This is a genomic window from Litoribacterium kuwaitense, assembly GCF_011058155.1.
Lineage (GTDB): Bacteria > Bacillota > Bacilli > Bacillales > DSM-28697 > Litoribacterium > Litoribacterium kuwaitense.
Genome location: NZ_JAALFC010000026.1, coordinates 1 through 49,179, shown reverse-complemented (window position 1 = coordinate 49,179; position 49,179 = coordinate 1). Strand labels below are relative to the sequence as shown.

The window sequence follows — 49,179 nt, the reverse complement described above, 5'->3', positions numbered from 1 at the left end:
CCCCATACAGCAATGTCGTCTAAGTGACGAATGACTTCAATGTTTTGTGCAGGTGATTTCGCAAAACCGACGCCAGGATCTAAAATGATCTGCTCTTTTTGTACGCCTCTTTTTTTGGCTGCTTCAATCTGCCGGCGCAGGTCTTCACAAACGTCGGTCATAAAATCTGTGTAGTTCCGATCTTTTCTGTTGTGAGTAATAATGAGCTTTGCTTTCGTGGCAGCTGCTACATCAAGAATCTCGGGATCGTATAACCCGCCCCACACATCATTAATTATAGATGCTCCGGCGTTTACTGCCGCCTCAGCCGTTTTACTTTTGTACGTATCAATCGAGACAGGTCGATCGGTTTTTTCCACCAACGCTTCGATCACCGGGACAACCCTGTTGGTTTCCTCTGCCTCATCCACATAATCCGCACCAGGACGAGTCGATTCGCCACCAATATCTAAAATGTCTGCACCATCATTGACGAGCGCTAGGGCATGATCTACTGCCGATACCACTGTATTATAGGCACCGCCGTCTGAAAAAGAATCTGGTGTTACATTAACAATGCCCATGACTTCAGTTTTGTGCTGCTTGTCAAAGGGTCTCCATTTTTCATCGCTCTGCATATGTGACATGCCAATTCTCCTTTACTTCTCTATGCCATTCTTCCCCCAAAGGCGATGGGTATATTCTTTATATAAACTGTGTAACTGAGTAGCGATGGTCTCGGGCCCCGTAGCGAAGCGGGCGTCGTCCACTCCAGTCAACGGGACGATTTCCTGAACACTATTTGTGACAAAAGCTTCTTCCGCCTCAAGCAATGCTTCTTTCGGGAATTCTCCAATGCGAACAGGTATTTGGTGATGTTCACATAAAGCAAGGATAAATTGGCGCGTAATGCCATTTAATGCTCCCGTCGGCAAGCTCGGTGTCAGGAGACAGCCTCCCTTGACCCAAAAGACATTGGACAGAATTCCTTCAGCTATCGACCCACTCTCATCCAAAAATATCCCTTCGTCAGACGAATCGCTTAATTCCTGCTTTGCAAAGATATTGTTTAAATAATGGTGAGATTTCATACGAAAGCTGCCCTCGGGCGAACTGCGACGAGTACGCAAAAAGTGCCCCCTCTTTACCGTGGGGGCATGCGTTGACAGTGGTTTGCTATACATGAATACATTCGGATTTTGATACGGTAGATTTGAAATACCAATACCTTCATTACCGGCCGTCACCGTTAAACGGATATAGGCATTTGTCGTCTTTTCAAGCTCAAGCAACTGCTTGAGTCCCGCCAAAATCGACTGCTTACTCCATGGCCAACACATTTGCAGCGCCTCAGCACTTTCTCGCAGCCGTGCCCAATGGTCATCGAAAAGGAAAGGATGACCGTCGTATGTGCGAAAAGTTTCAAAGAAGCCGGCGCCATATAAAAACCCGTGATCTAAAGGAGAAATCGCGACTTCGCTTACTGGTTTCACGACACCATTTACGAACATGTGCACGAAGGTTGCCTCCTGCTTTCGGTATATTCTTCTAAAAAATTTTGTAGCAATTGTTTTCCTGCCGCGGTCATGATGGACTCTGGATGAAATTGCACAGCTTCCATAGGCAATGTTTTGTGGCGAATGGCCATAATTTCCCCTTCTGCTGTTTCAGCAGAAATGTCGAAGCAAGCGGGTAAAGATTCTCGCTCCACAATTAATGAATGGTAGCGTGTCGCAATAAAATCCTGCTCAATGCCACGAAAAATCGTTTTTTCATCGTGATGAATCGGGGACGTCTTCCCATGCATCAATCGACTGGCTCGAATGACTCGGCCACCATAAGCTTGCGCAATCGACTGATGTCCGAGACATACGCCAAACACCGGTACATGTTGTGGCAGACGCTTTGCCGCTTCAAGACTTATACCCGCTTCATCAGGAGAACACGGTCCTGGTGATATCATGACAGCTTTCGGATTTTTTTGCAGAATGTCATCTACCGTCATTTCATCATTTCGATATACGACAATCTCTTCTCCCATTTCTCCAATGTACTGGACGAGATTATAAGTAAACGAATCGTAATTATCAATCATTAAGATCATGCTCATCTCTCCTCTTCTCATGCTTAATTCTCTGCTCTGCTTCTGCATGGCTGACTGCCTGCCATACCGCTGCCGATTTTTTTAATGCTTCTTTAAACTCCCAACGCGCTACAGAATCATATACAATACCGGCACCTGATTGAACATAGGCACACTCTTGTTGAACGAGCATGGACCGTATAATGATATTCATCACCATATTTCCATCGTATCCTATCCAACCGACCGATCCTGTATAAAATCCTCTGCTGTGAGGCTCCAACTCGTCAATAATCTCCATCGTCCGATGCTTCGGAGCACCGGTAATCGTTCCACCTGGAAAAACAGCTTGAAACAAATGCATCGGATCAGCTTGATCACTAAGGCGTCCAGATACTTGGGAGACCAAATGGATGACGTGGGAATATTCTTCAATGCTCATAAAGTGATCTGCGTGCACTGACCCATACTCACACACTTTCCCCAAGTCATTTCTTTCTAAGTCGACGAGCATGACATGCTCTGCGCGTTCTTTTTCGTTCGTGCGCAGCTCCTCAGCCAAAGCGGCTGTTTCCTCAGATGTCTTTCCGCGTGACCTTGTGCCAGCAATAGGTTTCGTGATCGCCTCGTTGTTGTTCTTTTCAACAAGAAGTTCCGGTGACCCACACACTAAAGTAAACGACCGCGCCTTAATAAATGCCATATAAGGAGAAGGGTTTAAAGTTCGCAAATGGCGATAAACGTCCAGCCCCGTTACAGAAAGGGGGCGTTCCTGCCTAACAGATAAGTTGACTTGAAAGGTATCCCCACTGGCAATATATGACTGAATGACTTCGACGGCTTCGGTAAATTGTTGCTCCTTAAAAGCGAACTGGACGTGTGCGGTATGTTCATCATACTGCAAATCGTTTAAAAAATCATTAGTGTCACGTTCAGTTTTCTCAGGGATTTGCGACAAATGATTCCATCGGTTACGCAACAGATTCATCCTTCTTTCCTGATCAGCCCCAGCTTCAACGATAAACCAAATCTCATTGGCTAAGTGATCGACGACGAGCAGCTCTTTCGTTAAAAATGTATACACATCAGGGGTATGTAAATCGTTTGGGGAATTAAGCTTGATTGGTTCATACTCAGTGACGGTAGGATAAGCAAAAACACCAAGCACTCCACCGCAAAATGGGGGGTAACCTTCTGGAATTGTTGCGTTATGTCTGTTAAGCGCTTCACTTAGGTATTGAAAAATCGCACCATCGCTGGAATGCTCGATAAAACCTCCATTTGTATTTACTCGATGTGAAATCACTCCATTCTTGCTTTCAATGATGGCTTCTGGTTGACAAGCGAGTATGCTCCAACGTCCATCTTTAGCACTGTCCAGCCATATCGCTTCATTTTCTTGCTCAAGGATCTCTTGAATGCGTGCAAACCAATTCGATGGGAGAGATTCTGTTTCTCCGTAGGGGGTATATGTCTTCATGCTTCTTCTCCTTTTTCGTAAATCTACTCAACTTTTATAATCCAACACCCGCCTTGTCAACGCAAACTCAAAAAGTAAAAGATTCCCAATAAAAAACATACAAAAACACCACGCCTCAACGATAACATGAGTGTGGTGTTTTCTCCGCTCTGTCTATAGTTCGCCGAGTCCATTATTCCTCTCCAAATTGATAAAGAGGCGTGCTTAAATAGCGCTCCCCATTGCTGGGAATAATGGCAAGCACTTTTTTACCTGCACCTAATTCCTTAGCTACTTTTTTAGCTGCGTAAACAGCCGCACCCGATGAAATTCCGCCAAGTATTCCTTGTATCCGTGCCGTTTCCCGAGCGTGCTCAAACGCCTGCTCTGTAGAGACATGAATAATTTCATCGTAGATGTCGGTGTTAAGAGTGTCAGGAACAAAGTTTGCCCCAATGCCTTGCAGCTTATGAGGACCCGGTTTTCCAGTAGCTAAGATCGGGGAATCCTTTGGTTCGACAGCAACAATCCGAATGGAAGGAAAAGCTTCCTTTAAAACTTCTCCTGCTCCTGTTATTGTGCCGCCAGTGCCAATTCCTGAAACAAATGCATCTAAGCCGTCAGGAAAGTCTTTGACAATTTCCGGTCCCGTCGTTTGGCGATGGACTTCGGGATTGGCTTTATTTCTAAATTGCTCGGCAAGAAAATAGCCATGTGTTTTTGCAAGCTCTTCAGCTTTAACGACAGCGCCGTTCATCCCTTCGCTTCCCGGTGTCAAAACAAGCTCTGCGCCATACGCTTTGAGAAGATTTCGGCGCTCCATACTCATCGTATCAGGCATAACGAGAATACTTTTATAGCCCTTTGCCGTCGCAACCATAGCTAGGCCAATTCCAGTATTACCACTTGTCGCCTCAATAATGGTGTCACCTTGTTTTATTTTTCCTTCTCTCTCTGCAGCTGCAATCATGGCTAAAGCGATTCGATCCTTCACAGAACTTCCAGGATTTTGATATTCCAGCTTGAGATAAATTTCAGCAGATGACTCATCGACGCCTCTATTTAGTTTTACGACCGGTGTATTGCCAATGAGATCGACAATCGAGTTGACAACCGCCATGTTCCCACTCCTCAAAACCAAGTATTTTTATAGGTTTATTATATGTTAATAATGTAACATCCGCTACACTTGTCTGTCAATTTAATTTGCCGCGTATTCCGCTGAAGGTCGTTATACACTCAAAGCTTCCTTTTTCATCTCTTCCAATTCATCTTTTGAAAAATAGTACCTTTCATTACAAAAATGGCATTCTGCTTCTGCTTGCCCATCCTCTACAATCATATCTTCAATTTCTCCAGCGCCTAGCGAAATAATTGCTGCAGAAAAACGATCTCTTGAACACTGGCAGCGAAACGCTACTGGCTGTCGGTCTAAAAATTGCGCTTCTCCTTCTCCCAGTACTTCTTCAATGATCTCCTCAGGTGTCTTCCCTTCTTCAATCAGCTTTGAAACAGGCGTCATATTCTGGACACGCTTCTCGATAAAAGCAATGATCTCTTCATTAGCGCCTGGCATTAACTGAATAATAAAGCCCCCTGAAGCTAAAACACTGTTATCAGGGTTGACCAATACCCCAACACCAACAGCAGATGGAATTTGTTCCGAATGAACGAAGTAATACGTAAAATCATCCCCAAGTTCTCCGGAAATAATAGGAACTTGCCCAGTGAAATGATTGCGCAGACCAAGGTCTTTGGCAACAGATAAAAACCCATCTACACCAACAGCTCGGCGAACATCAAGCTTTCCTTGTTCATTTAAATCAAAATGTACATGCGGATTGGATACGTAAGCACGCACATCTCCTGTCGGTGTAGCATCGACGACAATGGCACCAATCGGTCCGCCACCTTGAATCGTAATCGTGATTTTTTTCCCATTTTTGATCATGTACCCCATCATAACACCAGCAGTCATTGCTCTTCCCATAGCCGCTGAAGCAGTCGGCCAGGTCGTGTGTCTCTTTTGAGCCTCTTTTACAGCTTCTGTCGTTCGAGCAGCATAAGCTCGAACGTTTCCATCAAACGCAAGTGCACGAACTAGATAGTCTGACATTTAGATGCTCCTTTCATTTTTCACATACAAATCGTATAAGCCTTTTAACGTAAGGTGAGGGTCTATTACATCTATACACGGAAGGTCTTTTGCTAAAAAAGTACTTAAGCCGCCCGTTGCTACAACTGTTGGCTCAGCATTAGCTTCTTCCTTGATCTGCGATACAATACCTTCGACTTGTCCAACCCCACCGTAATATAACCCAGACTGCAAGGAGCTCGTCGTATTTTTCCCGATGACGCCTAGCGGTCGCGTCAATTCTGTGCGTGTCAGCTTCGACGCTTTTTCATAAAGCGCATCGGCAGAAAGCTGTAATCCAGGAAGGATCACCCCACCCATGTATTGTCGTTTGGCATTAATGTAGCAGAATGTTGTCGCTGTGCCAAAGTCGATAATAATGAGCGGGACTGGAAAACGCGTCAATGCAGCGACGGCATTGACGATCCGATCAGCTCCTACCTCACTTGGGTGATCTGTCATAATATTGAGCCCTGTGCGAATTCCGGGGCCGACGACAACTGCTGCATGGCCAAATAACGCTTTGCACATCACTTGAATCGTTCGCAACAAAGGCGGAACAACCGTCGCTACGATAGAACCTTTGACCTGCTCCATTGTCAATCCAGCCGATTGAAATGAAGAGCGGAGTAACACCGCATACTCATCACTTGTGCGATAAACATCGGTGGCAAAACGCCAGCGTGCTTGAAGTGCACCTTGCTGAAACACGCCAAATACTGTATGTGTATTGCCAACATCAATGACGACAATCATCTGATCAACTCCTACGGAAGGATTGATGATAAAAAGGCTGAACTAGAAGAGCGCTCCAGAAAGAACGGCCTCTGTCGTCAGCCTGAGACAGTCACTTCTATTTAGCCCGCCTTATCCCCTACAAACGTACGGGTTGCTTGCCCAACCATCAGCGCGCCTCATCTAACGAACGTATTGCTGGACGATCTCGGCACACATTTTCATTCACCGCGGCTCACCGAACACGTTCTGCTGCTTGAACTAAGGTTCTGACTTCGCTTGTCATACAATCGAAGCCGAATCGAGCAAGGTTTCTACATGTCCCTAGAAAGAGTTGTAGACAAAGCCATTCTAGACTTTGTCTACACTCCACAACGATTATTCGTCTTTTTTCTTTTCTTCATCAACGTCTGTGACATTCGTCGTTTCTTCATAGACGTCTTCTTTCTTCGACTGGATATTTACCTTAACCTCATCTTCTTCATCTGAAGATGGTTCTGGCAAAGTACCTGTCTCAAACAGACTTTTAATCTGCTTAGCATCGAGGGTTTCGACACGTAAGAGCGTTTGAGCTACAAGCTCTAGTTTATCTCGATTCTCAGTTAAAATTTGACGTGCGCGTTCATAGCTTTCTTTAACGAAGCTTTGCACTTCCAAGTCAATTTCATGAGCAATCGCATCACTGTAGTTCGGCTCATTTTGAATGTCACGACCTAAGAACACTTGACCTTGGGACTGCCCAAATTGCAGCGGACCAAGTTTGTCACTCATACCGAACTCGGTCACCATTCGGCGAGCAATTCCGGTCGATCGTTGAAAGTCATTATGAGCTCCCGTACTCACTTCACCAAAGGTAATTTCTTCAGCTACGCGCCCACCAAGGAGACCAGTAATTTTATCAAGCAGCTCTGGCTTTGTCATAAAGTAGCGATCTTCTTTTGGCAGCATGACTGCGTAACCGCCAGCTTGACCTCTTGGCACAATCGTCACTTTATGCACCATGTCAGCCTCATCTAAAACCATCCCGATAATTGTATGACCGGCTTCGTGATAAGCGACGATGTTTCGCTCTTTCTCGGAAATGACACGACTTTTCTTCGCTGGACCAGCAATGACCCGGTCGATCGCCTCTTCCACATGCAACATTTCAATTTTCTTTTTATCTTCCCTTGCGGCAACAAGAGCTGCTTCGTTTAACAGGTTTTCCAAATCAGCACCGGAAAATCCTGGTGTACGCATCGCGATCGTTTTAAGATCTACCGACTCATCAAGCGGTTTATTACGCGCGTGTACGTGTAATACTTCTTCACGACCCTTCACATCTGGACGGTCAACCGTAATTTGCCGGTCGAAACGGCCTGGGCGTAAAAGGGCTGGGTCAAGAATATCTGCACGGTTTGTCGCTGCAATGATAATAATGCCTTCATTGACTCCAAAACCATCCATCTCCACAAGCAATTGGTTCAACGTCTGTTCACGCTCGTCGTGTCCGCCGCCGAGTCCAGCACCACGCTGGCGACCCACTGCATCAATTTCATCAATAAAAATGATACATGGCGCGTTTTTCTTTGCATTTTCAAAGAGGTCACGCACCCTTGACGCACCAACACCGACAAACATCTCAACAAAGTCAGAACCACTAATCGAGAAAAATGGCGTTCCTGCTTCACCGGCAACTGCACGAGCAAGCAACGTTTTACCAGTACCTGGAGGTCCTACAAGCAAGACCCCTTTCGGAATTCGTGCTCCAACGTCTGAGAACTTACGTGGATCTTTAAGGAAATCGACAACTTCAACAAGCTCCTGTTTCTCTTCATCTGCGCCGGCAACATCTTTAAAGCGCACTTTCTTTTTCTCTTCGGTATACATTTTCGCCTTACTTTTACCGAAGTTCATGACACGGCTTCCGCCACCCTGTGCCTGATTCAACAAGAAGAAGAAAAGAATGAAGATAATGACAAACGGGATGAGTGTTGTAAAGAAAGTTAACCAAACGCTAGCTTCTTCTGCTGGTTGGTATGTGACATCCGCATTTTGCTCATTTGCAAGGCTCTCAATTTGCTCATACAATCCTGAAGTGTCTGGAACGTACGAAATGAAAAATTCGCCTTCCTCATACGAGCTCAGCATTCCTCTTCCTCGAGTATACCTCGCTCAGGACGGAGTTGAATTTTTTCGACATTCCCTTGCTCAAGATTATCCATCAGTTGTGTATAGTTCAGTTGTTCTGAGTTTTGGTTGCCGCCGTTAATATAGGTAACCACTCCGATGACAACCAAGAAAATAATCAAATAGAATAGTGTATTTCGGAAAATCCGATTCATTCCTTACCTCCTCCCACCAGCAAACACAAACTATAGTAAATAGTACCACAATCATTTTTACGTATACAACATATAGCCCTTATGTGCGCGTCTTCAGATTCTATACAATTGGATATCCTGTGAACATTTTTCAAGACTGATAAATCTCCGGCTTCAATATTCCAATATAAGGAAGGTTCCGGTAGCGCTCAGCGTAATCAAGACCGTAACCAACGACAAATTCATCTGGAACTTCAAATCCGATGTAATCAGCAACAATGTCAATTTTACGACCACCTGGCTTATCCAACAAGGTGACAATCTTCACAGAGTTTGCCTTTCGATGATAAAATAAATCAACAAGATAATGCAAAGTTAAACCACTGTCGATGATGTCCTCAATGATTAATATGTCCCTACCCTCTACTGAAGTATCCAAGTCTTTAATAATTTTTACCTCACCTGAGGAGATTGTATTTTTCCATAACTGGATACATCCATAAAATCCATTTCAAGATGGGTATCCATTCGCTTGAGCAGGTCAGACATAAATGGCATCGCGCCCTTTAAAACTCCGACCGCCAGCGGAAACCTATTATTGTACTCCTCGGTTAATACAGCTGCTAACGCTTGAATCTTTTCTTGAATGGCTTCCTCGGTGATTAGTACAGATTCAATCTCATCTCTCATCATTCATGTGCCCCCTGTTTTTGGCTTCGCTGAAATATGTAAAATAAAATAACTCATCATCCTCATTTGCATCAGGAACAACGCCTTCTTGCAAGCCTATGACCCAAATCACAAACCCTCGTGCAGTAACGAGCAAGGGCCATGTCCCCCTTTTGGATGCTGGTATTTTACGATCAATCATGATTCTCGATACTTTTTTCGTGCCGACGTGAGGAATAATGACCCGATCACCCGATTGCCTCACTCTCCATTTCAACGGAAAATCTTCGTCCTTTAGACGAATCGACAAGCGCTCTTCACCATTGATCTCACAACGATCATGGCGAGCAGATGATGACCCTTCAACAAACAGATGACCTTCTTGAACATCGACATGTGTATCTGATTTTTGAATCATGTGTGACTGGATTGAAACGGGTTTTGCCGTGTCGTCAATCCGCTCTTTGTTGTAGAAATAAACTTTTTCGTATTCTCGAATGGACTCGATGTTATGACCAAATTGAAATATGCCCTTACCCTCACGAAGCCATGTCATCAAAGAGTCAATTCGGTGCGTCGGCAATCGGCCTGGTGCAAACGACGAATGGATATTTGCTAACATGATTCGAATCGCGCGTCGCGTGTATGCGGGAGGTTGGTTTAAAAAGGACGGGATATCGTGCAGAACGATCCCACTTTCAGTTGTCGTAAAACACTCTCGATAAAGGTTATTTGCACCTTCATGCAGAACCATCTCGTCTTCTAAAAGCTGGCGACTCATCTCTTGAAAACGTTCATGCACCTGGGGGTTTTCTAATTTCAACAGAGGAAGGACGTCATGGCGAAGGCGGTTTCTCACATAGTCCCTTTTTTCATTCGTATCATCTAGACGAAAAGGAATGCGATGTAAACGACACCCTTGCAAAACCTCAGACTTCGTTAACCCTAGCATTGGCCGAACAATACGAAAGCCAGAGTGATACCTCCTAAACTGCAAACCGACCAAACTGCTTGGGCTGCCACCATTTACCAATCTCAATAACATCGTTTCCATTTGATCATCCCCATGGTGACCTAGACAGATGGCGGCAGCCTTATACTTTTTTGCCAACTGAATAAAATAATGAAAACGTTCCTCTCGTGCAGCCATTTGCAATGAATGTCCGCTTTTAATAAAGGAGGGATCTTCCATTTGTGTACCCTCAAATTGCACATCCCAATCGTGACAAATGCGCTGAACGAACAATTCATCCTGATCGGATGCTGAACCTCTTAGGCGATAATTGACATGAGCGACGACAATGGTTAAAGCAAAGTCTTTCTTTAAAGTATTCAGTGTGTAGAGAAGCGCCATTGAATCTGGGCCTCCTGAAACACCGACAATTAATGTATCCCCTGGAAAGATCAGATTCTCTTCTGTCAAAATGTCTTTGACGTCTTCAAGCATCCGCGACCTTCCTTTCAACATGCAAATAAACAGCTTCACTAACGCTTATCTTACCACTACTCAAAACAAGACCACAAGGAGGGACATTTAAAATTCGCTTACCGATATAATAAAAGAATACATACATACAAAGCACTTAATATCACACCAATCCAGAGCGTTTCCTTAACGATCGTTTTCCAGAGCTTCTTTTTTGTTTTTTTCTTTCTCACTTGTTTGTTTTGCCGGGATGTATGCACAGGACGTCGCCTCGTTGCAGCATGCGAACGCGCCCTTTTAGGCGCTTGCCTAACTACCTTCTCACTCAAACCTGACGAAAGCTCTTTTTTCATATCGGCAGCACTCGAATACGTACCGTTTAGTGCCTTTTTAATGACACGCTGATAAAGAGGTGGGAAAGAGGCAAGCTGGTGAGTTAATTGTTGCAACCCTTCCCCTTCCTTTTTAGGAAACCGCCGCCCGTATAAGGCATGGATCATAATCATACCAATAGAAAACAAATCGTAGGTTGGCTCTGCCTTCCTTAAACCGCAGCCCCAATAGCCGCGATCATAAAATTCTGTATACTCTTTCACAGCTCTTCCAATCTTTGTTGTACCACCAACATCCAGTAGCCGCGCTTTAGGGGGATGACTTGTAACAATTAAATTATCAGGCTTTAGATCGCCAAATACCCATCCTCCCCGGTGAAGGTGCTCTAGATCCGCTAGCAATTGCACGATGAGAACACCTAACCAAAAGGAACCTTTATCTTGAACATACCCTAAAAAAGGCACACCTTGGATATATTCCATAACATAAAAAGGGACAGGCGGCCCTCCGGTTCCTGTCCAATCATCTACATCAATGAGCTCTGGTCCTACAGAAGCGTCATTTAAATGTGAAAAATGTCTGAGAGCATTCACCTCAGAAGATACATTCATCGATTCATTGCTTATTTTTAAGGCAAAATGAACGCCACGCCTTTCGACAAGATAAACCGAACCTGTCGCACCTCGACCGATCAAACGAAGCACTCGATAGCGATGACCATTCCACTTTCCGATAATCGTCTCGTCATTGCGAGGGAGCCTATTCTGCTTTTTCCCTAAACTCAAAATCACTCACCGCTTCTCGACGCTTTTTAGACTGATGCTTACTTTCAAAGGCTTCGAGAGCCTGTTGCAAAGCTGGACCAGTCGGTGTAATCCCACCCGATGTGAGCTTCGGAAAGATATTTGCTATCGTTGATAAATCCGGTGTCCACGGCAATATTTCATCTGCATCCGATCGTTTCCCGGGAAATATATGCATTGAAAAAGCATTCATGCCACTTCGGGAATCAAGGCTAACCGACAAATCGAGCAGTGCTTCCTTCACTGTAGACAGCTTCGTTTTCATACTCGCACTCACATCGACAAGCACAACAACCTCCAGTGTAGAAGTTTCACTGAGCTCGTCTACGACTTCAACAATTTCCCCACGCTTTTCTGGGGGCAAGTCTTCAATGAGCTTGTCCTTCCCTAAAATGGATTGAATCTCTTGATTGATAACCCCTTGCAAAGTTTGAGTCATCGCTTGTTGTGTCACCATTTGCACAGTTTGTGATAGCTGACTTGAATATACAATCTGACTAACACCGCCACCTGCTTGAGCAATCGCCTCCACTTCCTCAAGGCCGTGATCATCCCGAGCTCTTTCGTCTAAAATACCGATAACGTTAACCGTAATGCCACGCTCTCTCGCAAGAAGTGCGATTGCTTGTGGATCTTCTCCTTGATTTGAGCACCCATCTGTCAGTAAAAGAATTTGCTTTAATGTCCCTTGCTTCTTCATGAAATCACCTTCCCATTAGGCTATTCCCATTTTTGACCAACATAGCGCAATCTATACCTCCGTCCTATTGGGCTTTTTTATGGCTGGCAGAAAAGGTTGCCCAGCGAGGGTGATTATGTTCAATTTTTGTCACAGCTACAGTCATATCATCTTCAATTTGGCCTTGGCGAGTCCGGATGACTTCCTCCATTAACAGATCCGCAATCGCTTGAGGTTCCTCTGTTGCTAGCTCTCTAATTTTCCTCCTCATCCAAACATCATAATTTTCAACATGCTTAGGTCCCTCAAAAATACCATCACTCATCATAATAAGAATATCTCCAGCCTTCAATGTCTGGCTGACGACATCGACATCAAACTCTCCGCGTAAAATACCGATCGGTAAATTACCTGATTCCACTTTCAAAACTTGGTTACCACGCTTAATATAACTTGGCGTCGAGCCAATTTTCACAAATTTAGCTGTAGCATCCTGTAAATCAATCATTGCTAAATCAAGCGTAGAAAACATCTCCTCCTCTGTGCGCAATGAGAGCACGGAATTCACTGACTTTATGGCAATACGCTCTTCTATTCCTGACTGCAAAATACTTTGTAAAAGCTGCAACGTTTCGGAGCTTTCTTTATGGGCACGCTCCCCATTTCCCATTCCATCACTAATGGCAATCGCGTATTTATTTTTATTTAAGTGAATCGCTGAATAACTATCACCCGAAATCCACGCACCACCTTTGGCTGCATTCGCCATACCGGATTCAATTTTAAAGCGCTGATTAGACACAAAGGTAATGAAGCAAGCCCCTTCGTCTGGATTTAACTTCTCCTCCCGATGCACTGTAATTGTTTCCTGCAGAATATCGGATAAGATCGGGGCAATAATTTTATCAGCTTCTCCGTATTCAAATGAGGCAGGCACCGTAATCTCTATGTCGACATTTCCAGGCTCTAACGAATAGATGTCTACGTGGTCAATTTCAATTCCTAAACCTTCTAATGTATCTAATATACTATCTTCATGATTTTGATGATGATCTCGTTCTCGTTGAATTTCTTTTGCAAAATCACCCATCACTTGTGACACTCCAAACAACTGATCGGCCACAAGCTGCCGACTCTCCTGCATCTGCCTCTTGAGCTGCTGATTTGCGTGATAAATGGACATCTCTTTTTGCACAGCAGCCAGCACACGATCTGACTTAATGCAATGTGACTGTAACTTGCGTTTTAACGGACCATTTTTAATTTCCTCTGCTTTTTCTGCTTCTTTCATTAATTGTTGCATCATGCCATAAGTCTCATCAAAATTTTTCGCCCAGCAATGCTCTTTTCTCGGACAGAGCTGGCACGTTTTTTCCGTCACATAGCTAAGGAAATAGTCGACCTCTTCTTCTGACTCTACTTCTTTAACGGTAGAAGGCACTTTAAAACTCGATGAAAGCGTTTGAAATAATTGCGAAAATTGCTCTACTCGTCCGGCTGTCACATCGCGGACCTTCCGCAAATACTGTTGCTGTGAGAGTGCATATTCGTGCGTTCCAGGAATATAGGAAGAGAGCTGACCAGTCACTCGGCCTGGTGTCAGTAAAAATAGAGAAATTGCGACCATGGACTCCATAATTAATGGTGCTAGCCCATCTACGGTATGCATATACATACCAATAAGCAATGTACTTAATAAAAGACCGACACTGACTCCTGGTTTCTTTCCCTCTTTTAATAAACCGCCTAATAAACCAGCGAGGGCAAGAAGAGACAATTGGTACATATCTCCAACTTGGGCAAGACTTAACACAAGCCCAGTCACAACGCCGACCGTTGAACCAATAGTTGCACCAGCGCTGAACGCCAAAAGAAGCACGAGATACCGAGAAAGAATATGTTCAACAGAGAGTCCTGCCCACGACCAGCCGATCGTTCCCGTCAAAATCGATGCCACCAATATGATTAAGCAAATCATTTCTTCATTTTTTAATGTTTGTCGACGGCGGCGGGCACTAATGAGCGGAATGGTCTGTAAAAAAATCATAGCCAATACAAAGCTTAAAGAAGCCTCTACAGCCGCCAGCCATATGCTTAAAGACTCGACCTGCTGCGTAAGGAGGTACGTCACCACTAAACGACCGCTGAACGTTGCCAGTAATGTAGCGAGAGGCAACACCTTCCATTGTTTTCTACATACTTTCTTAAGTGCTGCATAAAACAATAGAAAGAACAAAATCGATGCTCCCGTATAAAAGCCTTGTGAAACCGAAGCGACTGTTGCCCCTAATAACAGCCCCATTGTCGTTACCCCTGTCTTTTCTTTTTTAATGACAAAAACAGCGGCGAAAAAAGCGGTCGCAAATGGAGCAATCGTCGATAGGATGAGCGCTCGTCCTAATAAGAAACCGATGACGAATAAAAGCAGCCCAGATTGGAAGAGCAGCTCACTCAAACGCTTCCCCCATGCACCCTTTGCATTACGTAAGTCTGTCCAATGCTTTAATGATTGCGTTTCTTTACGAAGTGTTTCACTGCTTTCAACTTTTTGCATTGAAGAACCCCACTCCCTGTCCAAGGTTTGGGAATCATTATAGCTTATGATACCGGTACTTTTTGTCAGATTGAGCCGACCATACCTAAAAACCGTTCGACCAATTTCTAAAGTGCACCATGACAGCATCGAGTGCTTATTCCTTTTGCAAAATGGCTATTGTTCCAAATTAGAAATACGCCAATCGACAACACATTGAGGCGAATGACGTACCTTTCCAACGAAAAAACGCACTCGCGATTTACATCTATGTAAACGCTGTCGGGCGATGTAACCTCATGTGACTAAGCAAATCAAAAAAACTCCTCCATTTAAAAATGGAGAAGTTCTTTTCGAAGATGACCCGTACGGGATTCGAACCCGTGTTACCGCCGTGAAAGGGCGGTGTCTTAACCGCTTGACCAACGGGCCTTCAAATAAATATGGTAGCGGCGGAGGGAATCGAACCCCCGACCTCACGGGTATGAACCGTACGCTCTAGCCAGCTGAGCTACACCGCCATATCGAAAACTGTTTCAAACAGGACAAGTTATATTGTATTCAATTCACAAACGAAAGTCAATCATTATTTTATTTAATTTATCATGATGATAACGATGTCTTGGCAATAAAAAACACCCGAAAATCGGATGTTTAGATCGATCTCTATTTATTTCTGTAAATAAGCAGCAAGTTTAACCTCTTTTAGCGCCTCTGCCACCGCGTTTGGAATCGGTATTTCGCCGTAAAGATGCAAGACGGTCTTCACTATCCTTTAAAAAACGATTCATTTTCGCCTCGAAATTATCCGGTTGTACGCTGCCGCCACCTTTTCTCGGTCCGCCGCCTCTTGGCCGGAAAGGAGGTCGATCACTTTTTTCACGCTGTTGTCCTTCTTTTTCTTTTGCTTTTTTAATGGATAGACCAATCTTGCCGTCTTTTTCCACATTTAAGACCTTTACTTCGACTTTGTCTCCGACTTTTAATACATCCTTGATGTCTTTTACATAGGTGTCAGCGACCTCGCTAATATGCACAAGACCAGTGGAACCTCCAGGCAACTCAACGAAAGCTCCAAAATGGGTAATGCCTGTTACAGTTCCCTGTTGCTTGCTGCCTACTTCGATTGACATAAAAAAAATGCTCCTCCTTAAACCTAATTAAGAAATGAAATGTAATTTTATTATAACTATGAGAGCGGTAAACTGTCAATATGAGGGGGATTCAGACGATCTTTTAAAAATAATTTCCCCTTCTTTTGAATAAAAATAATCCCGTCTCGCAATATCCAAAACGTATTCTTCATCTTGCAAATGTGTGATTTCTTCCTGCAACGATTGCTTTTTCGCCAAGAGAGCCTCTTTTGTGATTTTCAATTCTTCATTGTGAGCATTTTTTTCTGCAATGCTCGACGTTTGCGAATGAATCACGTTTGCCATAATCAACAGCGCACCAGCAGCTACGATCGTAAAAGCAATCAAACGCCGAATGAGGCCTCTTCTGCGTTTCTGCTTGTACTGTTGTTTTTTTAATTCGTGATCCACATAAGATGATTTGATCTGGGTGATCTTTTCCTTCTGCAATGCACTCACACAGCGTCCTCCTATCTTTTAAGTCGTTTTATCCACTTGATGCATGTATTCTTGAAAGCGACGGCTTTTCCTTCCCAGTGCTGGAAAAATCGTCGGACGCTTTTCGGCAGCATACGCCAACACAATGCGGCAAACCATTTAACAGGCACGCCGATGAAAGTACGAAAAATCCAATAAAAGCATTTCCATAAAAAGGTTGCCATTGCGCGTATACAAAAGATGACAAAATGAACCATCCAAGCCAATGGGCTCCAAATGAGGATGGTCAATGTTTTTTTAACTATACGCGATAATGTAATTATACATGAAATCAATCCGTTCAACACACTTAAATATGCTTTTTTTAATAATGCTTGATAAATGGAAACACCGAGCAACAACGCCAGGAGTAAGTAAAATCGCACCTCACCGTAATTGACATACCAGAGGGCGATAAAGACGAGCAACGCCTGGATCGCCCAAAAATGAAGTCATTTAAGCCAGCGAGCCACACATTTTTAAATGCCCGACGCCACACCCGGCGATACGTGTCGAGTGAACCACCTAACCAAATACCTGCGCCGACCATGACGAGCAACGACGCCATTTGCACCGTGATACTCATCGGAAAAGCTTACCTATAAACCCTTTGGCTTTGTCCTGCTGTTGCTCGTCCAAATAAATCACATCATAAACTTTTCCTCGGATGGACACATGACCTTGCTCGACATCCAAGTTTTTCATTTGCAAATTCTGACCACGAATCGCTAAATAACCCATCGTTGTCACTAATAGAAACTCTTCATTATCAAAGCTGTCCACCTGTTGGACACCAGAAATCTCTAACGTTTTCCGATTTTTCATCACGACGCTGTGATCGGGTGTGTCTCGATGGGCTGTCCCCATTTTCTGCGTCTCATTCATATCGCCATCCCTCACTTTCATTGTTAATGTATGAGGGAGGACGAGGCAATAGAACAAGAGCTTCAGGCTACGGTTACTTTTCTTCTAAAATGGTATACATCTCTCCGGACGCTTCTTTTTTCGTCGTTTCAACAAGCTTATCAATTCGGGCAATCGTCGTTCGGTTGCCGTATTGAATGGCGACAGTATCGCCCACTTTGACCTTCGTGCTTGCTTTAGCTGGCTGGCCATTCACCGCGACTCTTCCTTGTTCAGCCACATCTTTCGCTAGCGTGCGTCGTTTAATTAAGCGGGAAACCTTTAAAAATTTATCTAGTCTCATTCTTTTTCTCCTCCTTTTTGCTTGCTCCCAAAAAACATCCAGCTCTTCTAGTGTGTATTCTTCAAACGCTTTCGTGTCTTTAGCCACTTGTTTTTCTATGAATTGGAATCGACATGTAAACTTTTTGATGGTTTTTTGCAGCGCTACTTCGGGGTGAATGCCGTAATGGCGCGCCATATTTACGAGGACAAACATGACATCTCCCCATTCTTCCTCACGCGAGGATTGATCCTCGGCGCTAGTATGATGCAATTCCTCATCAAGCTCAGCGATCTCTTCCTGCACTTTTGCCCATAGATCTTCACGACACTCCCAATCAAACCCAGCTTTAGCCGCTTTTTTTTGCAAGTCATACGCCGTTTGGAGTGTTGAAGCAGCGTTAGGTACACCATCAAGCCGTGACTCGTGAGAAACAGCCCCCTTTTCCTTCGCTTTAATCGCATCCCAATTCGCATGAATATCACCTTCTGAATGAATGGAAACGTCAGCAAACACATGAGGATGTCTGCGGATCATTTTCGCAGAGAGCGAAGCAATCACATCTTCCAATGAAAAACGACCTTCCTCCTCGCCAATTTGAGCGTGCAGCAACACTTGGAGAAGAATATCACCGAGCTCATCAGCGATTTGCTCATCATCCTCGTCATCGATCGCATCCCACACTTCATAAGTTTCCTCAAGCAAAAATCGTTTTAACGTTTGATGCGTTTGTTTCTGATCCCACGGACAGCCTTCCGGCCCACGCAACGTCGAGATCAGCTCGCGCAACTGCGAGAAGTCGCGCAGTCTTTGCGATTTTTCCTGTGCTGGTGGCACATACAACGTACTATAATCAGTAAATCGATCTTCATGATCCAATTCGTGTAAAGGCACCCAGTCTACTCGCTCCTCCGCTGAACCAGCGGCCGTCACAACACATACCTTTGTTTCAGGAGGCCATTTTTCAAGGAGCTGCAGCTTTACATCTGAAGCGACGAAACGATTAAATACTTGCATAATGAACGTATGTGTATGTAATTGCAGCGACTTCCAAGCAAAACTCATTCCGTCCAATAGTTGAAAGCCTTCTACAGGATCAACAGATAGGGTTGAAAACAGATCCTCTAAAAAACTTCGCCCACCTAAAATATCGATAGAAATTCCTTTTTCGCGACCTTTTTCAAGCAGTAGCTGGACGCTTTTTTCAGCCACCAGCGGATGTCCCGGCACACAATAGAGAATGGACCCTTTGTCCTCAGATTCCTCGATAATGGTATTCGCAATTTTCACATATACATCTTCAAACGTCTCTGAATGCTCATAAACCGAATCAAAAGAAATGATCTCCTTACCCGTTTCCAGTAGAACAGTGTGAGCTGGATGATGGCTCGTTCGCGTAAAAATGACGTCTGCTTGCTGAATTGCTTTGTATACACCTAAAGTCATTTGCGTCGGATCATAAGCGCCTAAACCGGCAATTTGTATTTTCATATACTTTGCACAAGAGAGGTGTTTCTCTACGTGCAGCCTCCCTTCTATTCTTGGTGGCTTTTTCAAAGCTCATTTTTCAATCTGTCCGTATCAATCATTATAACCTGTTTCGTTTCACGCGTTTTTAACATTATATTTATTTTTACAATGTCGAAAGGGGAAGTCAACTAAAAACGGCGCCCAGCCGGCGGATGTACTCCGACCAACTGAGCGCGGTTTTTTTACTGCTCCATTTGTCTTGCAAGAAAACTAGCGGCGGTCTCGGCAATTTTTTCTTCCGTTTGACCGATGTTCGTTTCTTCTCGGGATAAGATCATGACCGCTCCAATCGGGTCACCATTGCAATAATTGGGCTTACTGTATAGGAAGATAACGATTCTTCGATGCCGTCAGTGACTTCAATACTTTTATTAACTCCGCTGACTGGCGCACGTTCACTCATCGCCTTTTCGACATCGCTTCCTACATTTTTATTCAGATAGTCTTTTTTCGAACCGCTGGAAACTGCAATAAATGAGTCACGGTCACAAATTAAAATGACGTGACCAAGGCTTTCATGAATCGCATCCGCATATTCCTTGGCAAAATCACCTAGCTCGGAAATAGGGGAATATTTTTTTAAGATCACTTCTCCATCTCGATCGACGAAGATTTCTAACGGATCTCCTTCCCGGATGCGTAATGTTCTTCTAATTTCTTTTGGAATAACAACCCTTCCTAGATCGTCAATCCGACGAACGATTCCCGTTGCTTTCATACACTGTTGCCTCACTTTCATGATGATGGATGTACTAGGTGCAAACATATGCTACTGTTTTTCACCAATTCTTTACTGTTAGTATCCATCACCTTGGCCGATCTATACACATTTCTTAAAAAATCCCAAATGTGTATTAAATCGTTGTGTTTAGGAAGCAACTTCTTCTTCTTTTTTCGCGTCGCCAAGCTTAATGATCATTTTCTCCATGACATCAAACGGAGAGGCACCTTTAACCTTATCTATATCAACAATTAACTTAATTTTAGAGCCTTCTGTGCCAACCCTCGCCTCAGCGCCGAGCTGGTGAACGATATCAAACAGCTTGCCGGCATCTGTCATTTTTGTCGCATCGTCTGAAAGTAACGCATGTAAATGCTTTTTCTCCTCAACGACTTTCTCGATTTGATGGTAACTGGCAAGGATGCGCATCCGAGTGATTGTAAATAAATCAGCGACTTCTTTTGGATATTCGCCAAAGCGATCCACCATTTCATCCTGAAGATCACGTATTTCTTCCAAACTTGAAACGCCTTTAAACCGCTTATACATATCAATTTTCTGCCGCTCATCATTGACATATGTTGAAGGAATATAGGCATCTAAATCAAGCTGGATTTCTGCATCGGTCGGTGTAACCTCATCAGCATCCTGCTTGGTTCTCCGTTCTTCAATCGCTTCTTTCAGCATTTGTGAATATAAGTCAAAGCCGACTGAATCAATAAACCCATGCTGCTCAGCGCCTAGTAAATTCCCTGCACCTCGAATAGACAAATCGCGCATCGCAATTTTAAACCCTGAGCCGAGCTCGGTAAATTCTTTAATGGCATGTAATCGTTTTTCTGCGACCTCAGATAAAATTTTATCTCGCTGATATGTGAAATAAGCGTATGCCACACGGTTCGATCGACCAACCCTGCCTCGGAGCTGATACAGCTGTGACAATCCCATTTTGTCGCCATTATGGACAATGAGTGTGTTGACATTAGGAATATCAACACCCGTTTCAATGATCGTTGTCGAAACGAGCACATCGAATTCTCCCTCTAAAAAGTCAAACATCACCGTTTCAAGCTGACTTTCGTTCATTTTTCCGTGCGCATACGTGACCCTAGCTTCAGGCACAAGCAGTGATATCTCTTCTGCCTTGCGTTCAATATCTTCAACACGGTTGTATAAAAAGTACACTTGACCGCCCCGCGCCAGCTCCCTTTCAATCGCTTCTTTCACAAATACATGATTGTATTCCATAACATACGTTTGGACGGGGAAACGGTTTTCCGGTGGCGTTTCAATGACCGACAGATCACGCACACCAAGCATTGACATGTGCAGCGTCCGCGGAATCGGTGTCGCCGTAAGCGTTAAAACATCGACATTCGCTTTTAGCTTCTTAATTTTTTCTTTATGCGTGACCCCAAACCGCTGTTCCTCGTCCACGATCAAGAGACCTAGATCATGATATTGAACATCCTTTGATAACAGCCGATGGGTGCCAATGACAATATCGATACTGCCCTGCTTCAAGCCTTTAATCGTTTCGTTTTGTTGTTTACGCGTCCTAAATCTACTGAGCAAACCGATATTAATTGGGTAGTCTTGAAAACGTTCTTTAATCGTTTCATAATGCTGCTGTGCCAAAATGGTCGTCGGGACGAGAAACGCGACCTGCTTCTCATTCATGATCGCCTTAAAGGCGGCGCGAATCGCCACTTCGGTCTTACCGTAACCGACGTCTCCACAGAGAAGCCGATCCATCGGTCGCTCGCGTTCCATATCTTCCTTAATTTCAGTAATGGCCCGGATCTGATCTTCCGTTTCTTGATAGGGAAATTTAGCTTCAAAGTCGCGTTGTTCATCCCCATCTGATGGAAAAGCGAACCCTTTGCTTGCCTCACGTTCTGCATAGATTTTAATTAAGTCGTCGGCAATGTCTTGCACGGATGACCGCACGCGTGTCTTCACTTTCTTCCAATCATTTCCGCCCAACTTATATACCTTTGGCTCTTTCCCTTCAGAACCAACAAATTTTTGGACTTGGTCGATTTGTTCGACAGGCACGTACAGCTTGTCATCCCCAGCATATCGCAATAATAAGTAATCTTTATGATTGCCCTTCATTTCAAGCGTTTCAATGCCTAAGTATTTTCCGATTCCGTGATTCACATGAACGACATAATCGCCAACCTTAAGCTCCTGGTAACTTTTGATCCGTTCGGCATTCGATATTTTTTGCCGACGCTTCATTTTTTTCGTTTGTTTTTTAAACAGCTCTTTCTCAGTCAGCACGGCGATTTTGTCAGCGTTTAGCTCGAAGCCGGCATTTAAGTCGCCAGGGATAATTTGACAATGACCCGGCAAAATGGCATCGGTTTCCTTGCGCACCGTTGCCTTAATTTGATAATCCTCAATAATTCGTTCCAGACGTTCGACACGCTCTTCATCTGCCCCTAAAAAAACGACCGCATACTGATTTTCTGTCCAACGCTCTGTCTCGGTTTTTAATAAATTCATTTGTCCATGAAAGTCTTGCATCGGCCTAGACAGCATATTCACGATATTTTGCGGGTTTGTATGTGGAATATGGCGCAAAAACATCGTAAAATAAACCATTGGTACAGGCGCAGACGTTACGAGATCTTGGAATGGATGAGAAAATGATAATTCTGATACAGCCTTCCCTTGCTGCAGCAACGACGTGTGCCAATCGCCTTCTTCTTGATCATAATGAGAAGCCATTTCCTGGATTCGACCAATTTCATCAAACATGACGATCGCTTCTTCGTCAAGATAATCAAAAAACTGTAATTTTTTGTATAGAATAACGACATGTATTTATATATTTCCTGAAAACGTTGATGTTGCCGTAAATGCTCGATCTCTTCTTTAATATTTTCAGAAATATCTATCTTCAGTTGTTGGTTTTTGATGGTTTTTAACGACGCTGATAAACGTTCTTCTAATTGATCCGCACCACGATCGAAATGCTCATCTCGCAATAGAATCTCCGTCGCAGGTCCAATGGATACTGACTCAACCTGCTCGTTAGAGCGTTGTGTATCTGCATGAAAAAAACGAATCGAATCAATCTCTGTATCAAACAACTCGATGCGGAATGGATACTCCTCGGTTAACGGGTATATATCGACAATGCCACCCCGCATACTGAATTCACCAGGCGCTGAAACCATCCCTACCCGCTCATATCCCATCTGTATCAATTTCGCGAGCAAATCAGCTACATCAACATCGCTTCCTGTCGCTAATGTCAGCTGACATGCCTTCCATACATCCGGCGGCGGAAGGAGGCGTCGAAGTCCAGCTACAGGCACTACATAAATCCCTTTTTTGCCTTGGCTTAGTGAATTAACGGCTTCAAGACGCTGAGCTTTAAGCTCTGGACTCGCTACAGCAATTTCAGCAGCCATTAGTTCGTTTACGGGGTACAAAAATACGTTCTGCGAAGAGACGAGCTCTTGCAAATCCTCGTATATTTTTTGTGCTTGAAATAAGTTATGTGTGATCACTAATTGGGTTCTCTCGGTATCTTTATATAGCGCTGCCATCATTAATGCGCGAGATGAACCCGAAAGACCGGCCACCAATTGTTCACGAAGCCTCTGATCTAAACCTTGCATGACCGATTTCATTTCTTTGTTATCTAGGATGGCATGTCGCAGCCCTATCATAGCAGGCCCTCCTTACTGCCAAGTGTATTCTCTAAAATCGAGGTGATGATTCAAGCAAAAAACAGAAAAATGCCTTGGCTCACCGCCAAAGCTTTTTCCTTATTGTATGAAGCGCTCCATTTGGTGATACTCAGGTATTCTAACGAGCGCTTCCTCGCAGCTTTCACAAATGCACTTAATGTGAGTCGCTCCTGAATGTTCAACAACCATCTGTGTCTGTTCTTCCAAGCTTAAATCATGAAGCCCAAGTCGTTTGACTGTATCACGTGTCTTAGGAAGTCGGCCGATTTCTACACCACAGTGCCGGCATTGATAAATAAGCATATATGTCCCTCCTGGCAACAAGAATTTGGCCTACTCCCATTATGAGCCAGGAGGGATTAAACTATTCTATCATTTTTTGATTGAATGTATTCATCACTTGATCAAACGGTTGTTTAGCCCAAGCTTCACATGCGTCTGCACTATGAGCAATCGCCCGCTCAACAGCAACAAGCTCATCAGAATGAAAAGGCTGCAATACATAATCAACGACGGATACATGCTCAGGTGGCCGCCCTACACCCATTCGTATTCGCTTGAACGATTGTGTACCTAAATGAGCGATGAGCGATTTCATGCCGTTATGACCACCTGCTCCTCCTTTATGCCGAAGGCGGATACGCCCTGGCGACAAATCCATATCATCGTAAATGACGAGCAGATCGTCCTCTGGCACGAGTGAAAAAAAATCCATAGCCGGACGAACACATTCACCTGATAAATTCATATAAGTGAGCGGTTTAATCAGCAATAGGTCTTCCCCGTTGAGGTGAACTTTCTCGTAATGACCGTTCCATTTCTCTCTATTTAAACGCGCTCCGAATCGCTTTGCTAACTCATCGATCACCATAAAACCAATATTATGTCTCGTTTTTTCATACTTTAAGCCCGGGTTTCCTAATCCAACAATACACTTCACAAAGGTCCCTCCGTCTATACTCTTCCGAAAAAGGCGTCCCTTTTTTCAGGCACGCCTTTCCTGTCTTTATTTATTCACTCTCTTCTCCGGAAGCTTCCTCTGTGCTTTCAGAAGCTTCTCCAAGCTCATCCTCTGTTGATGGTGGCTGAATAGTGAGAATCGTCGTCTCTGGGTCAGTCAGAATTTCATAATTGCCGTCTGCGGTAAGCTCTCCTACATTAATTGAATCATTAATCTCTAGTTCGCTAATCGCAATGTGAATGCTTTCAGGCACATCCGCTGGCTTTGCACGTACTAGCAAGTTATGCTCAAGGTGCTGTACGACACCGCCTTCTTTAGCCCCTTTTGCTTCCCCATCAAGCACAACGGGTACTTCAACTTCAACGTCGGCTTTCATATCAACAGCAATAAAGTCGGCATGCACAACTTGATCCTTTAGAGGGTCTAATTCAATATCATGCAGCATCACTTGAACGTTTTTTCCGTCTTCAATGGCTAAATCCAACACGCCTGTCCGTCCAGCTTCACGAATCGTTTTCACAAACTCAGCATAACTAACAGCCACACTCGTGTTTTCCATGTTATATCCATAGACAACTGCTGGGAAAAAACCTTCGTTACGTAACGTTGTTATGATTGATTTTTGACCAATTGATCTAGGTTTTGCATGTAATGTATGTGCCACTTCGGTCACTCCTATTATGATATGGTTTTATGTCACTTCATAGCTTTTCCCTTTTTCATGCTATTTAAAACGACTTTTTATGCCTTAATCAAACAGGGTGCTCACGGAGAGCTTCTCATGTACACGGATAATTGCTTCTGCGATCAGTGGAGCTACTGAAAGCTCAGTAATCTTTGGTGTTCGTTTTGCATCTGGAAGGGCAATTGAATTTGTTACAACCAATTCTTTTATTTTGGAGCTCTCGATACGTTCAATCGCAGGCCCCGAAAGAACTGGATGAGTACAACAAGCATACACTTCTTTGGCACCATTTTCAATGAGGGCGTTTGCTGCCAGCGTAATCGTTCCTGCTGTATCAATGATGTCGTCAATCAAAATCGCCGTTTTTCCTTCGATATGCCCGACAATATTCATGACTTCTGCTACATTTGGCATTGGTCGCCTTTTGTCGATAATCGCGATAGGGGCTTTCAGTCGATCAGCCATTTTTCGTGCTCTCGTCACACCGCCGTGATCTGGAGAAACAATGACGGTGTCTTCAAAATTCTTTTCGCTAAAGTACTCCGATAAAATCGGAACGCCTAGCAAATGATCAATCGGAATGTCAAAAAATCCTTGAATTTGCGGTGCATGCAGATCTAGTGTAATGAGTCTAGAGGCGCCCGCAGTTTCGATTAAGTTTGCCACAAGCTTTGACGTAATTGGCTCACGTGCCCTTGCCTTCCGATCTTGTCTAGCATACCCGTAATATGGAATGACAATATTAATTGTTTTTGCCGACGCTCTCTTTAAAGCGTCGATCATAATAAGGAGCTCCATAATATGCTGATTGACGGGATCTGATGTAGACTGAACGACATAAACATCGCACCCGCGAATGCTTTCTTCAATATTAATTTGAATTTCCCCATCACTAAAGCGTGTGACCGAGCATGCACCTAGCTCGGTGCCAATGTGCTCAGCAATCTCTTTGGCGAGCTCTGGATTCGAATTTAAAGTAAATACCTTTAAATTTGAATCAAGGTATTGGTTTGACGACATGTTTTACCCTCCGTTTTTAATCCTGTTTCTTCGTCTCAGTGTACCCTTCCTTATTGACTTGGCGACTTCGAGCAATCGATAGTGCGTGAGCGGGCACATTTTCTGTAATGGTAGACCCAGCAGCAACAAGTGCCTTTTCACCGACTTTGACTGGCGCAACTAAATTTGTGTTACAACCAATGAAAGCACCATCGTCAATATGTGTCTGATGCTTTTTATTTCCATCGTAATTCACCGTAATTGAGCCGCACCCTACATTTACGTCCTTCCCGATAACAGCATCGCCGAGATAGCTTAAATGGGCTGCTTTGCTCCCCTGACCAAAAGTAGTTTTCTTCACCTCGACAAAATTGCCGATGCGACAAGCATCACCAATAAAGGCTTTTCCACGTAGATGAGCGTAAGGACCAATTTCTACATGATCTCCGACTTCACTATCATAAACGACAGATTGTTTGATTGTAGAACCGTTACCAACGGTCGCATCCTTTAGCTCCGTATGAGGGCCAACTGTACAATCTTCACCAATCGTTGTCTGTCCTTGCAACGTCGTCCCCGGTAACAACACAGTGTCTCGACCAATCGTTACACTCGCTTCGACATACGTATTATCAGGATCAACAATTGTCACACCCTGCCTCATATGATGTTCAAGAATCCGTTTTCTCATCACCTTTTCAGCCGCGGCAAGCGCCACTCTATCATTGACGCCGATGGTTTCATGAAAATGCTCCGCCTCATATGCGGCAACCGTCCATCCACGAGCCTGCATTAAATGTATACAGTCTGGTAAATAATATTCTTGCTGACTATTCTCGTTGTCAACATGTGTCAACGTTTCAAAAAGAGCTTGGTTGTCAAAACAATATGTTCCCGTATTAATCTCTTGAACGAGCCTTTCCTCTTCGGTGGCATCCTTATGCTCAACAATTCGCTCTACGATATTCTGCTCGTTTCGGATCACGCGCCCATAACCATCAGGTGCCGTCGTACGAGCCGTTAAAACTGTCGCTTTCGCTCCAGTCGCCTCATGTTTTTCAAACAGCTTTGTGATCGTGTCATTGGTGAGCAGCGGGGTGTCTCCACAAATCACGAGTGTCACACCCGATTTCCCTTCAAGCTGCTCTCTTACTTGCATGACCGCGTGAGCTGTCCCGAGCTGTTCTTCCTGCAGCACGAACTGAGAGCGGTCCTCTAGCACGGTTTGAACTTCTTCAGCTCCGTGACCGACGACCGTAATGATCTCGTTCATATTGATCGGCTGCAGCGCATCAATGACATGTGTCACCATAGGCTTTCCGCATATTGGATGCAATACTTTGTATAGCTTTGATTTCATCCGTGTCCCTTTTCCCGCTGCCAACACAACAGCGTACCGTTCACTCATGAGCTACCTCCAACGGGATAAATTTTATAGCCAAGCTTTCATTTAATATGGGTATCTAATCAATAAAACTATATCTTAAAAAGCCCTTGTTTTCAAGGAAAGGAGAAGAAAGCCAATGAGAGGGAGACCTCAAAAAAAAGTACGGTCACTCATCAGTATAGCGCTCGTTATATTGACGATCACGTCACTCACGTTCAGTTATTTTCCAAAGGAATCGACAGCTGCACAAATTGATTTTTCCGCCTTGTATCCTGACACCGTTTTTCGTAACGGCAGTCAAACGACACAGCCCGTCGTTGCTCTAACATTTGATGACGGACCCGATCCTCGCTACACGTCACAAATCCTTGATGTCTTAAAAAAATATGATGCGAAAGGGACGTTTTTTGTAATTGGTGATAAAGCGAAAAATGATCCAGACATCCTCCAGCGCATGGAGGAAGAAGGACACGTGATCGCCAACCACACGACGAGTCACATTCGAATTAGCAAGACAGATTCTTCTGAAGTGCTACAGGAGGTCGTTGATACAGACGACATTATTTTTAACGCCGTGCAAAAAACACCGCTATTTTTCAGGCCACCTTTTGGAGAATTAACGATAGAAACTGTTACCTCCCTCCAAGCAGCAGACAAAAAGATCATTTTATGGTCAATTGACACGGAGGATTGGAAGGAAAGGCCAGCGGACGACATCGTCGCCACTGTAAAGAAAGACATTGAGCCAGGTGCCATCATTCTCATGCACGACGGCGGCGAATTGTCACAAGACCTGCAGAATACTGTCAAAGCCTTGGATCAGTTATTACAAGACCTCTCCACCGACTATGATTTTGTCACGGTTGAAGAGCTTCTCAACGAAAAGGCTTATATTGAAAATGAGACCGCTTAATGTCCTAACGATAAAAAAGAGAGCTACCCTAAGGAGTTATTCTCCTTTGGGTTGCCCTCTACTATCGCATTAAGAAGCACCAGCTTCTTCATATTCTTCTTCAATGGCTCCTGCTTTGTGATATTCAGCTAAAACTGCATCTTGGATCTTTCCACGAGTATTCGAGTTAATTGGATGAGCAATGTCTCTGAACTCCCCATCAGGTGTCCGCTTGCTTGGCATGGCAACAAAAAGACCATTGTTCCCATCAATAACACGAATATCATGAACAACAAATTCGTGATCGAGTGTGATGGATGCAATCGCTCTCATTCGTCCCTCGGTATTCACGCGGCGTAATCTAACGTCTGTCACTTCCACTTTATGTCACCACCTTTTCCCTGTAAAAAGACTTATTCCCAATTATTCAACACAATATTCTGAAATCCTTCCTCCAAAAAAAATTTTTCCTAATGATTTACGCTTTAGGAAAAAGAATACTTAATAAATCCTACTAAAAACATTAAAAAACTCCTTTTCCACCTGTTTAGGCGTAAAGGAGTTGTCCATGTTTTATGCATTTGTTACGAGGGCAATGACTTCGATTTCAACTTGGACATCCTTTGGAAGCCTTGCAACTTCTACACATGATCGTGCTGGCTGATGATCTTTAAAATAAGAGCCGTACACGTCATTCACATCCGGAAAATGATTCATATCACTCAAGAAGACTGTCGCTTTAACGACAGAAGATAGCGATGCGCCTGCAGCGTCCAGTACAGCCTCGAGGTTTTTAAACACTTGATGTGTTTGCGCAACCACATCACCTTCTACAAGCTCACCTTCAGCAGTGAGTGGAATTTGACCGGAGCTATAAAACAAGTTGTTCACGACGATCCCTTGAGAATACGGTCCAATGGCTTCCGGCGCTGCTTTTGTATAAACAGGTTTCATAATGCTTATTCCTCCTTTTTAGATGTTGCTTCAAAGAGCGTGCCTCGACTTACTTGAATATGGTCTGACTCAGCATTAACATCAAGCAACCGCACTAAAGAAACATATTCATCGACCAACCGTACTTTTCCTTCCCCTTCTGCTTCAATAAGTACACCAATACCGACAAGTTGAGATTGAAATTCTTCTATCATACTAATCATGCCTTTAATTGTTCCGCCAGCCTTCATAAAATCATCGATGATCAGCACCCGACTACCTTCCTGTAAACTACGCTTCGCCAATACCATTGACTGAATGCGATTGGTAGATCCTGACACATAATTAATCGATACCGTCGACCCTTCAGTGACTTTACTATCCCGACGAACAATAACCACTGGGACCCCTAAATGATGAGCAACTGCGTAAGCTAAAGGAATCCCTTTTGTCGCAACAGTCATGACAACGTCCACAGACTCGGCCGCGAAATGAGCTGCAAACAGGCGAGCTGCACGATGAATTAAATTTGTATCGCCTAAAAGATCGGCCAAATATAAATAATTCCCTGGGAGAATCCGATTCGCCTCCGTCAGCCTCTCGGTGATCTCTTTCACAACAGAAGCGGCCTCCTTCTGTTGAAAAACAGGCATATACTTGACGCCACCAGAAGCTCCCGGAACTGTATGCAAGGAGCCAATACCTTGATCCTCAAACGTCTTTTTTACGAGGGCGAGATCCTCACTAATGGAGGATTTAGCTGCATCATACCTCTCCGCAAAAAAGTCAAAGACGTAAGCTGGCGTGGATGCTGAAGTAAATAATGCGTCATATCAACAAGCCGACCGCTGCGCCTGAACTTCATCGCACAACCTCCAAAAAACCGAATATTTAATCCAAATTGTATCAATTCATACGTGTTTCATCAAGTTAAGTGTGGCTCGCCATCCATACGAATGGTGTACACTTGGTCACAAAAACCACGTAATCCGTTATATAAACGATGCATTCGGGATTCATGCTGAACTAATGCGTAGACCGTTGGACCACTCCCACTCATTAAAACAGCATCTGCCCCAAATCGCTGCATCTGCTCTTTGATCAAAGCAACTTGCGGATACATGCTCATCGTCACCGGCTCGAGCACATTACCAAGGAGCGCACATATTTGATCATAATCTTGGCGGTACAAGGCATCCATCATTCCTTCGACATCCGGATGCTTGATGCGATCAATTTGCAGCTTGCCGTACACATCGCCTGTCGATACACCGATGACTGGCTTGGCGAGCACGACCCAACACGAAGGGGGTGGCGGTAACGGCGTAATGACCTCACCTCGACCTGTCGCTAATGCTGTTCCCCCATGAACACAAAACGACACGTCTGAGCCAATTTCTGCACCAAGCTCAGCTAACTCCGATAAAGACAATTTTAACTTCCATAACCGATTCAGTCCCCGCAACACAGCTGCAGCGTCACTGCTTCCTCCTGCCAATCCAGCGGCTACAGGAATTCGCTTGTGCAATACGATGTGCACACCTTCTTGAATAGAAAAGCGCTCTTTTAACAGCTTGGCTGCCCGAAATGCTAAATTCCTTTCGTCATTTGGCACAAATTGGTGCTGTGAAGTTAACACGATTTGATCAGACGTCCCTTCGATTAATTCAATCCGATCAGCTAAATCAACGGTCGTCATCACCATCTTCACTTCATGATACCCATCTGGCCGTTTATGCAAAACATCCAAGGATAGATTAATTTTAGCTGGGGCTTTCATAAACAGCTTCACAATGTCACCTCCACTAACCAACAAACGAACTGCATCGTACTTTATAACCTTTCGCTATTTTATCATAAAAATCCGCTCTGCCTGTACCAATCAATTAAAAATTACGAAGAGTTTTGTGTCGCCTTGTTCATCAGACGAAGCACGTCTTCATTGATCTCTTACTAAAAAATAAAAACGCCGGGAATCCCCGGCGTACTGCTTCCAAATTAACGGTTGTTTTTTTCTTTAGCAAGATAGGCCTCGGCCATTTCGATCGCTCGCTTCGTCATTGAGCCAGCTTCTCTAGCCTTTATGCCTCCCCATCCTTCTTTTTGGACAGTATCGTAAAAACCAAGCTCTTTTGCTAGCTCTTCTTTAAACTCCGGAGACATAACGCCTCTTTTTCTTCCCAATCGAAAAACCCCCTTTGGTGAACAGCATCATTAGTATGTTTCACCGCAAAGGATAGTATGTTAAAAAACCAAAGAAAAAAGCAGCAAACAAATGTCTACTGCCCGCTCAACGATAGTTTTTCTTGATTGTCTTCAAAGAACATAAGCTCTACTGTTTCAGTAAGAACATCTGCGTAGCTGTAAGAAACGCGTTCAAACGAATTCTCTTCCTGATCCAACTCAACAATAAAAACTGATGGGTAAGTTTCAGCAAGGATTCCTGCGCGTTCAACTGTTTTTCTGCGACCTCCATTTGCCTTCAATACGAGCCGCTGCCCTAGATGGCCATCCAAAGTTCTTTTGATGTCCGTCAACGTTTTTCCCACTCACAACCACCTCACTGGATTTAGTATACCACAACCCCCTAACTAAGTCAAAATAAATTTAACATTATATCAAGGGCGCCGCTAAAGTGTCAACAGATTTATACTTATTTTTGCGGATTTTATTTATTTAATTTATCCAGTGCTGAGAAAAATATGTGTAGCTCTATCATTTTGTTGCTTTACGAAAAACTTTCAGAAGGTGAATATGGAAGCCCCAGCCTTAATAAACCGCGACTTTCAACACCGCCAAGTCCTTTCTCACCGCTTAATGTGTTTTTTAAAACGTCCCACGTATTCACCTGCTCCGTAAACGAGGTGAAGCTGAGCTTGGCAACGACATACACAGGATCAAGCGCATGAATGTTCACTCGCCCAGGTGACGAAGCATAATTCGCCCCAGCTCGGATTAACGATTCAAAATGCGACTGACAAGCACCTGCAAAAATAGCGAGCTGATCTAAATGAGGCATACGTCGTCGCGCCTCGTACACCGTTTTGGCAAAATATCTTGAGTTGCGATAAGCTTTTAACTCGCTTTTTTCTCCCTTACTTTTCACGTATGCATCATGACCAGTGATGACGAGAATATCGGGTCTGGCCAATTCTAACAGTCCTGTAATCTTATCTGGCATCTCTTCTTCCTTGATATGGACACTGTATACAGGAACTTCAAGCTTTTCATATAGCTTCATACATTTCTGTAAATAGACAGGGTCACCATCCAAATGAAGTACCTTTCCAGGCATCCGAAAGGGTTTTGTCTCACACGCAGATCTCATGCGTTGCTGATTTTTTTCATGTTGAAACAAATGATCCTGTCGAAAAAGGCGATAGGACATTTTCGCTTTTTCTGCAAAATAATGACGCTTTTCTTGCTTCTCTCGTTCGTCCACTCGCTCTAAATCGTGTAAAGGGGCATCAGCCATTAACCGAATCTCTTCTCCAAGAAGATCAGCTACAGGTGGATCATTTTTTATGCCCACCACCCGAAAAAGGAGATCTTTGTTATATGAAATTCGCGCAACAATCTCACCGACTTGCAATTGCATCCCACTCCCCCTACCGTCCAATGACTTCCACATTAGTCTATGACGGCATTGGAAAATCGTGATTATGGCCTGAAGCGCTCATACAGAAGATTAGAAAGCTGGGCAAACTCCGCAATAGAGAGCGTTTCTGCTCGACGGCTACCATCAATCGCTCCCAGCGCTAAAGTGTCCTGTACGTCAGCCTTTGAAAGCGCAGGAAGGCCGTTCGGCACAGACAATGATATTAAATTGTTTAATAGCGTTTTTCGACGCTTGGCAAAAGCTGTGCGTACGACCGTGAAGAAAAAGTTTTCATCACGAATCGTGACTGGAGGCTCTAGTTTTCGATCTAAACGGAGCACGACCGAATCGACCTGTGGCGCTGGGACGAATACCGTTTTAGGCACCTTTAAAGCAACATGCACGTCTGTATAATACTGAACAGCAATTGATAAAGAGCCGTACGCCTTCGATCCTGGAGAAGCAACCATCCGCTCGCCTACTTCTTTCTGGAGCATAATAACAAGACAATCTAATGGAAGCCGAGCTTGGAGAAGCTTCATCACAATAGGCGTCGTGACGTAATATGGCAAATTAGCAACAACTTTAATCGTTTTATAGGAAGACAGCTTTTCTGTAATCATCTTCAATACATCCGCTTCTAAAATATCCTCATGGATCACTTCAACATTGTCATACGGCTGAAGTGTTTCATCTAAGATCGGTAGCAGCCTGTTGTCAATTTCATAAGCAACGATCTGACCTGCTGTTCGTGCAAGGTGCTCAGTCAATGCGCCAATCCCAGGGCCAATCTCAATGACCGCATCGTCCTTAGACAGCTCTGCCGCCTTCGTAATGCTATGCAAAATATTGGGGTCAATTAAAAAGTTCTGACCTAAGCTTTTTTTAAAAGAAAACCCATGACGCTTTAAAATGTCTTGGGTTCGTGTGTAGGTTGCAATATCTTTAGGCATCCCTAGTCTCCTCTAATTGAATTTGCTCTACTGCCTTGTAAAATTCTTCTGCAGTAATATGAAACTGAATCAGGCGTTGGTACATCTGCTTCCCATTTGCGTATCCGAGGTGCAGAAGCTGTCCTAACCGCGCTCTTCGCTTCCTGCCACGATCTCCCCCGACCATGCCAGCTCGCACAAAATCAGCCCATGTAATTGGCTCAGTCGTCTGCTCGGATAAAGGCGACGGTTCCGCAACATGACGTAGAGCCGTCCGAATGGCTTCTCGTGTCGCATGCTCAACGCCCAGGCTTTGATGAGCACTTGCACGGGCGTCCTTTTGATCGATAAACGCATGTTTAGCCATCGGCACTCTTTGAGAAATCATTTGACGAATCCGCTGGCCTGGATAATCAGGATCCGTTAAGACGATGATGCCCCTAACCTCCTGCGCACGCTCTATACGTGTAAGCACTTCTTCAGAAAGCGCCGAACCATTTGTCTCAATGGTATCAGCCTCCACCGCACGCTGGATGGCCTGTGTATCTGATTTTCCCTCAACAACAATCATTTCTTTGATTTTCAAAAAAAATTCCTCCGAAAGTGAAACTTTTTCGATTTGTAAACCGTCTATATAACGAATCGTCCACCCAATGCCCCGTATATTATACGGGGCTTCCATTCAAAAGAAAAGCGACGGATGAACCTCGGAGCGTCCGTAAATGAAAGTTAGGATTAAAATCCCTCAAAACTGGATATTGTATAAACAAACCACGATTTCGCACGTAGAACATTCAATTAAAAAAGCCCAGCCTCTCAGCTGGACCTCAATCGCAACATTTAACAAACACTACTCTAGAATGCGAACCTTTAAGTTTTTAACACCCCAAGAATAGGCTTTTTGTTTGCTTGGGAAAAATACATCAATACGATTTCCTTTGATTGCAGAGCCAGTATCGGCAGCAACAGCTTCTCCATAACCTTCAACATACACTTTCGTTCCCAAAGGAATGACGTTAGGATCGACTGCAATAACTTTCGCATCAGGATTGGCTCGTAAATCATATCCGGTAGCTGTTTTCCCCGAGCACCCTGTACAATAGGCGGTATACGCGGTGCTCTTCACATAAATCTCTTTTCCTCCAGAGGAGCTTCCTCGTGAAGGCTGGCTAGAAACAGGATCGGCTGAGGCAACTATCACAGGGGCCTTACTGCCAAGCGCAACGATTTTATCCTGGCCTTTCTTTACGACGTTCTCCTCTACCAATGTACGAGAAACTTCCTTGCCATTTTCCAAGGTCACTTCATAATGCTTTTCTACAATTCGTGACGCTCCATATTGCTTCACTTTCTTCGTTCCCTGCGGAAGGGACTTGTCATTTTTTGTAACTGTGGCAAACCCGTGTTTTCTTCCACTACATCGGTGACTTTTTCTACACGAGTGATTTGAACATTGTCCTCCTTAGAAAGCATTTCGTCTAGCGCTGGCTCTACTTTATCATGCTTTTCTAAAGCAATATTCTGGTCACGTAAAAAATCAGCGACCGTAGTCGAAGTCGTCATCACTTCTTTTTCCTTTTTCCCACCAATTTGCACATTGACAGCAAAGGCTTTCTCTATCGCAATCTCATTATTCAATTCGTTTAGCGGCGTATCAGCAGAAACACTGACCTTATCGTTTTCACCGATGGGCAACGCATCGCGCTCCAGCAAATCACCTACAGTAGCCGCTGTCGTCCAGATTTCATCGACCTCCTTGCCATCCTCTAACACAGTGACTTTATGAGCTGGCTGCCACACGACACGCATCTCATTAAACACCTTTGTATTTTTTGAGGGGACAAGAATATCTTGCTCTTTCGGCTGTATAGATGCTTGCTCAAGCACTTCTTCCACAGTTGATGCATGAGTACGCAAAGTTACTTTTTCTCCATCCTTGTTCAAAACAACGGACGATTTCGTCACTTCAAACATGAGAAGAGAAAAGATCGACAAAAACGCGATGATAGACAAAATGCTAACAAAAAGCGTCTTTTTTAATGATGGGGTACTCATTACATTCCGAATTTTATCTGACATGCTTTCACACGCCTCCTTTAACACGGAGTGATTATAAGCAGGTCCTCCCGCAATGTCAAGTGCCCATGTCACGAATTGTACGTCACATTATAAGAGGACGAGAGCATTTGTAAAAGGAAAACCGCTCGACAAAAAAGGCGGCTCCGTGTTGACATATCAAGGGTTTTGTCGACCTTGACGATAAGTAACTTTGATCTTGTCGCAAACGACAAAAAATTTATTCAGAAATTCCGAACAAACGACATGCATTGTCGTACGTTTGTTGGGCAATTTTTTCAACAGATTCATTTCTCAGCTCAGCAATTTGCTCAGCAATCAAACGGACATACGCTGGTTCATTCCGCTTTCCTCGGTATGGATGCGGAGCTAAAAATGGACAATCTGTTTCAATCAAAAGACGATCAGACGGCACTATCTTAGCCACCTCTTTCGGTAGCTTCGCATTTTTAAACGTCACTGGACCACCAAGAGAGATATAAAAATTCATGTCCAGACATTCCCGAGCGACGTCTTCATCCCCCGCAAAGCAGTGCATGATTCCACCAACCTCTGCGGCATTTTCTGCCTTAAGCACATCGACAACGTCCCTCGTTGCATCCCGATTATGAATGATGATCGGTAGCTTGTGCTTCTTTGCCAGCTGAATTTGTCGGGCAAAAACTTCTTTTTGAATCGCCTTTGGTGACTTGTCCCAATAATAATCAAGACCCATCTCACCTAAAGCCACCACTTTGTCATGGGAAGCCAATGTGTCAAGCCACTGAAAATCCTCCTGCACAAAATCGATCGCGTCAACAGGATGCCAACCAACCGCCACATAAACAGACTCGTGCATTTCACTAAACGAAAGTGCACTACGAATCGTTTCACGGTCAAAGCCAACAACCACCATTTTCTCGACACCCGCTTCGCGAGCTCTCAAGAAAACCTCATCGCGATCTTCCAAGAATTGATCCACATTCAAGTGAGTATGCGTATCAAATAACTTCATCACATTCCCTCCAACAATTCTGAGTTAGTCTAGCACACAAACGTTTCAAGACCCTTTCACAAAAATTTCATTTTAGTTACAAATACAGAAAAGCGACGGCGAGTACGCTTTGAAGTGCAGGACAGAACATCGCTTGGCTGAGAAATGGATTCCCACATTTCTCAAGACAAGAGATTTCTGCTCCGGAACTTCAGCGAGCCACAGCTAGACAATAAAGAAAAGCGGAGTGGTGCACGCTTAGAAACGCAGAACAGAACATCATTTGGCTGAGAAATGGCTCTTTCATTTCTCAAGACAAAGGATTTCTGCTTCGCAGTTTCTGCACCCCGCAGCTAGACAATACAGAAAAGCGGAGTGACGCATGCTTTGAATCGCAGGACAGAACATCACCTGACCGAGAAATGGATTCCCACATTTCACGAGTCAGGGGATTTCTGCTCCGCAGATTCAGCGTCACGCAGCTAGACAATAAGAAAAGCGGAGCGGTGCACGCTTTGAATCGCAGGACAGAACATCACCTGACCGAGAAATGGATTCCCACATTTCACGAGTCAGGGGATTTCTGCTTTCCAACAGCACCTTTACCAAGTCTTTTTTTGAGACAGCACCCAACTTTCCCCATCCCACAATTTCCATTAAAAAAAGCTGCTGTACAGATCAATCGCAAGATCTGTACAGCAGAAAAAATACACTTGTTTCGTTTAGGAAATAACTGTTCCGTTTGGAAGGTTTTGATCCAATGTTGCCAAGGATAGCACACCGTTTTCTTCTCCTGCAAGAATCATCCCTTGAGACAGCTCACCACGCAGCTTTACAGGTTCCAAATTGCAAACACAGATCACTTTTTTCCCTTCTAAATCTGCCACTGAGTAATGCTTGGCAATGCCTGAAACGACCTGTCTTGTCTCAAAACCTAAATCCAATTGGAGCTTCAATAATTTATCCGCTTTTTTCACCGGCTCCGCCTTCAACACTTCGGCAACCCGAAGCTCTACCTTGCGAAAATCTTCAATCCCAATGGACTCACTTCGTTCAACTTTTTCAGCTTCAGAAACTGATGTTTCCTCTTTTTTAGGGGCGTTTGCCCTCATATCACTAAGAATATTTTCAATTTCTACGTCTTTGTCTAAACGAGGGAAGATTGGCTTCGCTTTTTGTACAGTTATAGAAGATTGAATCGCGCCAAAGCGCTCCAACGACGACCAAGTGCTTAACGAATCATCCGTACAGCCGAGCTGTCGTCTCATTTCGACCGAAGCAGTTGTAAAGAAGGGCTCGAGCATAATTGAAATCATTCGTAACGATTCAGCTAAATGATACAACGTCGATTGCAGCTGCTCCTTTTTGCTTTCATCTTTTGCAAGTGCCCATGGCATTGTCTCGTCAATATATTTATTCGTACGACGAACAAACTCCCATACCGATGAAAGCGCTACGGAAAATTCGAACTTGTCCATCGCTTCCTCATACGCACGGACAGTATTTTCAGCCATTTGCTCTACATCGTGATCTGTTTCGTTGACTAGTCTGTTGACTACAGGCAAGACGCCACCTTCATACTTATGAATCATCGCAATCGTACGATTCAATAAATTTCCAAGGTCGTTCGCCAAATCATAATTGACACGATCGATAAACCCTTCTGGTGTAAATACACCGTCTGAACCAAAAGGAACCTCCCGCAATAAATAATAGCGGAACGTATCTAAGCCATAACGATCCATCAAAGACACGGGATCAATGACATTTCCTTTTGACTTAGACATCTTTCCATCTTTCATTAAAAACCAGCCGTGCGCAAAAACCTTTTTAGGAAGAGGAAGGTCTAAAGCCATGAGCATGATCGGCCAGTAAACAGTATGGAAACGCGCGATATCCTTACCGACCAAATGCACATCTGCTGGCCAATATTTTTTGTACTTCTCACCATGCTCTGACCCGTACCCTAACGCAGAAATGTAATTAAATAAAGCATCGATCCAAACGTACACGACGTGCTTAGGATTCTCAGGTACTTTTACCCCCCAATCAAAAGACGTCCTCGATACTGCCAAATCTTCCAGTCCTGGCTTAATAAAGTTGTTAATCATCTCTTGTTTAATGGAGGCTGGCTGGATAAAATCTGGATTTTGGTCATAATATGCAAGCAAACGATCCGCATATTTGCTCAGTTTAAAGAAATAACATTCTTCTTTAACAAGCTCAACTTCATGACCGCTGTCCGGGCTTTTTCCATCGATTAATTCGTGCTCTGCATAATACGTTTCATCAGGAACAGAATACCAGCCTTCGTATTCATCTAAATAAATATCGCCTTGGTCCATTAAACGCTGAAAAACGGCTTCTACGACTTGACGATGCCTCGGCTCTGTCGTTCGGATAAAATCATCATAAGTAATGTCGAGCTTTTTCCAAAGGTCTTGAATACCTTCAATCATACCATCTAAATATGTTAGCGGGGCGACCCCTTGTTCTTCCGCTTTTCGTTGTATTTTTTGACCGTGCTCATCGGTCCCTGTTAAATACATGACATCATATCCACGCATGCGCTTATAACGAGCGATCGCATCTCCTGCCACAGTGGTATAGGCATGCCCTATGTGAAGTTTACCGCTTGGATAATAAATGGGTGTCGTTAAATAAAATGTTTTTTGACTAGACACTACCTTTTCCTCCTCCGTCATATCGGTTCCATTTCTATGCTAACACGACTTCTCACGACTGTCTCTACCTTATAAAAAGGAGTGCGCCGTGGGATTCCATTCTTTTCTAGTTTTAGTTTTCTTCTAAAATATATACTCACGTGCATAACGATATTGTGTTTGTCGAATGATGTCACATATCATTCCAAATGATTTCCATTTAACGTTTAAGACCTTTTCAGCAGGGTAAAGAAAAGGAGAATATTTTTGTTTTAGTTTCCAATTATGGCGTGATAATTTAGCACGTCGAAAAACGTTGACGTGTTTGGGAAAGACTGGTACGATGTAAACACAAAAATAAAATGTCGAAACATGACGAAAATGGAACTTTGAACAAGGGAAGGAGATTATTTCAATTGAAATCTACGGGGATTGTAAGAAAGGTTGACGAGCTAGGACGGGTCGTAATTCCGATTGAGCTTCGTCGCACACTTGAAATTGCTGAAAAAGACGCTTTGGAGATTTATGTAGATGACGACCGCATCATCCTAAAGAAATATAAGCCAACGATGACCTGTCAAGTCACTGGTGAAGTTTCAGAGCAAAATTTTTCAATTGCTGGTGGCAAGATCGTTCTAAGTCATGAAGGCGCTGAAAAAGTGTTAGAAGAGTTAAAAAACCAACTCACCAATAATTAAAGCAAAAAGAGCACAACACCCGAGCCACTCAGGTGTTGTTTTTTTTGATTATTTTTAAATACTTACTCGTCGTGACATGGTAAGCACCGTATACTTCCCGCTTCGCCATCTGACGGTCTACAGCAGCTCGCTTGATCGCCGTCTTGTCTGTCTCACCTTTAGCCACATATGTTTTTACATGGTCATAAATTGACAGACCTTCCCACCATAATTCATCTTCCTTAGCTGATGCAACGCATCCATTAACAACGAAGCAACATTCTCCACGTGGCGCATGTTCATCAAAGTACTGTAAAAGCTCGGTAGGCGTGCCGCGATGAAACGTTTCAAATTTCTTGGTAAGCTCGCGCGCTACAGTCACTTGACACTCTGAAAAAGTCTCGTTTAACGCCGTTAACGTGTCTTTTACGCGGTGCGGTGACTCATAAAACACCCATGTCATTCCCCAGGCGGCGACTTCTTTCATACGATCCTTCTTTTCCTTCGACTTTCGAGGTAAAAATCCGACAAAGCCAAATGAATCTGTTGGCGAAGCTGAAGCAATAAGCGCAGTAATTGCAGCGTTCGCACCAGGGATCGGAACAACCGGAATCCCTTCACGGACGGCAGCGACAACAAGCTCATACCCTGGATCTGAAACCGCCGGCGTGCCTGCATCTGATACGAGAGCCACATTCTCGCCTTCTTTGATCCGTTCTAGGAGCACCTGCCCACTCTCTTCTTTATTGTGCTCATGATAGCTCGTAAGCGGCGTTCTTATCTCATAATGACGACATAGCTTTTGTGTCACCCGTGTATCCTCTGCTGCAATGACATCCACCTCTGACAAGATGCGCACCGCGCGGAAGGTCATATCTTCTAAATTACCGATCGGAGTGGCCACAAGATATAGCGTCCCTTGTTGCAATATGTCCATCTGCTTCCCTCCTGCTCTCCCATGCACGAATTAATTCCCATTTTTTCGCCTTGGACCAAGACTTCAGTTCAATTTCTCGGCGTAACGCGTCACGACATGTTGCTAGCCTTTCCTCGTATCGTAAAATGAATGGACCACGCCCACGTGTATATTTTGCGCCCTTTCCAGCACGATGACGAGCAAGGCGTGCCTTGACATCAACAGCATATCCTGTATAAAGCGATCCATCTCCACATTCAATCATATAGACGTAATGCCCCTTAGCATCCATAAATTTGTTGTCGTGCCTCCCTCGTATATTCCTCACCTTCATAAATGTATAAAGGCGGCAAGGTGACAAGCCCAGGCTTCCCATTTTTAATCCCTTCAATCAGCAACGTATTAGCTTCTTTCCCCATTCGTGGATAGACAAATTGCATCCGCTTCGGCTCAAGCCGCATCTCTTTCATACTTAAAAGAATTTCTACGAGACGTTCTGGACGATGCACCATTGCAAACTTTCCACCTGCACGCAACAACTGTGCCGCTGCACGGGTAACGTCATCTAATGTACACGAAACTTCATGACGAGCGATGGTTAAGTGGTCATTCTCATTATGATTAGCTTGTGCAGATACAGGAAAATAAGGCGGATTACAAGTGACGATATCAAAGCCGCCGTGGCCTAGACGAGACGTAATACTTTTCACATCTGCGTCAATCACATCTATGCGTTTATCCAAATGATTTAATTTCACACTACGCTTCGCCATCTCAACAAGTGGTTCTTGAATATCAACAGCAGTTAAATCACCTTTCGTCCGTTCACTTAATAACAATGGTACAGCCCCTGTGCCTGTACAAAGATCGACAAGCCGCCCTTTTTGAATGGGAACATAAGCAAATCGAGCAAGTAACACCGCATCTAAAGAAAAATTAAAGAAATGCGGACTTTGAATAATCTTCAACTCACTACCAGGTAAATAATCAACGCGTTCATCGGCTTGGTACATATCGTTACTCCTCTTATGATCAAACATTACATCGTATCATATATTCGTCATCCGCTTGAACTACCTCCACTTAAGCTGTTTAAAGTGGGAGATTCCTAAGAACACGAGCGTAACCGCCAGTTATTGATGAGGCTATCCCCGTAGTTCCTACGGTTAGAAGCCTTATCGCTTCGTTTTTAAGATTTTGTCCTGCGTTAATATCTCGATTGTGATGCGTACCACAAGAAGGGCAATCCCACTCACGAAGGTTGAGATTCTTAACGTCTTTATTTTGGTAGCCACAGCACGAGCAAAGTTGACTGGAAGCAAATGCTTTTGATGCAGCAACGACTTGCTTACCATACCATTTGGCTTTGTACTCAAGTATGGTTCTAAATTGTGACCATGATGCTTCACTGATGGCTTTAGCTAACTTCAATAGCGATGACATCGTGGTTTTTGATGATTTCAGTCGAGATTTTTTGCAAGTCGTCTGTTCTTGCATTCGCTTACTTGTGGAAAGTCCTTTTTAATCATTCGAGAACTTGCACTCTTGTAAGCATTAATGAACTTTGATCATTCAGTGTTTGGATGTGCTTTAAATAGAATGTGAATATGGTCATAATTATGATGCCATTCAACTAATGATATGTTGTATTTCTTGCCTCACTTTACAAACATATCATTTGCATAGTCAGACATGTCGTTGTCAAAAACATTTCTACGGTATGTCACAACGAATACAAGGTGGGAGTACATCAAGAACACTGCTGATTATGACCATCTAATTTCAGCCAAATATCAGCCTTTCTTTTGTATTAGACTGATGATATCCTAGCGCAAAAAAGAGACAGCTTTTTGAATTACGTCTAACCGGCATTCATCTCCCAATTACTCATGGGAAAGTCCTACACATTCCTTAATGTGGGAGTCTTCTGTCAGAAAACGATAAAAAACAGACCTGTAAAGAAAGTCCTGCCTCTACATTTAAGAAAGGCGGCTCTTGACAGGTCAAAATGTACTGCTATTTTTTGTTCAAAATGGACAAACAGAACAGGCAGTCTCCTTCTTTTCGAACACTTCCATAGTGGAGATTACATATATGAAAACCTTCCTGGTACAGCCGAGCCAAATTATCATAACCCTCACCAATATCCCAAGTTCGCGTCTTTTTTTTCGCTGGCGAAGGCTTTTCAGCTTCTACGGTCTTTTCCAGTCGCTGCCGAAGATGATCATTCTCCATAGTTAAGTGCTGGTTTTCCTCAAGGAGCGCAGCGATATGTTGCTTCAAATCACCCAGCTGCATGTACAATTGACCGATTTGCTCTTCCATATGGCTGACACGGTCAAAAACTTCTTTTTTTTCCAACAGTCCCACCTCATCTGTCAGCAACTTCGTTGGACACGGCTCCTTCAGCCACCAATTCCTCTAGAGAATACTCAACCGTTTTCTCTTCTTCCCTTAACTCAATCTGAACGAGGCGCTCCAACATATTTAATCCAGTCACGCGGCCTTGCCCAAGGCTCGTTTTTAACACTTGGCCAACATCCGGCAATTCTCGTTTTGCCTGCTCATATTCATCATTTTCATACTTTAGACAGCACATCAACCGCCCACACAATCCAGAAATCTTCGTCGGATTAAGTGACAAGTTTTGATCTTTAGCCATTTTAATCGAAACTGGCTCAAAATCGGCGAGAAATGTTGAACAGCATAGCATACGACCACACGGACCGATACCTCCTAGCATCTTCGCCTCATCCCTTACACCGATTTGACGAAGCTCAATGCGAGTCCGAAACACAGACGCCAAGTCTTTGACAAGATCGCGAAAATCGATACGGCCATCGGCTGTGAAGTAAAAAATGACTTTGTTGCGGTCAAATGTATATTCCACATCGACAAGCTTCATATCAAGGGTATGCTCCTCGATTTTCTGCACTCCGACGTCATAAGCTTCTTTGGCGGCACTTTTATTTTGTGCCACTGCATCAATATCCGCATCCGTCGCAATCCGCAACACCTTTTTTAATGGAAGAACGACATCATGCTGGTCGACTTCTCTGTCAGCAATGTCTACCTTTCCATATTCGATGCCACGAGCTGTCTCTACAATCACATATTGCCCTTTTTTTATGTCAAATCCCTGCGGATCAAAATAATAAAGCTTTCCGGCTTTTTTAAACCGAACCCCTACGACAGCATACAACCGCTATCCCTCCTGCAACCGAAATGCCATTTGCTCAAGGAGCAAAGGAATGTTCGCATTCACATCTAAATTCCTTCTGGTTTCAAGAATTACAGCGACCTGGTCAGCTGTTTTACGCTTTGACTGTTGAAGATGTTGACGATGAAGCACATCTTGCTGGTCTGGAAAGCTCAAACGCTCTGTTTCACCTGTTTGTACCATTAATATATCTCTATGCCATAAAAGAAGGATATCGAACAGCAGCGCTGGATGATCCGTATCCTTCAAAACGTTCAGCCAGTCCTCTTGGACAATAGGCAAGGTTTCTCTAGGTTGATCCACCAATGCCTTATTTAATTGTATCACTACATTTCGCGCAGTTGCAAACCACTCATCCTCAGCCCACGCAAGTGCCGTTGACGGATCTTGCGTAAGTGAAGACAACAGCGCTGCTTTCGCTTTACTGATGCCCTCTCCGTGAAGCTTTTGAAGTAAAGCCTCTCTCGATAACGGCTGAAAGGTCAACATTTGGCAACGCGAAAGAATCGTTTCCAGTAAACTAGACGGTCTTGATGTCAATAGAATAGCGACCGTATTGCGCTCAGGCTCTTCCAAAAATTTCAACAAACTGTTTGCTGCCTGTACTGTCAAAAGATGGGCTTCATGTACAAAATATACCTTTATACCTGCTTCCATACTTGTATATGAAAATTCTTTTTGCAAAGCACGAATTTGATCAATTTTAATGGACGCCCCATCTGGACGAACATCGTGCACGTCAGGGTGGTTCCCAGAAAGAACACGTCGACATTCTGAACATTCGCCACACGGCGACTCAGGCTGATGGCTCCTACAGAGCATTCGTTGGGCAAACAAAAGCGCTGCTTCGTCTATACGTGTCCCATCTGGTCCTGTAAAAATGTAGGCATGAGCGACACGTTGATGCAACAAGCTCTGATCAAGAACCTTACTCACTCTTGGTTGATCTTGCTTGAGGTCCTCCCAAGTCATCATTGGCATGGCTCCTCTCGCAACCCTTTAATACTGTTTAAAAGTTTCAATAGGTAGCACAAAAACCGTGGCACCACCGACTTCAATTTCAATGGGATACGGAACGTATGAATCCGCGTGTCCACCCATTGGTGAAACAGGTGACATAAACTGATCTCTAGACTTACAATTGTCGCGTATGACACGCAACGCTTCATTCACTTTATCATCTTCCACACCGATCATAAACGTTGTATTACCAGAACGTAAAAAACCACCAGTACTCGCAAGCTTCGTAGCTCGGAAACCATTTTCCACAAGTGCTTCCATAAGACGGTTACTGTCATCATCCTGAATGACGGCCATAATTAATTTCATTCGACCCACTCCCTTGATAAGGATGTTAATAAACGCAGGAAATCTTCCTCCACACGTTGTTGCACAATATCAATGTTTTGCGATGCATCAATACGTACGACACGCTCTTGGTCTGCTTGTGTGATCGACGCAAACATTTGGAAAACCTGTTGATGATAAGTCAAATCCTTTAACTCAATACGATCAAGTGACTCGCCGCTACGTTGATGAAGCCGACGTTTGCCCTCTTCTGCCGATAACATCAGCATGTATGTCCGATCTGGCGTAAGTCCTTGCGTAGCAAAGTGATTAATCTTGCGAAGGTCAGGGAGCATTTCTTCAGCGCCAGCTCCTTGATAGGCAATCGACGCATCAACAAAACGGTCACAAAGAACGACTTTCCCTGCTCGTAACGCAGGAAGGATGGTTTCACTAACATGCTGGGCTCTGGACGCTGCATACAGCAACACTTCTGTCTCTCTTGACATTTCATCATAAGATGGATCAAGCAATATGTGACGAACCGCATTCCCGATTGAGGTTCCCCCGGGTTCACGCGTAACAATGTGTGGAATATTTTTTTGTTCTAATACGTTATGCAATAGCTGAATTTGCGTGCTTTTTCCAGACCCGTCCGGACCCTCAAACGTCACAAATAATCCTTTCATATGGCAAACTCCCTTTACATATCAAACACTAACAGCTTTTGAGTCATATCTAACCCATCGCCCTGCAATGGATAATCAACGTCCATCAGGCTCTGAAGACTTTCTACATGCTTTTTTTGAATCGGCTCCCCTCGAATTAGCCAAGGAATACCCGGCGGATAAGGGGTCACCTGACCTGCGGCTATCCGACCTTCAGCTTCGTGGAAGGGCACACGCACTTCCCTTATTCCCTTCAAATCATGATAACTATATGGAAAACATATGGCGCTTGAATGCATCATCGGCTGCAAATTAACGTCACTATAATCCTCTGCTGTCAGTGATTGCAAAGCGCGCTGGATCCCTTCTAAGAGAGAGCACGCTGTCCACTGAATCTCAAGTCCACAGATGAGCAAGACATCTCGTCCTTCTGCAAACTCTGGGAAAATACCTTCTTTTTCTAACGCATTTTGAAAAGCTTTCCCAGCAAATCCTTTGGCTTGCAGAAGAATTTTCAAAGGATCATAAGGAGGTTCCATCGGTGCCTTTACAGCCAGACCTGGCACAGCCTGCAAGTCTTTCACAACTTGGTGGATCTCCCGCTGCAGCGCTATGGCATGACTGCTTGTCCAAGTAGCTAAATAATGACGGGCAGCATCTAAAGAAGCCATAATCACATATGAGGGACTTGATGATTGCAACATACGTAAGGCACGAGCAACATGAGATACAGCAACAAGGCTACTCTCAGTTACATGGAGATAGGCCCCCATCGTCATTGCTGGCAACATTTTATGCGCAGAATGAACGACAATATCAGCCCCCATATCTAACGCTGAAGGAGGAAAAGGATGCCCAAGTCTAAAGTGAACACCATGAGCTTCATCTACGAGTAAAGGCACACCGTGTTGACGAGCAAGGCGACCAATATCCGTTAAATCAATCGCTTTCCCATAATAGTTCGGGGTCATGACAATTAAAGCTTTCCCCCCTGGAAAACAAGCAAAAGCCTCTTCTATACCCGCTAATGTAACACCAGTAGCTTTGCCCGTTTCATCATCCACCTCTACAGGAACTAACACTGGGCGACATCCAGCAAGCTCTAGCGCATGAAACACTGACTGATGTGCATTTCGTTGCACATATACTAAATCCCCGGGCTACAGCAGGCAAGAATCATTGCTAAATTTCCGGCAGTACTCCCACCAACAAGAAAGAAACTTTGTCTCGTCCGAAAAAAATCTGTAAGTAACGCCTGCGCATCTTGAATAACTCCGGTAGGCGCGTGCAAATCATCTAGTCCTGAAATTTCCGTCATATCATAACGCAAAGAAGAACGAAGAGATTGAGGCAAAGATCCTAAGAGAGCGCCATTTTTATGGCCAGGCACATGAAAACTCGTTGGATTTTTTGCACTATGCATTTCTAGAGCTTCTACAAGAGGCTGCTGAAGTTGGTTCATCAATGACACGCTTTCTTTACTTTTATTATAACAGTCCCAAGCCCTTTTGCCCACGTTGAAAGCGTAAAGCATCTACCAGTAAACGATAGGACAGTGAACCTTCTGTTTGTTCTTGCTGATCTTCTCCAGCTAAAATGACATGCTGAAAATATGTATTCATTAAAAAAAAGCCAGTTTTGCACTGACTTTAGTTGCAGACAAAGCAAAGGCCATTCTTGCTTTTGTCTACACTTATTATGCGGCCGCTTAGCAACGATTCCAACTCCAACGTTCGGCCTGGCTTAAAAATGCTTATCAAGCTAAGCGAAGGCAAGCGAAAACGCGAATAGATCCTTTAATTCATGAGAAGACGAGCAACGACAGATGTAAGTGTTTGTCAACAGATTTTGCGCTGGCTTTTCATGTTGACATCGTTGACGCCGAAGCATCTTTTAATTTTTGAACGAGCTGCGAATAACTCGGATCTTCAGGTGGAGTATTTAAAATTCTTTGCTCGCATGTGGTACAAATAAATCGATGATATACATAAATGCCACGTTGCTTTTGTTCCTCACACACCACACACACGCCTTTATACTTCTCCATACAATCACCTCCCAACAACAGCTTTCCCAATTTACACAAAAAGATACACTGTGCTGACTATTCTTAAAGTATTGTATTTTCATAGTATGCCCAAAAAGGGCGGGCGTGTTTGACTTTAGAGAGATTTGAACAAAAAACAACAACATTATTCTTCTCCCGAAACGGGCGGGCGTGTAAAAAATGTGTCATATAAAGGCAAAAAAGACCCTTGACTTGGGGTCTTTATCATAAAAGTGATGATATCAAGAGAAATAAAATATAAACCATTCCTTCAAAACCAGATACCGACAAAGAAAGACTTTGAAGAGAAGGCCTCGATCGATTAGTATCGGTCAGCTTCACGTGTCGCCACGCGTCCACCCCCGACCTATCAAC

45 protein-coding genes, 2 tRNA genes and 9 pseudogenes are annotated in these 49,179 nt (G+C 43.9%); 2 read left to right on the top strand and 54 right to left on the bottom strand.

Annotation, left to right across the window (positions count from 1 at the left end):
* The 27 genes and pseudogenes from folP to glmU all read right to left on the bottom strand — a co-directional run.
* Positions 1–626, bottom strand: a 626-nt coding sequence (folP, locus tag G4V62_RS13000; protein ID WP_165202883.1) for a dihydropteroate synthase, incomplete at its 3' end; no start/stop codon positions are given.
* 12 nt (positions 627–638) lie between these two features.
* Positions 639–1,490 (bottom strand): aminodeoxychorismate lyase, encoded by an 852-nt coding sequence (gene pabC / locus G4V62_RS12995; protein WP_165202885.1) that lies wholly within the window; start codon positions 1,488–1,490, stop codon positions 639–641.
* Positions 1,481–2,083, bottom strand: coding sequence for an aminodeoxychorismate/anthranilate synthase component II (gene pabA, locus G4V62_RS12990; RefSeq protein WP_165202881.1), 603 nt, complete (start codon positions 2,081–2,083; stop codon positions 1,481–1,483). The genes pabC and pabA overlap by 10 nt, the downstream gene beginning before the upstream one ends.
* On the bottom strand, positions 2,067–3,542 hold the full coding sequence (locus G4V62_RS12985; RefSeq protein ID WP_165202879.1) for an anthranilate synthase component I family protein: 1,476 nt from the start codon (positions 3,540–3,542) through the stop codon (positions 2,067–2,069). Before G4V62_RS12985 ends, pabA begins: the two co-directional genes overlap by 17 nt.
* A 172-nt stretch (positions 3,543–3,714) precedes the next feature.
* The gene (gene cysK, locus G4V62_RS12980; RefSeq protein WP_165202877.1) at positions 3,715–4,641 is read right to left on the bottom strand and encodes a cysteine synthase A; all 927 of its coding nucleotides are present in this window, start codon (positions 4,639–4,641) and stop codon (positions 3,715–3,717) included.
* A 111-nt stretch (positions 4,642–4,752) separates the two neighbouring features.
* Positions 4,753–5,637 (bottom strand): Hsp33 family molecular chaperone HslO, encoded by an 885-nt coding sequence (gene hslO / locus G4V62_RS12975; RefSeq protein WP_165202875.1) that lies wholly within the window; start codon positions 5,635–5,637, stop codon positions 4,753–4,755.
* Complete coding sequence (locus G4V62_RS12970) at positions 5,638–6,411, bottom strand: type III pantothenate kinase (protein ID WP_165202873.1); 774 nt, start codon at positions 6,409–6,411, stop codon at positions 5,638–5,640.
* A gap of 357 nt (positions 6,412–6,768) precedes the next feature.
* A pseudogene (gene ftsH, locus G4V62_RS12965) lies at positions 6,769–8,714 on the bottom strand (ATP-dependent zinc metalloprotease FtsH).
* Between the two features lie 130 nt (positions 8,715–8,844).
* Positions 8,845–9,386 (bottom strand): annotated as a pseudogene (hpt, locus tag G4V62_RS12960) (hypoxanthine phosphoribosyltransferase).
* Positions 9,373–10,809 carry a tRNA lysidine(34) synthetase TilS gene (gene tilS, locus G4V62_RS12955; RefSeq protein ID WP_165202871.1) on the bottom strand — a complete coding sequence of 479 codons (1,437 nt, stop codon included), beginning with the start codon at positions 10,807–10,809 and terminating at the stop codon, positions 9,373–9,375. Before tilS ends, hpt begins: the two are co-directional and overlap by 14 nt.
* A gap of 98 nt (positions 10,810–10,907) precedes the next feature.
* Positions 10,908–11,906 carry a serine/threonine protein kinase PrkT gene (gene prkT, locus G4V62_RS12950; protein WP_165202869.1) on the bottom strand — a complete coding sequence of 333 codons (999 nt, stop codon included), beginning with the start codon at positions 11,904–11,906 and terminating at the stop codon, positions 10,908–10,910.
* Entirely contained in the window at positions 11,881–12,624 is a 744-nt protein-coding gene (locus tag G4V62_RS12945) for a vWA domain-containing protein (protein ID WP_165202867.1), read from the bottom strand. The genes prkT and G4V62_RS12945 overlap by 26 nt, the downstream gene beginning before the upstream one ends.
* Before the next feature lie 64 nt (positions 12,625–12,688).
* Positions 12,689–15,157 carry a stage II sporulation protein E gene (gene spoIIE / locus G4V62_RS12940; protein WP_165202865.1) on the bottom strand — a complete coding sequence of 823 codons (2,469 nt, stop codon included), beginning with the start codon at positions 15,155–15,157 and terminating at the stop codon, positions 12,689–12,691.
* Positions 15,158–15,496: 339 nt separating this feature from the next.
* Positions 15,497–15,568 (bottom strand) — tRNA-Glu (locus G4V62_RS12935).
* Positions 15,569–15,580: 12 nt separating this feature from the next.
* Positions 15,581–15,657 (bottom strand) — tRNA-Met (locus tag G4V62_RS12930).
* Between the two features lie 174 nt (positions 15,658–15,831).
* Positions 15,832–16,269 (bottom strand): S1 domain-containing RNA-binding protein, encoded by a 438-nt coding sequence (locus G4V62_RS12925; protein ID WP_165202863.1) that lies wholly within the window; start codon positions 16,267–16,269, stop codon positions 15,832–15,834.
* 75 nt (positions 16,270–16,344) lie between these two features.
* A complete protein-coding gene (locus tag G4V62_RS12920; protein WP_165202861.1) occupies positions 16,345–16,728 on the bottom strand; it encodes an FtsB family cell division protein in 384 nt (127 codons plus the stop codon).
* Between the two features lie 11 nt (positions 16,729–16,739).
* Positions 16,740–17,296, bottom strand: a pseudogene (gene yabQ / locus G4V62_RS20860) (spore cortex biosynthesis protein YabQ).
* 32 nt (positions 17,297–17,328) lie between these two features.
* The gene (gene yabP, locus G4V62_RS12905) at positions 17,329–17,631 is read right to left on the bottom strand and encodes a sporulation protein YabP (RefSeq protein WP_246218435.1); all 303 of its coding nucleotides are present in this window, start codon (positions 17,629–17,631) and stop codon (positions 17,329–17,331) included.
* Between the two features lie 73 nt (positions 17,632–17,704).
* Positions 17,705–19,423, bottom strand: a complete 1,719-nt coding sequence (gene yabN / locus G4V62_RS12900) for a bifunctional methyltransferase/pyrophosphohydrolase YabN (protein ID WP_165202855.1) — start codon at positions 19,421–19,423, stop codon at positions 17,705–17,707.
* Positions 19,424–19,644: 221 nt separating this feature from the next.
* Positions 19,645–20,180: pseudogene (spoVT, locus tag G4V62_RS12895) on the bottom strand (stage V sporulation protein T).
* A gap of 150 nt (positions 20,181–20,330) precedes the next feature.
* Positions 20,331–23,869 (bottom strand): annotated as a pseudogene (gene mfd, locus G4V62_RS12890) (transcription-repair coupling factor).
* Positions 23,870–23,968: 99 nt separating this feature from the next.
* Positions 23,969–24,193, bottom strand: coding sequence for an anti-sigma-F factor Fin (locus tag G4V62_RS12885; protein WP_165202853.1), 225 nt, complete (start codon positions 24,191–24,193; stop codon positions 23,969–23,971).
* Between the two features lie 61 nt (positions 24,194–24,254).
* Entirely contained in the window at positions 24,255–24,830 is a 576-nt protein-coding gene (pth, locus tag G4V62_RS12880) for an aminoacyl-tRNA hydrolase (RefSeq protein WP_165202851.1), read from the bottom strand.
* Positions 24,831–24,900: 70 nt separating this feature from the next.
* Complete coding sequence (locus G4V62_RS12875) at positions 24,901–25,515, bottom strand: 50S ribosomal protein L25/general stress protein Ctc (protein WP_165202849.1); 615 nt, start codon at positions 25,513–25,515, stop codon at positions 24,901–24,903.
* A gap of 84 nt (positions 25,516–25,599) precedes the next feature.
* Positions 25,600–26,556: a ribose-phosphate diphosphokinase gene (locus G4V62_RS12870; RefSeq protein ID WP_165202847.1), complete on the bottom strand. Its 957-nt coding sequence runs from the start codon at positions 26,554–26,556 to the stop codon at positions 25,600–25,602.
* A gap of 16 nt (positions 26,557–26,572) precedes the next feature.
* On the bottom strand, positions 26,573–27,943 hold the full coding sequence (gene glmU, locus G4V62_RS12865) for a bifunctional UDP-N-acetylglucosamine diphosphorylase/glucosamine-1-phosphate N-acetyltransferase GlmU (protein WP_165202845.1): 1,371 nt from the start codon (positions 27,941–27,943) through the stop codon (positions 26,573–26,575).
* Positions 27,944–28,058: 115 nt separating this feature from the next.
* On the opposite strand from glmU, the gene G4V62_RS12860 reads away from it, so the two are divergent.
* Entirely contained in the window at positions 28,059–28,835 is a 777-nt protein-coding gene (locus G4V62_RS12860) for a polysaccharide deacetylase family protein (RefSeq protein ID WP_165202843.1), read from the top strand.
* Between the two features lie 69 nt (positions 28,836–28,904).
* Here G4V62_RS12860 and spoVG read toward each other — a convergent pair whose 3' ends face one another.
* The 13 genes and pseudogenes from spoVG to metG form a co-directional block, all read right to left on the bottom strand.
* Positions 28,905–29,195 carry a septation regulator SpoVG gene (gene spoVG, locus G4V62_RS12855; protein ID WP_165202841.1) on the bottom strand — a complete coding sequence of 97 codons (291 nt, stop codon included), beginning with the start codon at positions 29,193–29,195 and terminating at the stop codon, positions 28,905–28,907.
* Positions 29,196–29,387: 192 nt separating this feature from the next.
* Positions 29,388–29,768: a RidA family protein gene (locus tag G4V62_RS12850; RefSeq protein ID WP_165202839.1), complete on the bottom strand. Its 381-nt coding sequence runs from the start codon at positions 29,766–29,768 to the stop codon at positions 29,388–29,390.
* 5 nt (positions 29,769–29,773) lie between these two features.
* Positions 29,774–30,612 (bottom strand): annotated as a pseudogene (gene purR, locus G4V62_RS12845) (pur operon repressor).
* A gap of 60 nt (positions 30,613–30,672) precedes the next feature.
* A complete protein-coding gene (gene ispE / locus G4V62_RS12840; RefSeq protein ID WP_165202837.1) occupies positions 30,673–31,539 on the bottom strand; it encodes a 4-(cytidine 5'-diphospho)-2-C-methyl-D-erythritol kinase in 867 nt (288 codons plus the stop codon).
* A gap of 206 nt (positions 31,540–31,745) precedes the next feature.
* Positions 31,746–31,931 carry a small, acid-soluble spore protein, alpha/beta type gene (locus G4V62_RS12835; protein WP_165202835.1) on the bottom strand — a complete coding sequence of 62 codons (186 nt, stop codon included), beginning with the start codon at positions 31,929–31,931 and terminating at the stop codon, positions 31,746–31,748.
* Between the two features lie 95 nt (positions 31,932–32,026).
* Positions 32,027–32,296 (bottom strand): biofilm formation stimulator Veg, encoded by a 270-nt coding sequence (veg, locus tag G4V62_RS12830; protein ID WP_165202833.1) that lies wholly within the window; start codon positions 32,294–32,296, stop codon positions 32,027–32,029.
* 179 nt (positions 32,297–32,475) lie between these two features.
* Positions 32,476–33,345 carry a sporulation peptidase YabG gene (gene yabG / locus G4V62_RS12825; RefSeq protein WP_165202831.1) on the bottom strand — a complete coding sequence of 290 codons (870 nt, stop codon included), beginning with the start codon at positions 33,343–33,345 and terminating at the stop codon, positions 32,476–32,478.
* A 62-nt stretch (positions 33,346–33,407) separates the two neighbouring features.
* Positions 33,408–34,298 carry a 16S rRNA (adenine(1518)-N(6)/adenine(1519)-N(6))-dimethyltransferase RsmA gene (gene rsmA / locus G4V62_RS12820; protein ID WP_165202829.1) on the bottom strand — a complete coding sequence of 297 codons (891 nt, stop codon included), beginning with the start codon at positions 34,296–34,298 and terminating at the stop codon, positions 33,408–33,410.
* Positions 34,291–34,863 (bottom strand): ribonuclease M5, encoded by a 573-nt coding sequence (gene rnmV, locus G4V62_RS12815; protein ID WP_165202827.1) that lies wholly within the window; start codon positions 34,861–34,863, stop codon positions 34,291–34,293. The genes rsmA and rnmV overlap by 8 nt, the downstream gene beginning before the upstream one ends.
* A 264-nt stretch (positions 34,864–35,127) precedes the next feature.
* A complete protein-coding gene (locus G4V62_RS20640) occupies positions 35,128–35,625 on the bottom strand; it encodes a 3D domain-containing protein (RefSeq protein WP_312855495.1) in 498 nt (165 codons plus the stop codon).
* On the bottom strand, positions 35,622–36,356 hold the full coding sequence (locus tag G4V62_RS20635) for a ubiquitin-like domain-containing protein (protein WP_212508775.1): 735 nt from the start codon (positions 36,354–36,356) through the stop codon (positions 35,622–35,624). The genes G4V62_RS20640 and G4V62_RS20635 overlap by 4 nt, the downstream gene beginning before the upstream one ends.
* A 217-nt stretch (positions 36,357–36,573) precedes the next feature.
* A complete protein-coding gene (locus G4V62_RS12805) occupies positions 36,574–37,347 on the bottom strand; it encodes a TatD family hydrolase (protein ID WP_165202825.1) in 774 nt (257 codons plus the stop codon).
* Positions 37,348–38,048: 701 nt separating this feature from the next.
* Positions 38,049–40,031 (bottom strand): methionine--tRNA ligase, encoded by a 1,983-nt coding sequence (gene metG, locus G4V62_RS12800; RefSeq protein ID WP_165202823.1) that lies wholly within the window; start codon positions 40,029–40,031, stop codon positions 38,049–38,051.
* Between the two features lie 374 nt (positions 40,032–40,405).
* On the opposite strand from metG, the gene abrB reads away from it, so the two are divergent.
* Positions 40,406–40,687: a transition state genes transcriptional regulator AbrB gene (gene abrB, locus G4V62_RS12795; protein ID WP_165202821.1), complete on the top strand. Its 282-nt coding sequence runs from the start codon at positions 40,406–40,408 to the stop codon at positions 40,685–40,687.
* A 28-nt stretch (positions 40,688–40,715) separates the two neighbouring features.
* On the opposite strand, the gene rsmI is transcribed toward abrB, so the two are convergent.
* From rsmI to G4V62_RS12730, 14 genes and pseudogenes are all read right to left on the bottom strand, one after another.
* Positions 40,716–41,603 carry a 16S rRNA (cytidine(1402)-2'-O)-methyltransferase gene (gene rsmI, locus G4V62_RS12790; RefSeq protein WP_165202819.1) on the bottom strand — a complete coding sequence of 296 codons (888 nt, stop codon included), beginning with the start codon at positions 41,601–41,603 and terminating at the stop codon, positions 40,716–40,718.
* Positions 41,551–41,874 (bottom strand): GIY-YIG nuclease family protein, encoded by a 324-nt coding sequence (locus G4V62_RS12785; protein ID WP_165202817.1) that lies wholly within the window; start codon positions 41,872–41,874, stop codon positions 41,551–41,553. The genes rsmI and G4V62_RS12785 overlap by 53 nt, the downstream gene beginning before the upstream one ends.
* Positions 41,864–42,595, bottom strand: a complete 732-nt coding sequence (locus G4V62_RS12780) for a tRNA1(Val) (adenine(37)-N6)-methyltransferase (RefSeq protein ID WP_165202815.1) — start codon at positions 42,593–42,595, stop codon at positions 41,864–41,866. Before G4V62_RS12780 ends, G4V62_RS12785 begins: the two co-directional genes overlap by 11 nt.
* 79 nt (positions 42,596–42,674) lie before the next feature.
* Positions 42,675–43,083 (bottom strand): annotated as a pseudogene (locus G4V62_RS12775) (RNA-guided endonuclease TnpB family protein); the annotation flags it as partial.
* Positions 43,079–43,368 (bottom strand): annotated as a pseudogene (tnpA, locus tag G4V62_RS12770) (IS200/IS605 family transposase); the annotation flags it as partial. The pseudogenes tnpA and G4V62_RS12775, both read right to left, overlap by 5 nt.
* A gap of 230 nt (positions 43,369–43,598) precedes the next feature.
* A complete protein-coding gene (gene yabA / locus G4V62_RS12765; RefSeq protein ID WP_165202813.1) occupies positions 43,599–43,943 on the bottom strand; it encodes a DNA replication initiation control protein YabA in 345 nt (114 codons plus the stop codon).
* 10 nt (positions 43,944–43,953) lie between these two features.
* Positions 43,954–44,784 carry a PSP1 domain-containing protein gene (locus tag G4V62_RS12760; protein ID WP_165202811.1) on the bottom strand — a complete coding sequence of 277 codons (831 nt, stop codon included), beginning with the start codon at positions 44,782–44,784 and terminating at the stop codon, positions 43,954–43,956.
* A 3-nt stretch (positions 44,785–44,787) separates the two neighbouring features.
* Positions 44,788–45,777 carry a DNA polymerase III subunit delta' gene (gene holB, locus G4V62_RS12755; RefSeq protein WP_165202809.1) on the bottom strand — a complete coding sequence of 330 codons (990 nt, stop codon included), beginning with the start codon at positions 45,775–45,777 and terminating at the stop codon, positions 44,788–44,790.
* A 24-nt stretch (positions 45,778–45,801) separates the two neighbouring features.
* The gene (darA, locus tag G4V62_RS12750) at positions 45,802–46,131 is read right to left on the bottom strand and encodes a cyclic di-AMP receptor DarA (protein WP_165202807.1); all 330 of its coding nucleotides are present in this window, start codon (positions 46,129–46,131) and stop codon (positions 45,802–45,804) included.
* Entirely contained in the window at positions 46,128–46,778 is a 651-nt protein-coding gene (tmk, locus tag G4V62_RS12745; RefSeq protein ID WP_165202805.1) for a dTMP kinase, read from the bottom strand. The genes darA and tmk overlap by 4 nt, the downstream gene beginning before the upstream one ends.
* A gap of 14 nt (positions 46,779–46,792) precedes the next feature.
* Positions 46,793–47,056 (bottom strand): Orn/Lys/Arg family decarboxylase, encoded by a 264-nt coding sequence (locus G4V62_RS19965; RefSeq protein WP_246218436.1) that lies wholly within the window; start codon positions 47,054–47,056, stop codon positions 46,793–46,795.
* 303 nt (positions 47,057–47,359) lie between these two features.
* Positions 47,360–48,180: pseudogene (locus tag G4V62_RS19960) on the bottom strand (aminotransferase class I/II-fold pyridoxal phosphate-dependent enzyme); the annotation flags it as partial.
* Between the two features lie 64 nt (positions 48,181–48,244).
* Positions 48,245–48,379, bottom strand: a complete 135-nt coding sequence (locus tag G4V62_RS20345; RefSeq protein WP_281359521.1) for a hypothetical protein — start codon at positions 48,377–48,379, stop codon at positions 48,245–48,247.
* 239 nt (positions 48,380–48,618) lie between these two features.
* The gene (locus G4V62_RS12730) at positions 48,619–48,804 is read right to left on the bottom strand and encodes a sigma factor G inhibitor Gin (RefSeq protein ID WP_165202799.1); all 186 of its coding nucleotides are present in this window, start codon (positions 48,802–48,804) and stop codon (positions 48,619–48,621) included.
* Positions 48,805–49,179 lie beyond the last annotated feature (375 nt).

Excerpts from the sequence above, each read along its gene's own strand:
- pabC (WP_165202885.1), bottom strand. The coding sequence starts at position 1,490 with ATGTTCGTAAATGGTGTCGTGAAACCAGTAAGCGAAGTCGCGATTTCT.
- pabA (WP_165202881.1), bottom strand. The coding sequence starts at position 2,083 with ATGATCTTAATGATTGATAATTACGATTCGTTTACTTATAATCTCGTC.
- G4V62_RS12985 (WP_165202879.1), bottom strand. The coding sequence starts at position 3,542 with ATGAAGACATATACCCCCTACGGAGAAACAGAATCTCTCCCATCGAAT.
- cysK (WP_165202877.1), bottom strand. The coding sequence starts at position 4,641 with ATGGCGGTTGTCAACTCGATTGTCGATCTCATTGGCAATACACCGGTC.
- hslO (WP_165202875.1), bottom strand. The coding sequence starts at position 5,637 with ATGTCAGACTATCTAGTTCGTGCACTTGCGTTTGATGGAAACGTTCGA.
- G4V62_RS12970 (WP_165202873.1), bottom strand. The coding sequence starts at position 6,411 with ATGATTGTCGTCATTGATGTTGGCAATACACATACAGTATTTGGCGTG.
- tilS (WP_165202871.1), bottom strand. The coding sequence starts at position 10,809 with ATGCTTGAAGACGTCAAAGACATTTTGACAGAAGAGAATCTGATCTTT.
- G4V62_RS12945 (WP_165202867.1), bottom strand. The coding sequence starts at position 12,624 with ATGAAGAAGCAAGGGACATTAAAGCAAATTCTTTTACTGACAGATGGG.
- spoIIE (WP_165202865.1), bottom strand. The coding sequence starts at position 15,157 with ATGCAAAAAGTTGAAAGCAGTGAAACACTTCGTAAAGAAACGCAATCA.
- G4V62_RS12925 (WP_165202863.1), bottom strand. The coding sequence starts at position 16,269 with ATGTCAATCGAAGTAGGCAGCAAGCAACAGGGAACTGTAACAGGCATT.
- yabP (WP_246218435.1), bottom strand. The coding sequence starts at position 17,631 with ATGAATGAGACGCAGAAAATGGGGACAGCCCATCGAGACACACCCGAT.
- yabN (WP_165202855.1), bottom strand. The coding sequence starts at position 19,423 with ATGAAAATACAAATTGCCGGTTTAGGCGCTTATGATCCGACGCAAATG.
- G4V62_RS12885 (WP_165202853.1), bottom strand. The coding sequence starts at position 24,193 with ATGCTTATTTATCAATGCCGGCACTGTGGTGTAGAAATCGGCCGACTT.
- G4V62_RS12870 (WP_165202847.1), bottom strand. The coding sequence starts at position 26,556 with ATGTCGTCAAACCAATACCTTGATTCAAATTTAAAGGTATTTACTTTA.
- glmU (WP_165202845.1), bottom strand. The coding sequence starts at position 27,943 with ATGAGTGAACGGTACGCTGTTGTGTTGGCAGCGGGAAAAGGGACACGG.
- G4V62_RS12860 (WP_165202843.1), top strand. The coding sequence starts at position 28,059 with ATGAGAGGGAGACCTCAAAAAAAAGTACGGTCACTCATCAGTATAGCG.
- G4V62_RS12850 (WP_165202839.1), bottom strand. The coding sequence starts at position 29,768 with ATGAAACCTGTTTATACAAAAGCAGCGCCGGAAGCCATTGGACCGTAT.
- yabG (WP_165202831.1), bottom strand. The coding sequence starts at position 33,345 with ATGCAATTGCAAGTCGGTGAGATTGTTGCGCGAATTTCATATAACAAA.
- rsmA (WP_165202829.1), bottom strand. The coding sequence starts at position 34,298 with ATGCCTAAAGATATTGCAACCTACACACGAACCCAAGACATTTTAAAG.
- G4V62_RS20635 (WP_212508775.1), bottom strand. The coding sequence starts at position 36,356 with ATGTCAGATAAAATTCGGAATGTAATGAGTACCCCATCATTAAAAAAG.
- G4V62_RS12805 (WP_165202825.1), bottom strand. The coding sequence starts at position 37,347 with ATGAAGTTATTTGATACGCATACTCACTTGAATGTGGATCAATTCTTG.
- metG (WP_165202823.1), bottom strand. The coding sequence starts at position 40,031 with ATGACGGAGGAGGAAAAGGTAGTGTCTAGTCAAAAAACATTTTATTTA.
- rsmI (WP_165202819.1), bottom strand. The coding sequence starts at position 41,603 with ATGGACATATTGCAACAAGGGACGCTATATCTTGTGGCCACTCCGATC.
- G4V62_RS12785 (WP_165202817.1), bottom strand. The coding sequence starts at position 41,874 with ATGGATGCTAAGGGGCATTACGTCTATATGATTGAATGTGGAGATGGA.
- G4V62_RS12780 (WP_165202815.1), bottom strand. The coding sequence starts at position 42,595 with ATGTACCAAGCCGATGAACGCGTTGATTATTTACCTGGTAGTGAGTTG.
- holB (WP_165202809.1), bottom strand. The coding sequence starts at position 45,777 with ATGATGACTTGGGAGGACCTCAAGCAAGATCAACCAAGAGTGAGTAAG.
- darA (WP_165202807.1), bottom strand. The coding sequence starts at position 46,131 with ATGAAATTAATTATGGCCGTCATTCAGGATGATGACAGTAACCGTCTT.
- tmk (WP_165202805.1), bottom strand. The coding sequence starts at position 46,778 with ATGAAAGGATTATTTGTGACGTTTGAGGGTCCGGACGGGTCTGGAAAA.
- G4V62_RS19965 (WP_246218436.1), bottom strand. The coding sequence starts at position 47,056 with ATGCATTCAAGCGCCATATGTTTTCCATATAGTTATCATGATTTGAAG.
- G4V62_RS20345 (WP_281359521.1), bottom strand. The coding sequence starts at position 48,379 with ATGAATACATATTTTCAGCATGTCATTTTAGCTGGAGAAGATCAGCAA.
- G4V62_RS12730 (WP_165202799.1), bottom strand. The coding sequence starts at position 48,804 with ATGGAGAAGTATAAAGGCGTGTGTGTGGTGTGTGAGGAACAAAAGCAA.